The sequence below is a fragment of the Chryseobacterium sp. MA9 genome, assembly GCF_024399315.1.
Classification (GTDB): domain Bacteria; phylum Bacteroidota; class Bacteroidia; order Flavobacteriales; family Weeksellaceae; genus Chryseobacterium.
In genome coordinates this window covers 4,765,858-4,823,528 of the sequence record NZ_CP075170.1, presented here as the reverse complement: position 1 = coordinate 4,823,528, position 57,671 = coordinate 4,765,858, and the positions used below count along the sequence as shown (strand labels likewise).

Genomic DNA, 57,671 nt, shown 5'->3' with positions numbered 1-57,671 from the left:
CTTCTAAGTTCATAGAACAGATTATGGTTGTAGGTGATGGTGAAAAAATGCCATGTGCTTTGGTACAGCCTGATTTTGAATTTGCAAAAAGCTGGGCTATGAGAAACAACCTGAATATAGGTTCTACACCTGAAGAGATTGCAAAAAGTGCTGAGCTGAAGCAAAGAATTGAAAAGGAAATCGAAGGAATCAACGAACATCTTGGAAACTGGGAAAAAATTAAAAAGATTGAGCTTACTCCTGAAGTATGGAGTATTGAAAGCGGATTGCTTACTCCAACTTTAAAACTGAAAAGAAAAGCGATAAAAGAGAACTTTATAGCTCTGTATAATAAGATGTATGATCATAAGGATTAAATATAAATGAAATTATTTAAGTATACATTCATTTGCCAATCCACCTTTGTTGGATTGGCATTTTTTATGTTTTCATGTAAAAAACAGACTGAAAATCCAAAATCAATATCTGAGAAAAAAATAGAAATTTCACCACCTTTAGATTCTGTTTTAAAAGAAAAAGCATTGAATGATTATATTCAAACCGCTGATATTATAAAACCTAATGTAAAAAATGGAGTGCCTTTTAACACGCTTGATTATGATAAGATTATTGCTTATGATTTTGCAGGTGATGAAGAAACATACCCCAGCGCTGTTGATAAAAAAGGAAAATTTGTTCCTGTGATATTAAAACAGCAATTTCTAACTCAAAAGCAGGCGGATCAGATCTTATCTGCCTTAGCAAAAAATTCAAGTTATGGAGAAAGCTCTGCGGCATGCTTTCAACCTCATCTTGGACTGGTGTTTTTTAAAGGAATAAAAAAAATCAATCAGATCAGTATTTGTTTAAGCTGTAATGCTTCTATTACGGAGACAAGTATTCCTGCTAGAACACATAAAGTATTTAATAAGGGAACAGATAATGAGTATTCTTTTTCCGGTTTCACACCGTCAGGAAAGAAAGCGATCACCAATTTGTGTAAAGAAATTCACTTTTATTATGGTAACAAAAAAGGATAAAATATAAAAAAACCGGAAGTAGTTCTTCCGGTCTTTTATATTTTAATGGGTTCTGAATTAGAATTTAATTACAGATTTCATTCTTTCGTTTTCTTCCATTACCAATTCGTCATCAACAAGGATTTTCCCTGAATGCTCATCAATAATAATTTTCTTTCTCTGAGCAATTTCCATTTGCTTTTGAGGTGGGATTGTGAAGAAAGATCCTTTTGGTGCACCTCTTTCTAATCCTACTACTGCAAGACCATTGATAGAGTTTGTTCTGATTCTGTTGTAAGAAGCCAATAATCTCTCATCAATTTTACCTGCATATTCTTTAGATTGCTCTAAAAGATATTCTTCTTCTTTTTGAGTTTCAGAGATAAGACCGTCCAATTCTTCTTTCTTGAATTTCAAGTGGCTTTTTAAATCGTCGATCTTAGTATTCAGTTCACTTAAAGTTTCGTTTTTGTGAGCAATTTTAACTCCGAATTCTTTAATTCTTTTTTCTGCAAGCTGAATTTCCAGATCCTGGAATTCCATTTCCTTTCCTAATGCTTCAAACTCTTTATTGTTTCTTACATTATCCTGCTGAGATTTGTATTTCTCAATTAAAGTTTTAGCATGGTTAATAACTTCATACTTTGTTTTGATCTGATCTTCCTGATCTTTGATATCAGCATGAAATTTTTCAGCTCTTTTTTCAAGACCTTCGATCTCGATTTCAAGATCTTCAACTTCAATTGGCAATTCTCCTCTAGTATTTCGGATTTCATCCAATCTTGAATCAATGATCTGTAAATCGTATAAAGCTCTTAATTTTTCTTCAACTGAAATATCGTTGGTTTTTGCCATATTTAAATGAAATAATTTACTGGGTTTGTTTTTTCAATAGATTTTGAAATTGCAAATGTACTAAATTTTTGTGATAAAATTTCAAATAATTGTTGGGTAACAAATTGTTCTGATTCATAATGGCCTATATCGCAAATCAGCATTTTAGACTCTGCTAAAAAATAGTCGTGATATTTAAGATCTCCGGTAAGATAAGCATCACATTTCCTGGAAGCCGCAGATCTTATTCCACTCGCTCCGGAACCTCCAAGAACCCCTACTCTTTTGATTTTTTTATTGTTGAAAAAGGAATGTTTTATCACTTCAAGACCAAATTTTTCTTTTACAAATCTCAGGAAATCTTTTTCATCCATTTCTTCTTCCAGGTCACCATACATTCCCAGTCCGGCATGATGGTTTTTATTATCCAGACTGTATACTTGGTGAGCCACTTCTTCATAAGGATGTGCGTCTTTCATCGCTCCCACAATCTGACCTTGTTTAAAGCCTTCAAAAATCACAGAGATCATGTCTTCATCTGCATTTTCACGAATACCTTGCTGTCCTGAGAATGGATTTGAGCCCTCTACAGGTCTGAATGTTCCGTTACCATTGACCGTAAAACTGCATTCGTCATAGAAACCGATATTTCCTGCTCCTGCTGAAAACATAGCTTCTTTGACTTTTTCAGAATGCTCTTTCGGAACAAAAACCGTCAGCTGTTTTAAATTATTTTCTTTCGGCTGAAGAATTTTCATATTCTTTAATCCCAACTGACTGCAAATTCCATAATTAACTCCAAAGAAATCATTATCAAATGCTGTGTGAATGGCATAGATAGCCACTTTATTTTCAATAGCCTTTAAAACGGCTCTTTCTACATAGTTTTTTCCTGTTAAAGATTTGAGTCCGGAAAATATAATCGGATGGAAACATACAATAAGATTACAGTTTCTTTCAACAGCCTCATCTACAACATTTTCCAAAGCATCATGACAAACCAGAATCCCAGATACATCACGATCATAAACACCACACAACAGGCCTACATTATCAAAATCTTCTGCCTGTCTGATATTTATTTCCTCTTCAATCTTTGCAATTACAGTTTTTAGCTTCATTAATTTATATTTTACGGTTACAGCGAAGATATTAATTTTACTAAAAACCCAAAGAATATTTCTGCTTCAATAAAAAACCGGCTTTCATCGGCCGGTTTGAATTTGATATAAAAAAATAAATAGACTGTTAATCTTTGAAAAGCGATACTCTTGTAAAGGACTCCATTACCACACCACAGCTTATATCGGCTTCCATAAAAAGCTGGTAACCTCTTCCCGGATCAAGACTCGCAGGATCTGCAATGGTATAGAAATAGAATGTAAGAATGTTACCTGTTCCACTTGAACCGCTTGGTACCAACTGGATAGAGTTAATTTCAAAACCTGAGTCAGGATTTTTAAAAGTAGCCTTTACGGATCCTGAAGAATTGGACCCCGGAGTAATAGTAGCGATGGCTCTCCAGACATGGACCTGTCCGTTAATTTCATTTTCTCTCCATTTACCAGTAGCTGCAACATAAATATTGGATGTAACTCCCGGAAATGGTACTGTGGTTTCCGGCCAGCTTGTAGTAGGACTTGCTGCAAAAATCAGCGGTGTGGTATAAAGCACCTGTTGTCTTGGTCCATACCCGCTTCCTGCCGCACTTAAACTGAATGAGGGTTTTACATTTGCGTTTCCAGAATTTATTTTAACGACACCGTCGTTACCAGCCTGAGAAGATGTGGGAACAAAAAGCTGTCTCCAGAGGGTACCATCCCAATACTGGAAGTTATTCGTTGTCGTATTAAAAATAAGTGTTCCTGCAGTAAGGTTAGCATTCACAACCCCTGCAGGAGGTACTGTGGAAACGTCATTATCTGCCAGGTTTGTATCCCGGTCAGTATCTGTAAGGCGAGGAATGAGAATTCCTTTCTGGTTGGAGACTATATCCAATACTGAAGCACCATTTGGAGCCGTGGTATTAATCCCGACCTGAGCATGTACAAAACTGCTTATGAAAAACAGAATAAACAAGGTTAAAATTTTTCTCATGATATAAAGCTTTTGTTGGATAAAATTACAAACTTGAATCAATATTATGTTAAAAAATAAATTTTTATATGTCATATTTTATTCGTATTTTACTTATTATAATGTATTGAAAATCATCAAATTAAACCTAAATAATTCACTTTTTAATGATAGAAAATTCTTTAACATTTGCAAGATTCTTTTAACAATCATATCTTTACCCTATACTTTATAGAAATTACTAACTTCGCTGTGAAATAACCTATATAAATGGAAAGAGAACATAATCTAATTCCTGAAGACATTCTTTGGAAAAGATTCCTTTACCGGATCATTTATCGCTCCGATACCAGACTCGGAAAACTGTTCGATATCATATTACTATCTTTAATTCTTGCAAGTACTGCCATCATTATGATGGAAAGTGTACCTAAGCTTGATAAAAGGTTTCATTATACTTTCCTGATTCTGGAGTGGGTGATTTCTATTTTCTTCACTCTCGAGTATTCTATGCGTATTGCAGTGGTAAAGAATAAAAGAAGTTATATTTTCAGTTTTTTCGGGGTAATAGACTTTCTCGCTCTGGTTCCTTTTTTCCTCAGCTTTTTCTTTCCTATCACTAAGTATTTCCTGATTTTCAGAATGCTGAGAATGTTGAGGATTTTCAGGATTTTCAATTTACTGGATTTTATGAATGACGGCTACCTTATTGTAAGGGCTCTGAAAAACAGTTCGAGAAAAATTTACATTTTCCTTTTATTCCTGATTATATTCTCAGTTATTGTAGGATCACTGATGTTTATGGTGGAAGGTGGACGACAGGGATTTGAAACCATACCTCAATCTATCTATTGGGCAGTTGTTACGGTAACTACTGTAGGATATGGTGATGTATCCCCAATCACGCCTTTAGGAAAGTTTTTTGCAGTTGTTCTGATGCTGGCCGGTTACTCTATTATTGCAGTTCCTACCGGTATTGTAACAGCAGAAATGAGAAACAAGAGACAAAACCTGGAACTGATCTGTGAGCGCTGTGGTAACGAAGATATTGATGATGATGCAAGGTATTGCAAGAAGTGTGGCAAGAAATTAGCTTGATATTGAATATCAATATAATTTATTCACAAAATACCACAAAATCATGGAATCAAAAAAGAAAAACAAACCGAATAGTTTAGTGATCATTCTTTTTGCACTGGTGGTGCTGATGATCATCGTCTACTTTATATTAGTAATGTTCTTCCCTACTGTTTTTGACCTTATGAATAAGGGAGAGATACAGCCGGTACCTAATAAATAATGGATAATTCTTAATGATTTATATTACAAAATAGTCATATGACAAAATAAAAAAGATGAGTGAATTTTTTCGCTCATCTTTCTTTTAATCATTGATTTTCAAAGTTTGTGCAATAAAAAGAACGGATCATTAATGACCCGTCTCTTTCTTTTTATTTAAATGATAAATTATTTTTTAATGGCTTTGATAGTCTGCTTAGATCCGTCTTTCATTTCTAAAGTTACTAAGTAAACGCCCTGCATTAAATCTCTTAAATGTATCGTAGATTCAGGGTTTGCAATAGTTTTCACTAATCTTCCCGTAACATCCGTTACTGATACATTTTTCACATTTTTCACTTCAGAGATATTCAATACATCTGTAAATGGATTAGGATATACTCTGATACTGTTTTTTGTTGCAGCAACCTCAGATGTTGCCAGGTTCGCATTATTGATGCTTATATCATCTACATACAGATTAAACTGGTCCGCATCTGAATAGGCATTAAATCCAAAGAAATACACTCCGGTAGCAGGAACTGTAAACGTTATAGACTCTGTATGAGCCATTTCATCGTTGATTGAAGGATAATCTGCCACTGAATTAGTCATTGCAGATTCAACCGGTGAAGTTCCGTAAGCTACTTTAAGTTTTTCAGCATAGGTAGATGAGTTATTCCCATATTTATAGCTGATTGTGTATTGTACTCCTGCTGTCAGGTTCAATCCTTGAGTAAAGAACCATGCATTGGCTGAATTGGAAGAATTATAATGATATCTTAGTACATTGGTAGTAAATCCCTGGCTATCAGAAGGAGGATCTGCAGTTTCCCAGTTATTTCCGGATCCCATGTTGGTGTTCATCGTGCATCCAGGAAGATCCGGAGTAGTAACACTTTCAAAATCTACTAGATAAGGAAGGTTTGCACTTGAACACAGCGTAGTAAATGTAACGGGATCACTCCATGCGCTTTTGCTTGTTGCACTACATGCAGATCTCACCCATACATGATACGCAGTGGAAGGTGCTAAACTTGGAATGTTATAAGTAGTTGCTGTAACTCCTGTGAAATTTGGTGTGCTTGCCGCTGTAGGAGCTATATTGGTTGTGCTGTAATAAATATCATATCCGTTTGCAGGTACGGGAGTGGCAGCTGTCCAGGAAACCGTGGCTCCTCCGGCAGTTATATTTGAAATAGCCAGAGCAGTTGGCTCACTACAAGCAGGAGCAACATCTACATTAATATCATCTACATACAGCTGGTTCATGTTAGCATCAGAATATGCCTGGAACCCAATATAATATACCCCTGTTGTAGTTGGTGTAAAGTTCACAAAAGCACTTGTTGCTGTACTGGTAACTACATTCGGGTGATCTGCCAGTGTATTGGTCATTCCTGCACCTGTAGCTGAAGTTCCGTAGGCTACTTTTAATTTCTCAGCATATACAAATCCTTCTGCATTTGCATATTTATATTTAACTCTATAAGTAACTCCTGCTGTAAGGTTGATTCCATTAGTGAAAAACCAGGTATCAGCATTATTGGCATAGTCATAAGAATACTGAAGGACATTTCCTGTAAATCCTTGAGCGTCCAGATCACCAGTTTCCCACATATTTCCTGAACCATCATTCACTACTGAGGTGCAATTCGGAAGATCAGGTGGAGTTATACTTTCGAAATCCAGTGCGTATGGCACGCCAACAGAAACACAAGCTGTCATAAATGTTGCCATTTGAGACCATGCACTCTTGTCTGTAGTACTGCATGCAGAACGTACCCATACGTGATAAACAGTAGCCGGAGCAAGTGTAGACAAATTAGCTGTTACAGCATTACTAGTTCCGGAAACTACAGTAGCAGCCGTAGGATATGTACTGGATGTTGAGTAATAATATTCATAGCCGCTGCCCGGAGCAGAAGTTGGAGCTGTCCATGCAATCTGAGCTGTATTTGTAGTAACAGCTGAAACCGTTAAGCTGGTTGGGGCAAAACAGGTCGGAACCGCTCCTATCACAACTGTATAATCATGTGCTTCTCCATAGCCATCTGTATTACAAGGAATAGGATCACTGGAGAATCTATCTCCTACTCTCATTCTGTAAGTACCAGGAGTTACGGTAGAAGGAATTGTTATAAGCCCTGAAGTAATATTGTTAGCTCCTACAAGAGTACTGCTTGCTGAAGCTACAAGCTCGGGGGCTGCATCATCAAAAGTTCCGTCATTATTAAAATCTATCCAGATGCGCACATTCTGATCACTATAATCATGTTTAACGCTAAAATCATAGTTTAAACCTGCATTCAGATTGATCGTCATAGAAGTGTAATCTCCATAGGCATCGGTAGAACAACCTGTATTCGCATGATCAAATCCGGCACCCGGAATTGCAAAAGAATCTATCACATCTCCTCCACTACACCCACTAGCAAATGCTGGCGTACAGTAAGTCTGTGCGGAGGATAAAAAGCCAGTTATTAAAAAACCAACGAGTAAAAAATTTTTCATATAAATCAGTATTAGTTACTCAAATCTAGTGAAAATCAGCAATAAAAAAAATATTTTTTTCATCATATGACAACAAATACAACTTTTCTTTTAACATAAGGCAATTTCACTCAAAAAAAAGAGAGACCGCACAAATTGAACAGTCTCTCTTTTCTATTTTTTAAGAAATTATATTATCTCTTCATTGCTTTAACGGCTTGTTTAGATCCGTCTTTCATATTCAAAACAACTAAATATAATCCTTCTTTAAGATCTCTCAACTGAAGTTCAGAAGAAGGTTTTTCAATTGTTTTAACCAATCTTCCGGAAGAATCCAGAATAGAAACTGATTTTACCTTATCTGCTTTTGAAATATTCAGTACGTTTGTAAATGGATTCGGATATACATCTATACTTTCTGTATTTTGGAAAACCTCGGAAGTACCAAGACTGGTTACCTTTTCTATAGTAATAGTAAAAATACCTTCTACTGTATCAGTATAGTAATCCCGATCTCCAATATTTATATAATATACGGTTCCCGCAACAGTTGGCAAATCCATTATAACCGGGCTTGAGCCAGTAAAATCTACTCTTTTTACACACGTCAAGTTTCCACAACTTCCTTTATATGCACCAATACTAAAATTAAATCTGCTATTTAAAGGTCTTGAAACTGTAATCTTATGTAGGAAACCATCACCCACGAAAGTAAACCATGTTCCGTCATTCATCCCAGAATTGCAAGAGTTTATAAATCCGTTATTATTGGTAGTATGCTCAGCATCAACCTGTGTATAAGTATATGGGAAGTTTGAAACCGGCAAAGCACCAGTACAATCATCATTAACAGGAGGCAGCAATGTCCCCACACATATATTGAATTTAACGGTAATACCAACACCTGTACTGTATGCCCTTATATAATAGGTTTCACCTACAACCAGCCCCGAAACGTTATTAATGTAACTAGAACTATTAACGCTTCCACCACATTTTACACTTGTTAAACTACTACAACTACCTTTGAAAATCTCAAATCGTATATCCTGCTGTACACCACTCACTCCAACATCCAGAATGTTTTTAAAACTAATTCTGTGGCTGGTTCCTGTGGCAACAAACTTAAACCAAACGTCATTCTGTACCCCGATTCCAGCACACGAAGCTGCTGGTAACATCGTTGAAACTGTTGCTCCCAAAGTACTTCCTTCAAGTCCCCCGACACAGGTCAAATCCGGATTAACGACCAAAGAGACCGCATTTGCACATTCGTCATTTACTGGAATCGGTGTCAAATCTTTTGTAATACATAAATCAAAATTGAAACCCGAATAGGGTTTTCCTTCTACATCAAATAGTCTGAGATAATAAGTTTCTCCCACTGTAAGACCAGTAACAAGCCCAACTGCCCCTCCCATTCCTACACATACAGAATTACCACAACTGCCACCAAGCACATTAAAATTTAATCCTCCCAAAGAGTTTGGTTCTCCCACAGCAACTTTATTAATCAATTTAATGATATGCTTGGTATCAGTTGCTATAAATTTATACCACACATCATATCTGGAGAAAGAGTCACAAGATACAGCAGACTTCGTTGAAGATAAAGTTGTTCCGGAAGTAACATTGATACAATCCATTCCAGAATTCACAGGAACACTTATAGCATTGGTACAATTATCATTGGATGGCGGCGGTGGAACTGTTCCTACACATATATCAAATTTATGAGATGAATAGCCTGATCCACTAAACACTTTTATATAATAAGTTTCCCCGACAGTAAGATTATTAATTATAGAAAGAGGACAGGATGCACTAGTCACATAACCACATCCAGAACCAGAACATAATATACTTGTCAAATTACCACAATCACCTTTTAAAACCTGAAAATAAACATACCCACCTCCTAATGGTACAGAGGTTACATCCTTCAGATTAACTGTATGGGTAGAAGAAGTAGCTGTAAACTTATACCATACATCACCAGTACTCGTACCACATGATGATGCAGGAGATGATACAGTTGACATCACAGTAGTCCCAGAGGTAAAACTCACACAATTCACATCTGGATTTACAGTAAGATTTATAGCATTGATACACTCATCATTGAAGGGTATACCTGGCACTGTTGTAAATTTCTGATTAACACAACCGGAAGACTCTCCTGCCAATCCCACTGCTGTTATTTTAAGATAATAAACTGTACTTGCCAAAAGTGGAGATGACGGAGTAAAGTTTGTTGTCGTTACCGACTGCTGATTAACTATATCTGTTCCCCCCGGAGTAGTTCCAACTGAAACTTTGTAACTTGTAGCTCCCTGTACAGCAGCCCACGTAAAATTAGGCAGAACCGGTACAGACGAAGCATTGTTTGCAGGATAATTAATTATCGGACAATCCGGTAACGGATTGGGAACTAATCCCATAAGACTGACTACAGGCTTATAGGGTAAAAAATGACCAATTGGAGGATTTGCAGGGTCCGGATTAACGGTATTATTCTCAGTATAAAGAGCCTGCTCCATAGTATTATACACAAAAAACGGATTATTTGAATTAGAATTAAATCCATTTTCATCTACTGCAATAACTAAATTTCTTGCATTATCATATGGGAAAGGGGTAGCAAATGTAACCTCTACAACTCCGTTTACATTAGTAACCGCACCAGAATAAACTTGTGTCATTTCCCCAACGGGAATCCAGCCTGTCTGATAATTTAAAGAATTTTTTGTGGTGTGGCCTAAATAAACCACCCAGCTTGATAAATAAGCGGGATTTGCAGAAGGCGTTAAGTAAAATTTAAGTCCGGTAATATTACCTGCTGCGTCAGCATTGATTTCTTGTTTTGTATAAATCTGCTGAGAATAAGAGAAGGTAAAACCACTATTGACCGGAGCATTACCCATGTCTGTACTTCCTGCACCTAATTTGATCTGAGCATTCAGTACAATGCTTACCATCAGTAAGCATAAAAACAAGATTTTTTTCATGTATAAGTTTTTGGTTATTAGTACATCCACGAATTTACAATAATTTGAAATATCTTTTTTTAAGTTTTTAAAAAAGATATAATGATGGGTCCATAGATATCTACACCACAAATAAAAAAAACGACAGCCAAATAGCTGTCGTTTCATAGAATGATTAATAAAATCTTATCTTTTAATTGCTTTAACGGTTTGTTTAGATCCGTCTTTCATATTCAAAACAACTAGATACAATCCTTCTTTAAGATCTCTCAACTGAAGTTCAGAAGAAGGTTTCTCAATAGTCTTAATTAGTCTTCCTGAAACATCAACAATTGAAACAGACTGTACCTTGGATACATCAGAGATTGTTAACATATCAGTAAATGGATTAGGATATACAGTTAGCTTATGATCTTTTGCTGCAGTTTCAGAAGTTGCCAGATTAGGATTTTGCTTTACTTCAACATTATCTAAAAGAACATCATCATAGAAATACCCGTTACCGTTTACGTTTTTATCTACAGTAAATCTCACCTGAATAGTAGCTCCGATATAAGAAGCAGCTAAAGGAACAGCAACCGTTCTCCACTGATTTAAGTTGGTTGTATCAGTAAAGATAACTACCCAGCCATTTCCGTCATTCACTTCTACAGTAAGTTTATTATTATCGTAGGTAGATGGAGTAACTGTTGTGGTGGTTGACATTGAATGATTTTTAAACCAATCAAAAGAAACAAGTGGCGCAGTTAATCCTGTTAAATTTACAGAAGGAGTAACCAATTGTACGGTATTGGTACCTGCTCCTGAATATGGTGAACTTGCATCTACCCACGCATATGTACCTGCTGCTTTTCCGTTGTTAGCTGGACTTGCACCATAATCTGCAGCTCCTGAGAACTTCCAGAAAAGGTTAGCATCAGTACCCGTTGCTGTAGGGTTTACATTATTCCAACAGTTTGGTGCTGCTCCACCATCAAAGTTTTGAGCAAAAGGTGCCATAACTGCTCCACAAAGTGTATTAAAGCTAGTAACCGAAGTCCATATACTCTTATCAGAAGTACTACATACAGATCTTACCCATAAATAATACGTAGTAGAAGGAGATAATCCGGATAATGGAGCTGAGGTTGTAGTACTGCTTCCTAAAGCAGTAGTAGAGGCTGTAGGAGCTGTATTACTTGTAGAATAGTAATATTCATAGCCGCTTCCCGGTACCGTAGCAGGTGCAGTCCATGAAACATTTGCTCCATTGGTTGTAATAGCTGAAACAGTAATACCTGACGGCTCTGAACAAGTAGGAGTAACATCAATATAAATATCATCAACATAGATTTGATTCATATCAGCAAGAGAATATGCCTGGAATCCGATATAATAAACCCCTGTTGTACTTGGCGTAAAGTCTGTAAACGTATTTGTAACAGTTCCACCGATAATATTACCGTGATCAGCTATGGTATTTGTCATCGCTGCACTTGTAGCAGAAGATCCGTAAGCAACTTTTACTTTTTCAGGATATTGTGTTGCTCCGGTTGCATTTGCATATTTATATTTGATTCTATAGCTAACTCCGGCTGTAAGATTTAAACCTTGTGTAAAGAACCATGTATTGGCAGCATTACTGCTATTATATGAATAGTTAAGTACTTTTCCTGTAAAACCAGTTGGAGCAGTTGCCGTTTTCCATAAATTCCCCGAACCACTATTAATAACAGTTGTACAAATTGGTAAAGCAGGTGTCGTAACATTTTCAAAATCTAAAGTATACGGCAAGTTTGCTGAATTACATACTGTTTGGAATGATCTTACTGTACATGCCGTAGCCGGCCCTGCAATATTAGCTGTATATGCAGTAACAGAGTAATAGTAGGTAGTAGCAAAATTTAAAGGCGCAGCTAATGTATAAGAACTATTAGCACCACCAGCGATATCCATATCTAAGATGTCATTTCCTCCTGAAGTTGTTCCAACTTTTAGTTTGTAACCTGCAGCTCCATTTATGGCAGTCCATGTTATTGTAGGTGTCACACTTACTCCTGTAGCACTAGATGTCGGAGCAGTGACTGTCGGACAAAGACCTAAAGTTGTAAAGTTGGCAGAACTTGACCACACTCCTTTATCAGTTCCATTACAGTTTCCTCTCACCCAATAATAATATTGAGTTGAAGGATTTAAGCCTGATAAATTTGCAGTAATTACCCCAGCACCAACAGAGCCTGAAGGAGTAACGGTTGAGATTGGTGTAGTTGAAGATGTAGAATAATAATATTCATATCCATTACCTGGAGGTGTTGTGGAAGCTGTCCAGCTTATTGCAGCAGATTCAGGGGTTATAGCAGAAGAAGAAAGACCGGTAACGGTACTTGCACAGTTAGCTGCAGTTGTAAAAGATCCTGTAGATGCATAGCCGTTCCCTGTTCCGGCAGCATTTGGAATATGCGAGTATACAGATTGTACGGCACCATTTAAAGCCTGTACCTGCACCTGATAGGTTGTATTCTGGGTAAGACCCGTAATTGTAGCAGTAGCAGCAGAAACCGGATTACCAACGAAATCAGTCCAATCACAGCTTCCAACTGCTCTATACTGCACATTGTAAGCTGTAGCACCCGTTGGGGCAGTCCAATTTACAGTTGCAGCATTATTGGTAATTGCAGTTGCAGCAGCAAAAGTTCTTACCGGCGCCTGCGTACCAGGCACCCATTTATATTGCAGGCCAGCTGGGATTTTAACACTTGCGTTTGTTGTGCTGGAGAAAAGCATAGTACTGTTATTAGCACTGCCCGTAACAGCTTTAGACCAATCACAAGTTGTCCCAGACGGCACATTTCCAATCATCAGAGAATTTACATTGGAAGTATAAGTGGTACTGTTTCCTCTTATTCCTACATGAGGAGTACTATTGGAGGTACTGATTCCAGGATCCGTACAGTTTCCATATATAATTTTGATTTCGCCAGTAGCATACACCAGACGAATCTGAAAATTTAATCTTTCAGAAGATCTATTGCTGTAATTAGCATGATCCTGCCATTGTACAACAAATTCAGTTCCGAGATCCTCATATCGAACTTCATGATTTCCCGGCGGCTGTGTTGCATCTGATGATGAAAAACCTCCATCCTGCCCAAAAGCAGAAATTGCCCCTGTCGTTGATCCAAGACTCGACATTGGTGTATAGTTTGTCCCTGAAGGCGCAGCTCCAAAGGTTATAAAACCATTTGCACTCACATAACAGGTTGTCATTGCAACACCACCGAAAGTAAAAGGAGAAGATAGAGGAATTGCTGCAGACACCTCATTATCATAAGTTGTATTAGTCCCGGTAGGAAATAATTTTGTCCCCCCAGTAATTGAGGTGTACGCCACCCCGCTACTTTTTGAAAAAGTATAGTTGGCGACATTAGTTTGTGCATAGACTCCCATACTCAGGAAGGCTAAACACGAAAGTAGTAATTTCTTCATAAATAGTAATAATAAAAATTAGGACGGTAAATGTATAAATATTAATTCATATTTTAACCAAAACATCAGAAAATATCATAAAACATTAAATAAAAACAAATAAAAACATCATTAAAACACGATATAATCAAACGTTTATTTAATTTTAACAAATATTTCGCAATATGTTGAAAAATATTAAAACACTAACAATCAATATTTTAATTTACTATATAATTAAAATAGACTTCAGAATATTTTTCTATTCAATACAAAAAACTATTTAAAAATTTTCATCAATTCTCTCAATATGTAAACAAAAAAAAGAGTGACCTAAGCCACTCTCTTTAAATAGTATATTTTACTTTAATTCAAATAGAATTCATATTTATTCAATAATTGAATTTCTTTAATCAAGTCTCCATTCAAGTCTACCGAATGTTTCATAGACTGCACTTCGATATGGGAGTCATCCTCAAGATTTTTAATAAAGAATTTCAGCTTTTGATTTCCTTTATTTCTGTCAAGCACCGTTCTGAAAAAGTCCAGATCTTCAGCTCTCACATCCATAACGTCCATAACCAAAGATATACTCTTCGCAAACCTTTCAAATGCTTCCTGCAGTTCTATTACATCATTTACATTAACAAAGACTCTTCCATCCTTCACCTGAGCAAATTTTATTTTGAAAATAACAAATCTCTGAACCTCCAGCTTTTCCTTCAGCCTCATATAATCCCTGTCTCCCAATCTGAATGAATATGATCCCGAATAATCTTCCAGGGTAACAAAAGCTACTTTTTCGCCGCTTCTGAAACCATCTTTTACCACATACTCCGTAATCAGACCAGCAACGGTATATTCTTTTCCGCCGCCACCGTTTTCTCTTTCTTTCTGTAAAGTCTTCCAGTCTTTTTTCTTTTCTTCAAAAAGCTCCTCCTGTTTATTTGCGAAAGCCTGCTCTTTATAGGCATCCACTTCATCAAGATTCAAAAAATGAAAAACTCCTTTTGGTTCAGCTTTTTTTGTTACTTCTTCTATAACCTCTTCCTCTTCACCGGCAACGATGTCATCAGAAACAATTTCTACAAGATCTGCAACCTCATCAATGGAATCTTTTTCCAAAATAGGAACCTCATCTATAGCTACTTTTTCCTCATCCTTTTCCAACACTGCCTTTTTAGAAAGCTGACCCTGCATAAACTGGTATTGGTATTTAAATTCATCCAAAGGATGTGCAGAAAGATAAAATCCGATCGTTTCTTTTTCTTTGTTAAGTTTATGCATATTTGGCCATTCAGGGCAAGGTGCTAATTTCGGCTGCTCAATCTGTACTTCTTCTGCAAAATCCGCAAAAAGAGAATGTTCCATTTCATTTTTACTCTCCTGGAAGCTTTGTCCATATCTGATCAATCTTTCAAGATTCGTTCTTCCGGCCATATCAATATCAAAATACTGACCTCTATGGAAAGAATCCAATTCATCAAAAGCTCCTGCAAGCACCAAACTTTCTGCTACTCTTTTATTCATTTGCGAAGGCAAAATTCTTTCAAAAAAATCATAAATATTTTTGAATCTTCCGTTCGCTCTTTCTCGTGTAATTCCCTCACTCGGACCTTCTCCAATTCCTTTGATTGCTCCCAATCCGAAACGGATCTGTCCTTTTTCGTTTACAGAAAATTTATATTGAGATTCATTCACATCCGGTCCCAATACATCTACTCCCATACTTTTACAATCCTCCATAAACATGGTAATTGAATCCGTATTGTTAATGTTATTACTCATCACACTCGCCATATATTCTGCAGGATAATTGGCTTTCAGATAGGCTGTCTGGTAAGCAATAAATGCGTAGCAAGTGGAGTGAGATTTATTAAAGGCATATTCCGCAAAGGCTTTCCAGTCATTCCAGATTTTCTCCAGCCTTTCTTCATTCAGATTGTTTTTTCTGCCTCCTTCAATGAATTTAGGGTACATTTTATTAAGGACATCGATCTGCTTTTTACCCATCGCTTTTCTCAAAGTATCGGCTTCACCTTTTGTAAAGTTGGCCAGCTTCTGGGACAAAAGCATTACCTGCTCCTGATAAACGGTAATCCCGTATGTTTCTTTTAAATATTCTTCTGTTTCAGGTAAATCATAAACGATCTCTTCAATTCCGTGCTTTCTGTTGATAAAGTTTGGAATGTATTTGATCGGACCCGGACGATACAAAGCGTTCATTGCAATAAGATCAGCAAAAACCGTTGGCTTAAGCTCTCTCATATATTTTTGCATCCCTGGACTTTCATATTGAAAAATCCCTACCGTCCGTCCTTCTTTAAATAATTGATAAGTCTTTGTATCATCAAGCGGAATAAGATCCGGATCAATGTCTAAGCCATGTCTTGCTTTTACCAGTTTCAACGCATCTTTAATGATCGTCAAAGTTCTCAACCCCAGGAAGTCCATCTTCAGAAGACCAGCACTTTCCGCCACAGAGTTATCAAACTGTGAAACCAGAATATCTGCATCTTTTGCGGCGATAGTTACCGGAACCAGGTTACTTACATCTTCCGGGGTAATAATCACCCCGCAGGCATGAATACCGGTATTTCTGATACAGCCTTCCATTTTTTTGGCACTCGCAAGTACGTCATGACGGGCATCATCCGGACTGTTCAGAACATATCTCATTTCATCAACAAGCATCTGTTCTTCCGGTTTTAGTTTATCATATTTAGATAAAGCTTTTGCAATGTTCATCCCCGGACTTGGCGGAATTAATTTTGCAATATTATTTGTATCAGGAATCGGAACATCCAACACTCTTCCCGCATCTTTAATCGCAGATTTCCCTCCTAAAACCGAGTACGTAATAATCTGTGCTACCTGATTTTTACCGTATTTTTCAACTACCCATTTAATGATTTTATCACGTCCCTCATCATCAAAGTCAATATCAATATCCGGCATGGAAACCCTTTCCGGATTCAGAAATCTCTCAAAAAGCAAATCATACTTAATAGGATCCACATTGGTAATTCCCGTACAATATGCTACGGCAGAACCTGCAGCAGAACCACGGCCTGGACCAACCCAAACGCCCATTTTTCTTGCTTCATTACAAAAATCCTGTACAATCAGGAAATAACCGGGATACCCCGTATTGGCAACTACTTCCAGTTCAAAATCTAAACGTTCTTTAATTTCGTCTGTGATTCCGGTTTCTGCATATCTTTTTTTCGCTCCTTCATATGTTAAATGCGTCAAATACGCCATTTCACCACGCTTCCCTCCATCAATCTCATCTTCAGCATGAATAAATTCTTCCGGAATATCAAATTTTGGAAGTAATACATCTCTTTTTAATGTATAGGGCTTGAATTTTGAAGTAAATTCTTCATAAGCATCAAAAGCATCAGGATAAGCTAAAAACGCTTCTTTTATTTCGTCAGAATTTTTGATATAATATTCTCCTGTAGCCAACCCTCTTCTCTTTCCAAAGCCTTTTCCGACAGGAGTTGTCAATTTTTCGCCGTCTTTAATACAGCTTACAATGTCCTGAATATTAGAATCATCTTTATTGGTATAAAAAGTTTCGTTCTGCGCTAAAATCTTAACATTATATTTATCTGCAAAATGCAGTAAAACATCATTTAAGTGTTCTTCTTCAGGCAGTTTATGATTTTGAATCTGTACATAAAAGTCATCTTCAAAAGTATCTTTCCACCATTTGAAAAGCTCCTCTCCTTTCTGTTCACCGGTATTTAAAATAGCATCCGGAATATCTCCCAGAATTCCGGAAGTCAGAGCAATTAAACCTTGTTTATATTCAGCAATCAATTCACGGCTGATTCTGGGAACTCCAAAATAAAATCCTTTTAAGAAACCAATACTTGAAAGTTTTGCCAAGTTTTTATATCCTTCAAAATCTTTCGCTAACAAAACCACCTGGGTTCTTCTGTCAGGATCATCTTTTGTAAACTGCTTCTGTTCGTAACGGTCTGAAATATAAAATTCACAACCCACTACAGGAATTAAAGGTTCGGAAACAGGTTCAGCCTCATTAAATTCTTCTCCGTTTTCTTCAGCTTCCTGTTTTTTCGCCAGATATTCTTTATGTTTTTTTGCACGGTCAGCATTTGCCCCTTCAATTGCTGAAACAAATTTAAAGGCCCCCATCATATTTCCCAAATCCACCATCCCAACGGCAGGAAAATTGTCATCTGTAGCTTTTTTAATTAAATCATTAATGCTTGAAGTGGCCATTAGTGTTGAGAAAACACTGTGATTGTCAAAATTGAAATATTTACCCAGATCAATTTCATCAACACTTCCGAAATCCTGCTGCTTTTTCTTATTATGAAAATCTGCAACCTGCCTTCTGATAACAATATTAAAAGGTTTTATCGGATCGGGATAAAGGCTCTTGAAATATGCAAGCTGATCCTCAGAAATCTTTAATGTTTCTGCGGGAACCACCCCAATTCTTATCATTTCAAAGAAAGCTCTTGCCGTAGCATTTACGTCGGCAGCAGCATTATGGGCTTCATCAAACTTACTTCCATAAAGCTTTTCGTAAAGTTCTTCAAGTTTTGGAGATTTGTATCTTCCTCCCCTTCCTCCACCTAACTGGCAGAAGTCGGTTCCCAAAATCATGGTATCCGCTCTGGGTTTTTCCTGTAGATTGTCTTTAAGGTTTTTTCTGTAAAACTCTGCTCCTACGATATTGTAATCGAATTCCACATTGTGTCCGGAAACGACTCTTACCCTATCTAAAACTTCAGCAAATTCTTTTAAAACCTCTTCAAGGTCACGGCCTTCTTCATTGGCAATTTTCGTTGTAATACCGTGAATACGGGCTGCGTTGAAGGGAATATCATACCCTTCAGGTTTTATTATATAATCCTGATTTTCAATCAAGTTCCCATCATCATCATGCACCTGCCATGCGATCTGAACCATTCTTGGCCAGTTATCCGAATCTGAAAGCGGAGCGTTGAAATTTTTTGGTAAACCTGTTGTTTCTGTGTCAAAAATTAAATACATATAATGTTCTAACTTTTTTATAAAAGAGAATGTAAAGTTACTCCATTTTTTCCAATAATTGTTTTATGACCACAATACAAAGAATCAATAATATTCAAAATAAAATAAATATAACATTCTTACATAATAACTCTAATTTTTTAAGTTAAATTAAAATTATATTAAAAAATTAGAGTTATCTATTAAAACACAACTGGTTATTAAATTTTTAATATAATTTTGATCAACTATACTTTTTAACAATTTACCACCTAAAATGAAGAAACAACTACTTTTAATTAGTTCTTTGTTTGTTTCACTGATAAGTGCACAAAACAACGAAGAATTAAACAGACAATTTGAACGGCAGAGAATAGAGAACAATGACAAGTTTGACAACTATGTATCTAAACGATTTGGCTCTAACAGAAGTCCTGAAGTTTTAAAGCAGATTGAACAGCAGAGAGCTAATCTGGCAGGTTTTTTACCCGATAACAGACCTTATTTCCTGCAGGCACATGATGGTGACCAAATCAAAAACTCTAATTCTGATTTTTTACAGGGAGGAACTGTTACGGGATTAACGGGTTCTTTTAATGGGGAAGGTATTAAGTTTACCATCTTTGATGGCAGTACCGCTTCTAGTGTAGCAAGAGTATTTGCTGGTCACGTTTTTTTTAACAATCTACCCAATAGAATAACAAATAAAGAAAGCAGCACCGTCAACTACGGTGATCATGCAACAGCTGTTTCCAGCTTTATAGGTGCAAAAGATTATCCATACACCGTGACTTTTAATGATGGTACAACAAGACAGGTTAATTTCAAAGGGATCGCACCCAACTCTACAATAGATGCTTATGCTTTCGGGACTTCTATATTGGATGGAGAAACAGTACAAAGTACAGTATTTCAAAAAATTATTAAAGCCCAGCCTAATGTTTCTAATCATTCCTATGGAAGCAATCAGGGATGGGCAGACCCTCAACTGATTAACAATGAACCTTCATGGGTATGGAATGGAGCCTTTACTAGTCCAAACACATCTTTTGATGCTCAGGGAACTTATCATACCAATGACCGTGATTATGATCAGATTGTATACAACAACCCTTCATATATCATTGTAAAATCTGCCGGAAACTCATTTGGTGGTGGACCTAGTGCTGCTACAAGTACTTATAAAAAGTATTACAAAGACAATTCGGGAAATTTAGTAGAGTTTACAGCTACTGATACACTACCTCAAAACAATTGTGCACAGGGATATGACTGTATAGGAATTGGTTCTTTAGGTAAAAATATTATTGTTGTAGCTGCTGCTGATAGAATTACAACTAATAACGGAAGATATACCGCTTCTTCAGATGTTATCCATTCCGTTTACAGCAGTGCGGGACCAAGAGATGATGGTGGTATCAAACCGGACATTACCGCGGTAGGAACAAGTGTCGCCAGTGCATGGACTGATAATAATGCCACAGGAAGCAGCAAAATTGACATAGGAGACGGTACTTCTTATTCTGCTCCTGTAGTTACGGGTATAGTTGGACTTTGGACTCAGATTAACAAACAACTGTTTTCCGGAAACTTATTAAATGCTGCATCAGCAAAAACCTTAATGGTACACTCAGCAAAAGAAGCAGGCAACATAGGTCCTGATCCACAATTCGGATGGGGTTTTATTGATGCTAAAAAAGGAGCTGAACTTCTTGTAGGAAAATCCAACAACAGTATTATTTTTAATGATGAAACCTTAAACAGCGGAGTTGCCAATGTAAAAACAGTAAAGGCATCAGGCTCAGAACCATTAAAGGTAACTATATCATGGATAGATCCTGAGTTCACAAACTTTACCAATCAATGGGGAAATATCTACAATAACAGAAGCTCTAAGCTGATTAACGATTTGGATCTGAAAATTACAGATACCACTACAAATACAGTGTATTACCCTTGGAAACTTGATGCTAACAATCCAATGACTCCAGCTACCAAAGGAGACAATACTGTAGATAATGTGGAACAGGTTGTGATTGACGCTCCGGTTGCAGGAAGAACTTATAAAATAGAAATTACGAACAAAGGCATACTGAAAAACAATTCAGGAGGAAATGCTCCTCAAAACTATTCTGTCATTGTAACAGGATTTACTGAACTATTAGGAACTAAAGAAACCACAAATCCTCTTAATAATCTGGCCATTTCCCCTACGATTACGAAGGACTTTACAAACATCCTGAAAGCACCTAAAAAATCCACTTTCAATGTATATGATCTTACAGGTAAAAAATTACAAAACGGAATCATTAACAATGACAAAGAACAAATAGATTTATCCGCATACACAAAAGGAATTTACATCATTGAAATAAAAACAGACAAAGATGTTATTTCTAAAAAAGTGATCAAGGAATAACCTATATAGACAAAGATTTTTTACAAAATACTAACAGTTGTTAGTATTTTGTTTTTTTGTGTATATTTGCTTCCTATGGAAAATGCACTTCACGAAAAAGTTTCTCAGGATATATTGCTCAAAGCGTATAATCACATGATGCTGGCCAAAGCAATGGCTGATATTTACGAAGAAAACAGAAATGTCTGTAAATACGTTCATAGTACTTCAAGAGGTCACGAAGCTATACAGCTTGCAACAGCCTATCAGTTAAAGAAAGAAGACTGGGTTTCTCCTTATTACAGAGACGAAAGTATTCTTTTAGGAATCGGTTTTGAACCCTATCAGTTAATGCTTCAATTACTGGCTAAAGCTGATGATCCTTTTTCAGGAGGAAGATCTTATTATTCCCATCCTTCCAGCAGGGATGAAAACAAACCCAAAATTGTTCACCAGAGTTCCGCAACCGGAATGCAAACTATCCCTACTACAGGAGTAGCTCAGGGAATCAAATACATACAGGACTTCAATCTTCAGGAGTTCGAAAATAACCCTGTTGTAGTATGCAGCCTTGGAGACAATTCTGTTACAGAAGGTGAAGTGAGTGAGGCTTTACAGTTTGCAGCTTTACATCAGCTTCCTATTATATTCCTGGTTCAGGATAACGAATGGGGAATTTCCGTAACGAAGGATGAGGCAAGAACCTGTGATGCCTATGATTTTGTAGCAGGATTCACGGGATTAAGCAGAATGAGAGTAGACGGAACTGATTTCGTGGAAAGTTTCGAAGCCATGAAAAAAGCAGTAGATTTTGTAAGAACAGAAAGAAAGCCTTTGGTTGTCTGTGCAAAAACTGTGTTGATAGGACATCATACTTCTGGAGTAAGAAGAGAATTTTACAGAGACGAAGAAGATTTAACAAAACATAGAGCTAAAGATCCAGGAGAAATCCTTAGAAAACATTTACTGGAAACAGGCACTGATGAAGATCTTTTAAAGCAAATCACTAAAAAAGCCCGTCTTGAAGCAGAAGAAGCTTTTGAAAAAGCTAAGAATGCAGAAGATCCGAAGCCTGAAACCGTAATGCAGCACGTTTTTGCTCCTACTCCAATTACAGAGGAAACAGGAACACGTGAACCTGCCAACGGAGAAAAAATTGTAATGGTAGATGCTGCCATTCACGCCATACAGGAATTGATGTGGAAACACCCTGAAGCCCTTCTTTACGGACAGGACGTAGGAGAAAGAATCGGTGGGGTTTTCCGTGAAACGGTGACTTTAGGGAAAAAATTCGGAAACAAAAGAGTATTCAACACAGCAATTCAGGAGGCTTACATCATTGGATCTACTGCCGGAATGAGCGCTGTTGGGCTGAAACCAATTGTTGAGGTTCAGTTTGCAGATTATATTTATCCGGGAATCAATCAGTTAATTACAGAGATTTCAAAATCTAACTATTTAAGTGGTGGAAAATTCCCTGTAAGCAACATTATCCGTGTTCCAATCGGAGCATATGGCGGAGGCGGTCCTTATCACAGCGGAAGTGTTGAAAGTATCTTAGCCAACATCAAAGGAATCAAAATAGCATATCCAAGTAATGCCGCCGATTTCAAAGGATTATTAAAATCAGCTTATTATGATCCGAATCCGGTAGTAATGCTGGAGCACAAGGGATTATACTGGAGCAAAGTTCCGGGAACCGAAGATGCTAAAACAATAGAACCTGCTGAAGACTATGTTCTTCCATTTGGAAAAGGAAAAGTAATCATTGAAGCTGATAAGAATGAAACTGAAAAAGGCAGAACCTTATTAGTAGTTACTTACGGAATGGGCGTTTACTGGGCCAAAGAAGCCGCTAAGAATTTCAACGGAAGAGTTGAGGTGATCGACTTAAGAACATTAATTCCTCTTGACGAAGAGCTCGTTTTTGAAAGAGTAAAAGCTCACGGAAAATGTATTGTTCTCACTGAAGAACAGCTTAACAACTCTTTTGCAGAAGCATTTGCACACCGTATTTCTAAAAACTGCTTCAAATATCTTGACGCACCTGTAGAAACAATGGGATCGCTGGATGTACCTGCTGTTCCTATCAATCTGGTACTGGAAAAAGAAATGCTTCCAAATGCTGAAAAGCTCAGCAGTAAGATTGAAGAAATGCTTAAATATTAAGTTTATATAAAATTAAAACCTCTAAAAATTTTTAGAGGTTTTTTTATGCAATTTTTTCACTACTTTTATTTAAGATTATCAATCTCAATTCTAGACAATTATAACCAATAAAACTTAACTATCTATTATCTGACAGGCATTACAAAACAAATCAGTCACAGTTTGGTATTTATTTTGTCTCTACACGCAAAACACATCCATCTTTATGATCACAACCAAATACGTCAATTATAAACAGGTTCTCAATCTTGCCGGTGTACATCTTATCCTAATCTCTATCTGGTGTACATTGATTGCTGTTTTCTTTTATTTCTTCAACTGGCACTGGATGACGATTCCATGGGTTCCTGTTGCACTGATTGGTACAGCAGAAGCGTTCCTTGTGGGTTTTAAAAATAACCAGGCCTATGACAGACTTTGGGAAGCCAGAAAAATCTGGGGCGGAATTGTGAACTCCAGCCGTTCGTTTGCATCTATGGTGTATGCCTTTGATACCAAAAATGAAGGAATTGGTGTTTTTGATCTTGAAGACCGTAAAAAAAGAATCGTTTATCGTCATATTGCATGGTTATACACTTTCCGTGAACAGCTTCTGATTCCTACAGAATGGGAGCATATCAGTACAGAAAATAATAAATTCGGGAATATCAACCTGAGAAGAAACAGATTGATCAAAGCTGGGTTTCCGGATTACGGAAGAGCTCCTATTTTCCTGCACAAATATCTTTCGGAGGAAGAGTATGAACTTAAAAATGATTATAAAAACTTTGCCACTTACCTGGTATCTCAACAGGCAAAAGACATCAATGAGCTTAAAAACATGGGAGCTATTACAGAATTCAACCAGACTCAGCTGCAGAATGCTTTGAATGAATTCTATAATTTTCAGGGACAGGCAGAAAGAATCAAAAAATTCCCTTCCCCAAGACAGTTTGCCAGCACAGCCTTTGTTTTCAATATTCTTTTTATCATGCTTCTTCCGTTAGGATTAGTCAATGAGTTTGCGAAACTTGGAGATTGGGGAATCTGGACTTCTATTCCGTTCTGTATCATCATCGGATGGATCTACATCATTATGGAACTGGTAGGAGATTATTCAGAAAACCCTTTTGCAGGATTGATGTTTGATGTTCCTATGCTTTCTATCTGCAGAACGATTGAAATCGATCTTCTTCAGATGAGTGGAGAAACAGACCTTCCGGATCCTATTTCTTCTAAAAACGGTGTATTGGTTTAATTTTTCAGTTATCTTTTTTAATAAAACCTGAATTTTAGAATCGCTGTAAAAAATATTCGGTAAAATATATTTTAAAAGTTCATTGTTTTTCATAATTTAGAGGCATTGAAAGCATCAGTTATGTTCATCCAGCGGGATCAATTTAGCTTATACTTTTTTACTAGCTAATAATTTATCCCTTCTTTTTAAACAATGAGATCCAAGCAAGTACTGCAGGTTTTGACAATATTATGTCTTACTCTATTCTGCCCTAAAGTGAAGTCACAGGCAGCCTTTAACAAAGAATTACGGAAAGAATTTACAGACCAATTCACTAAAGAAATTAACGACAGTATTCCTTCTCTGGGATCTTTCATTGTTTCCCAAAATGATAAGGTAATTTATGAACAGTATTTCCATGGAGCGAAAAAAGAAACCATCTTCAGTATAAAGTCGGTTACCAAAAGTATTGTCTCTGTTCTGGCAGGTATTGCAAAAGATAAAAACATACTTCCCAACCTCAACACTCCGGTTTTAAAAATTCTTCCCGAATATAATATCTCAAGGAGCAGTTTCAAAAACATTTCCAATATTGAAGGAAAGGTACTTCATGATTCAATCAGAAATACATTAACGTTAAAAAATCTGCTGACCATGCAGGGTGGTTTCGACTGGATTGAAAATTCAAAAATATCAACTGCTATGTCCTTTTCCGGGGATCCCGTAAAGTTTGTGCTGGATCTGCCTTTCGAAGAATATCCAGGAACTGTATTCAACTATAACAGTGGCGAAACCCATCTTTTCGGAGCAGCATTGGCAAAAATTGTAAAGACCAATCTGAAACAATTCGCGACAGAGAATCTTTTTAAACCATTAAAGATAAATATTCCCCGATGGGACACAGACTCAATGAATAGAAATATTGCCGGTTCAGAAATGTTTATGAAGCCTGAAGATATGATGAAATTTGGTTTGATGATTCTGAATAACGGAAAACTTGGCGGCAGACAGATCGTCTCTCAGAAATGGATTCAGGAATCTACAGCTGAACATGCAAAACTTGATTCCTGGGATGTAATGCCGGAAGCCAACGGATACGGCTATTACTGGTGGCGAAGAAAAACCAACGGACATCAGGCTTTCGTAGCAACCGGCTATGGCGGACAGCTTATATGTGTCATTCCTGATTTAAAAATGGTCATCGTAACCACCTGCTTTTTGAACGATAAAAACAAAGGCAGAACCGAGATTAAAAAACTTCATTATTTCATTGATAAAATGACGAAAGAAGACCTATAAAAATGATATAAAACTAATAACAATTGAAGAATATGAAATCCTATTTAGCCTTTACTTTAATCTTTATTACAAGCCTGTCTTTCGCGCAGTCTACCGAAAACATCAAAAATCTAAGAGAAAAACAGTTGAAAGTACAAAATCAAAAGGAAGACTTAGATTTTAAAAGAATGGAAGAAGAACTCAAAGTAGAGGGTAAAGATTCAGGGCCTTTTACGTATGGTGTATTTCCTTACCCTATCTATGACAGTATTCAGAAAGGCGGCTTTAAAGGAGTGGGAACGCTGGGAAATTTTTTCGGATTAAAACTTCAGGGCAAAAGAATTGTCTATACAAGTTTTCTGGAAAACAACTGGGGAACTCTAAATTCACATAAGGTCAAAAGTAAAGACAGAGTATTCTTTACGATTCTTGTTCTTACAGATTTTATTGATGACAAAGAATATACATCCAGTAAAATGAATATTGTTTCAAGAAATTTCCCAGACGTGATCGGACAGGGATTTGTAAAAACCTCCAATAACAGGATCGACTTCTCTGCTTTCACCACTCTTGAAAAGGAAGATTTTGCCATTGTAAACATGAAGCTTTATCATCTGAAATATGGCAATATTATTTTGATCGCCCCCCAGAAAGACGGAAGTCTTCGAAGCATGCAGATCAATAATACAACTGATCTGACCTCTGAAACCTTGAAATCATATCTGGAACAGCTGATACAAAAGCCGGAAACAACGGCCTTTTTTATTAATGAAAAAACGATCTGAGCCGATCGTTTTTTTATCATAAGGTATTTCAATAATCTATAATACGATCGCCGTTGTATTTTTCACTTCGGAAATCATAAATGAGCTGTGCGTGCTTGCGATGTGCTGAAGTGTCGTAAGCTTTGTCAGCATAAAACTGCGATAGTCTTCAATATCTTTTACACCTATTTTAAGGATATAATCGTAATCTCCGCTTACATGGAAGCACTCTGTTACTTCCTGCAGATCCATTACCTCTTTTTCAAACTGAAGTACAAATTCTTTTTTATGCTGGCTTAATTTCACATGACACAGAACGATAAAATTTTTCTTAACTTTACTCTTGTCCAGCAAGGCTACATATTTTGAAATAACACCTGCATTTTCAAGCTTTTTTACACGCTCGTAAATCGCTGTAACAGACAATCCAAGCTTGCCGGACAGTTCTTTGGTGGTTTGTTTACAGTCTTCCTGTAGAAAAAACAGGAGTTTCTTATCGGTTTCGTCAAGTTCCATAGATATTTTTTTGGTAAAAGTTTAATAATTTCGAAGATACTAAATATTTTTTCTAAATAAACAATATTTTACAGTTTTATATTCTATAAATTCAAATTTATGTTGTAATAATTAGCAAATTAATGCAATTTGGAACAATAAAATAAAAACAATATTTATGGAAAACTTTAACGCAGCCAACGAGATCCAGGATCTTCAGTATTTTGGTGAATTCGGAGGAGTGAATCCTTCTATCTCAGACAGCTCTACCTATACGTTCCTTTCTGCAAAGACCATGTTTGATACTTTTGAAGGAAATGCGGAAGGATGCTATCTGTACTCCAGACATTCATCCCCAATGAACCTTTATCTGGCACAAGCTCTTGCCAAGATGGAAAACACGGAATCTGCCAACGTTACCGCATCCGGAATGGGAGCTATTACTTCTGTTTTGATGCAGCTGTGCAAAAGTGGAGACCATATTATTTCAAGCAGAACCATCTACGGAGGAACTTATGCTTTTCTTAAAAACTTCATGCCTCAGTTTAATGTAGCAACCAGCTTTGTTGACATCAACAATTTTGAGGCAGTAGAAAATGCAATTACTCCCAATACTAAAGTAATCTACTGTGAAAGCGTGAGCAATCCGCTTCTTGAAGTAGCAGACCTTAGAAAACTTTCTGAAATCTGTAAAAAACACAACCTGAAACTGATTGTAGACAATACCTTCTCCCCTCTTTCTATCTCTCCTACAGTATTCGGGGCAGATGTTGTGATCCACAGTTTAACGAAATTCATCAATGGAAGCAGTGATACTGTAGGAGGTGTATATTGTGCAACACAGGCATTTATTGATGATACCAAAAATGTAAATTCCGGGGCGTGTATGCTTCTTGGACCAACGATGGACAGTTTAAGATCTTCAAGTATTTTAAAAAACCTGAGAACATTACATATCAGAATAAAACAGCACAGCCACAATGCGATGTATCTTGCTGAAAGATTCGAGGAAGATGGTTTAAAGGTATCTTATCCGGGATTACCATCGCACAAAAACCATGAATTAATGAAAAGCATGATTCATGAAGAATACGGATACGGAGGATTACTTACTCTGGATGCAGGCACAACAGAAAAGGCAAATGAACTGATGGAAATGATGCAGGCAGAAAACCTTGGCTACCTTGCTGTAAGCTTAGGATTCTATAAAACCTTATTCTCATGCTCAGGAAAATCTACTTCATCTGAAATTCCAGAGGAAGAACGTGCTTCCATAGGGATTTCCGACGGATTGATCAGATTCTCCATCGGCCTGGATCACGACATCAAAAGAACTTACCATAAAATGAAGGAGTGTATGCTGAAAGTAGGTGTTCTTAACCACCATGAAAACATTTCTATATCCTAAATTTATTATTGTAAAAAGGCTGCTTCATTTGGAACAGCCTTTTTTCTTATTCAAATCACAGCATCAGATCTAGATTTCTGCTGAATGGCAACGGGAGTGCGAAAAGCGCTACTCTGATTATACGCAAAAAGCTTCTCAATGATTGAGAAAACTGTTCCCTTACAATTTCTGAAAAAAAGAAATATTTTTTCGCGTAATATTTTGCATATTTGTAAAAAATACGGGTCATGCAAAAAGAAAAACTACGCAGCGTAAGATCTAGTGACGAGTTTTTCATCAGCCTTTACCAGCTCATTCGAGCATTATAAAAAGTTGTTTGATTACAAACAGACTTAAAACACCCCTCCCGACATCGCAGAAGGTTTCCCACAACTTGCAAGAGACTACCCGACATCTCTGGAAGTCATAAACATACTTGTTTTTAACAATCCGAGGACTTGGAAGGTTGGTTTCACTATTGTTTTAGACCTCCGGAGGTGTCGAGAGGTTACAAACGGAATTGTTAGGGAAATTGTAATGGCTTTTAGTCTCTGTTGAGATTCCTGCGGAATGACAAACGTTGTGTATCATCGTCTAATAGGTTTTGGCTAAAACCGTTGGAAGATTTTATTTATTTGATAAATGGTTAAAGCCCATTCCTATTGAATTATCTTTTGCGGACATTACCCCTGTCACCTTACTTCTTATAATAATGATGTGGAAAGGCTTCCTCAGGTTTCATTTTTAAAACATTCAGCAGAATCCAGGATTTTAAGAACCCATATCCGTAAGAAAACATTTGAATATAAGTGGAAATAACCGCCATACCGGCAATGCTGATATTTTTAGTAAGTAATAAAGCATGAAACAATACCAAGAAGGTGTACAATCCGTAGAAAGAAAGGATTACTCCTCTTCCCAACATAAAATACTCCAGAAAGCCCATCACATACCCTAACATAAATAAGGTAGGAAATGCGAAAGAAATCTTCACATAGTTGGGGTGTCTCTGATTCAGAATTGGTCTTGCACATCCAAACTGATAGACCTGCTTGGAGAATTTTCCAAAATCAACTCTACGTTTATGATATACAGCAATATCATCAAAAAAAGCAGTAGTAAAACCATTTTCCCAAAGGGTCATAGACAGATCCGGATCCTCACCTATTCTCATTTCTGAAAATCCGCCTACTTTTTCAAAAACAGCCTTTTTCACGCCCATGTTGAAGCTTCTGGGCTGAAACTTGGAAACTGCTTTTTTATTTCCTCTTATCCCTCCGGTTGTAAAAACAGAAGTCATGGAATAGGAAATGGCTTTCTGCATCAGGTTAAACCCTTTATGCGCCTTATCTGCTCCCCCAAACGCATCACAGGGAATTGTAATGATATCGTTTTTAATATGTTCAATATAATCCTTTTCCACGATGACATCACTGTCTACAAATACCAGCCATTCATTCGCTGCTCTTGCCGCCCCGTAGTTTCTTGTCAATCCGGGCCCTGAGTTATCCTTTCTGAAATATTTAATATCTAAACCCTGTTCAAAGTTTTTGATGGTAGGTTTCAGATCAATCAAAGAACCATCATCTACGATAATGATCTCGAACTCCCTATCTGTCTGCTGGGTAAGGGAGGTCAGCAGCTCAAAAAGTTCATCTTTTCGGTTGTAAATGGCAACGACAATGGAAATAGTAGGCTTCAAATTGAAAATTTTTCAAAATTACTTATTCACAGAACAACCTACAAACAGTTTAACAGCTTATTCAGAGAAATTAACGATATGTAATCTTATTTGCTTTAATATATGGAGCTTACAAATGAAATTCTGAGCCAAGTTATTTGACATTTTAAACAAAATAACCATGAGAAATCCCTCCTAATTTTGCTATAGAAATTTAAAACAACAAAAAAATGGAACCAACTATCAGCTCATTGCAGCAACCTATTCAATCTGGCTTTAATGCGTTTTCAACAGCTCAGGAAGTTATTCAGGGAATTGATCTTACCGGAAAAAACGTTATCATTACCGGTGGTTATGCAGGCATTGGTCTTGAAACCACAAAAGCCCTTACTTCAGCCGGAGCGCATGTTATTATTCCCGCCAGAGATATTGAAAAAGCAGGAAAAAACCTTACAGGAATTCAAAATTTTGATCTTGAAAAAATGGATCTGATGGATCCGGCATCCATTGATGCTTTTGCAGAAAGATTTTTATCATCGGGCAGAAGTCTCGATATCCTTATTAATAATGCAGGAATCATGTGGGTTCCTCTCCGCAGAGACAGTAGAGGTTTTGAATCTCAGCTGGCAACTAACTACCTTGGACAGTTCCACCTTACTGCAAAACTATGGCCGGCTCTAAAAAAAGCAAACGGAGCAAGAGTTATCAGTGTTTCTTCTTATGGACACCAGATGTCTCCTTTTAATTTTGAAGACCCCAATTTTGAGAAAAGAGATTATGACACCCTTTCCGGATACGGGCAATCCAAAACAGCCTGTAATTTATTTGCTGTAGAACTTGATGAGAGGGGGAAAAAATTCAATATCAGAGCTTATTCTCTTCACCCGGGTTCTGTATACGGAACTGATCTGGGCAGAGAAGAACCTACTGAACTTTTTAAACAGCTTGGAACTCATGATGAAAACGGAAATATCAAACCGGAAGTGGAAGCACGGTTGAAAACCTTACCACAAGGAGCTGCAACAACAGTCTGGTGCGCTGTAAGCCCTCAACTCAACGAAATAGGCGGAGTTTATTGTGAAAACTGTGATATTGCGGAGATCGACAGAGGGCAGATTGAGCACAGGTTTGATGAACCGGCTACCATCCGAGGAGTACAGCCCTATTCTATTGATAAAAAGAATGCAGAAGAGTTATGGAAACTGAGTGAAGAGATGTTGGGATTCCGCTTTGATGCCAAATAACTGTTTTTTTAAATACATTTGTAATGAAAAACTTTTGACAATGGATTTCCAGATACAATACCTCACACCGGATATCAAGCTTTCCAGTTATGATGATAAGCTGTTCAAAACGGAAACGGTTTTTGAATATCATATGCTGGTCTGGTTTATATCAGGAGAAACGAAAATTATTCAGTCTGACAAAACTTATTTGTTCAACGCCGGAGATATTTTTCTGATCCCGAGGAACCATCTTGCCACGATTATCAACTATCCAAAAGACGGGCTTCCTCATAAAGCGGTGGTTATGCATCTTACAACAGAACGTCTGAAAGCGTTTTACAGCTCTGTTAATGACCAAAAGAAAACAGGATATCGGGAATCCAGTATTTATAGCTTTAGCAGTCATCCGCTTCTGAACAGCTGCCTGGCCTCTCTCATTCCTTATTTTGAAATGGAAGGATCTCTTCCCGAGAATATTGCTCATTTAAAGATCACTGAAGCAATCAGTATTTTAAGGGAAATTGATCAGAATATAGATTCTGTACTTGCTGATTTTGACGAGCCGGGAAAAGTGGATATGATTAGTTTTATGGAAAAAAATTATATGTTCAATATGCCTTTGGAACGGTTCGGATATCTGACGGGAAGAAGTTTATCAACGTTTAACCGTGATTTCAGAAAGATTTTTCAAACCACTCCACAGCGATGGCTTACTCAAAAGCGTCTTGAACTGGCTTATTATCATTTATCTGAAAAAAATAAAAAACCTTCCGATGTTTTCCTGGAAGTAGGTTTTGAAGATCTGTCACATTTTTCGCATGCTTTTAAAAAGCAGTATGGTTTTGCACCTTCTCTCGCAAGATAAAACAAAATAGGTTGTACATATTCGTACAACCTATTTTTATGATTTAACTGAATACAATTTTCTAGATAAACAATCCTGATTTAAAGTAGAGATAAAATACTACCGAAATAAAAAAAGCAATTACTGAACAGCTGAAAAGAAGTAGTTTGAGCAGCGTTTTAAAATAATAAAGCTCCAGTACATGCAGAACAAAAAAAACTAAAAACGAAATGCTGACTCCTATTAAAGAAGCTACCACTAATGTCTGTGTATAATTTTGTACAGGTAAAGGATCTTTAAAAACAATAAAAAAAGAAAATGCTGCCAATATCAGAGCTCCTGCACTTACTTTCTCTGTGAAGTATTCTGATATCTTAGATTCTTTCTTTTGAGGTTTCTCATCATAATTCAGACTCTTTCTGTCAGAAGTTGAACGTGATGATCCAAAACCAGAACCAAACAGGTCTAACACATCAAAAATCACATCAAAAACATCAAGAAAATTCCAGGACATCTCTAATCGTTATTTATCTTCCAGTTTATGTACTTTCTTCGTTCCTTCATACATTTCGTACTGTAAAAATCTCGCTTCCAGCTTTCCGTTGAAAAGTTTGATTTTTCTTGAAGGACGCAGACCAATTTTCTTCACTGCTTCCAGGTCTGAAGAGATCAGCCATGCTAATGTATTCGGATAATGGGTTTTAAAAGTATCTCCGATTTTTTTGTAGAAATCATCATCATTAATGGAAATTCTCTCATCATATGGTGGATTGAATACCATTAATAATGGGAACAATTCTTTCTTGGAATCAAAGAAGTTTTGTTTTTTAATTTCGATAACATCTTCCATTTCTGCTGCTTCTACGTTCATTCTTGCAGCATTCAGCATTCTTGCATCAATGTCATACCCAACAATTTTTCCATCAAACTGTCTGACTCTGTTAATTCTGAATTCTTTAATTTTTGCAAACAATTCTGCATCATAGTTATTCCAGTTCTGGAACCCGAATCTCTTTCTGAAAATCTGAGCCGGAAGATCCATGGCAATCATTGCCGCTTCAATCAACAAAGTTCCGGAGCCACACATAGGATCAAGGAAATTACCTTTTCCATCCCAGCCAGCCAGCTGAAGCATTCCGCTGGCAAGAACCTCATTGATAGGAGCTTCTCCCTGTTCTCTTCTGTATCCTCTTTTAAACAAAGGATCTCCTGAAGAATCCATTGAAATCATCACCAATTCTCTGTCAATATGAAGATGGAATTTGATATCCGGATTTCTCGTTTCTACATTCGGACGTCTTTTGAATTTTTCCTGGAAATAATCCACGATGGCATCCTTCATTTTTAAAGTTACAAACTGAGAATGTTTGAACGTTTCGGAGTTTACCGTTGCATCAATAGAGAAAGACTGGTCAACATCCATGAAGTTTTCCCATTCAAATTTGAATAGCCTGTCATAAAACTGATGCTGATTAAAAGCTTTAAACTCATGAATCGGCACTAAGATTTTCAATGCTGTTCTCGCAGAGTAATTGATCTTGTAAAGAAAACCAAGATCTCCTTCACAATTTACCGCTCTGTTTTTAATTTCAACATTTCTTCCGCCCAGTTTTTTGATTTCTTCTGCCAGAATCTGCTCCAATCCGAAGAATGTCTTTATCTGTATTTTAATATTTTCTGTATCCATAAGTATGAATTAAAAGATTTAAAGTTTTAAAAATTAAAAGATTAGCTATCCAACTTCTTGTCCAATTGAATTTTTCAATCTCTTAATGTTGTAAAATACTTTGCTTTTAACCGCACAAATTTAGTTATTTTTGCATTATGGAATGGTTTGAATCTTGGTTTGATACCCCTTATTATCATTTGCTTTATAGCAACAGAGACTATACTGAAGCTGAAAACTTCATTACAAAGCTCACTGCGGACCTTCAGTTGCCGCCTCAGTCGAAAATCATAGATCTTGCCTGTGGAAAGGGAAGACACTCTGTTTTTCTTAATAAATTAGGGTATGATGTTTTGGGGCTTGACCTTTCAAGACAAAGCATTGAGTCTGACAAACAGTATGAAAATCAAACCTTGATTTTTGAAGTTCATGATATGAGAAATCCAATTGATGCAGACCCAATGGATGCTGTATTCAATTTATTTACAAGTTTTGGGTATTTTGATAATGAAAATGATGATAAAAAGGTATTCCAGTCTGTTTACAATGCTTTGAAGCCCGGAGGATATTTTGTACTGGATTATCTGAATGAAGAATATGTAAGAAATACTTTAGTCCCGGAAACAGCAATCACCCGCGGTGATATAGACTTTAAAATCCTGAAAAAGATAGAAGGCAGACATATCATCAAAGATATCCGTTTTGAAGCAGACGGTAAACCTTTTCATTTCTTTGAAAAAGTAAAGCTTCATACACTGGAAGCTATCCATGCTTATGCTTCGGAGTGTGGTTTTGAAAGAATAAAAATCTGGGGAGATTATCAGCTGAATGAATTTAATAAAGAAAATTCCCCACGTTGCATCAATTTATTTAAGAGAAAATAATGACAACAGTACTTTTACTGATTTTAAGTGTCGTAACAGGAGTATTTCTGGGAAAACACTTTGGTAAAAAAGAAAAACTGGCCAAAAATCTACTGATATTAAGTGCCGGCTTTTTGATTACGATCTGTCTTAATGAAGTATTTCCGCAGGTTTATACCTCTGCCGGAAGTAACAGTCTTGGGATATTCGTGATTGGAGGAGTTCTTCTCCAGATGATTCTGGAAGCGCTTACCAAAGGTTTTGAACACGGACACTTCCATCATCATAGCGAACATAATATTCTTCCCGTTGCTTTAATGGTAGGATTATTCATCCATGCTTTTATTGAAGGGATTCCTCTTGCCAATGAAGAGCATGAGATGTCTCCCTATCTTTGGGGAATTGTATTTCACAATCTCCCTATTTCATTTATTCTGGGAGCATTTTTATTTAACAGAAAAGGAGAATCCAAAAGTTCTTCATCCTATCCGTCTATTCTCATTGTAGCTTTATTCGCACTGGCTTCTCCGATGGGAATGTTGCTAGGAAATTATTTCAATCCTGATCTTCAGCCTTATTTTCTGGCTATTGTAGGGGGAATTTTCCTTCACATTTCATCAGTGATCATTTTTGAAAGCAATAAAAATCACAATATTGACTGGGTAAAGATCGGACTGGTTGTTTTAGGAGTTTCACTTGCATTGATGATGCATGTTTTCCATCAACATCCTGTTGGTCATTCTCATTAAAAAATAAAAAAAGCTCCGAAATCCGGAGCTTTTTATTATATATAGCTTATGTAAAGCTTAGAACTTCCATCCTACTGTAAGGAAGAAATTGTTTCTGTTATTTTTAACCTCACTTGCCGCATACGAATCACTTTCGAAGATATTATTAGCAGAATAATAAGATGAATCTGAATTACCATCCATATATCCTCTCATAAAAGGGTTTGTATACTTAGATGAAATATTCTGATAAGATGCATCTACATAAAATGATTTGAAATCATACCCGATACCGAAAGAAAGTGTGTTTCTGTCACTTAGCATCATGTTGCTGTACGATTGATCCCCTACGCTGCCCGCATCATTAAATCTACTGATTGTAAGTGCATCAAAAGGACTAGATTGATAAGAGTAACCTCCTCTCAGTCTGAACTGCTGTACTCTGTACTCAGCTCCAACTCTTACTTCTGAAAGGTTTTTATAATTCTCTTTAAAGAAGTCATTCAACACACTCTCTGCACTGCCATATACCTTATAATCAGGTTTTGTAAGTCCAAGGGTATAGTCTACGTTCAACGAGAAGTTTTTACTTGCTACAAATGCAGCACTCACCGTTGCTTTAAGCGGTGAAGTAAACTTTCTGTTTTCAGCACCCATATCGTCCCCGTAAGTAGGGTCATTATAGAAATAGTAATTCCTGTCAATCGTCCAGAATGTAGGAGTTTCAAGGGATGCTCCCACTCTGAAATTAGGACTTAACTTTCCGATCACCCCTAATGAAGCTGAAAACCCTGAAGATCTCTCTGAGTAAGGAGTATCCTGCTTACTGAATCCTTCTGTAGAATTATTGGTAAGATTTCTGTAAAATAAAGTATCATATTGATCAACTGAAGCGTTGAAAAAATTGAAACCTGCACCTAAATATAAATTATGATTATAATTCGCTCCTACCCCAAAGCTCATCTTTGACAAATTACCATATCTTTCATATATATGTCCCGCCAATGCAGCATCCTTGGTTATATCATCTTTATCAAAAGCGTAAACAATATTATTATTACCCGGTGACTGGATTACATTATCAAGAGTCTGGTTGGAGAAATTAATACCAATATTAATAAACTTCCAAGCCGTTTCTGTCATCAGTGGAAAAGCAATGATCCCGCCTGCATTTCCAAGATCTCCCTTAGTTTTGCTATAGTCTATGGTAGATCCAGCTAAAGAGCTGCTGTTTTTATTGCCTAAAATAGATAAAGTTCCTGAAACCTCTCCTGAAATAGCTACCCCTAAACCTGCCGGGTTGGTAAGCAAAGAGTTGGCATCACCTCCCAGCGCACCATTAGATCCAGCCATTGCATTGAACTTAGCCGATCCCACCATAGGAGTACTTGAGTAAATTTCCACAGTATTTCTTATCACAGAAACATCCTGAGCCTGCGCATAAAATGCAGCAGAAATACTCATTAATACTAAAGATTTTTTTAACATTATTTTTTAATAGTTTATTCGTTTGAAAATTATCTGAATCCACCTCTGCCTCCGCCGCCGGATCTCATTCCGCCACCGCCGCCAGAAGAACCGCCTCTGAAGCCGCCACCGCCGGAATTGAAGCCACCGCTAGATCTGAAACCTCCTGAATCATTGGATCTGAAACCTCCATTATTGTTGTTTCTAGGCTGTGGTTGCTGATAATTATAATTAGGTCTTGTTTGTGGTGTAGTATTACGGAATCCTCCATTTGGCTGTGTATTTCTGAAACCTCCAGAATTGCCGTTTCTGAAGCCTCCGGAATTACCGTCTCTGAAACCGCCATTACTATTTCTGAATCCACCGTTTGAATTAGAATCTCTGAAACCACCATTGTTTGTGTTTCTGAAACCGCCATTGCTATTTCTGAAGCCTGAATTGGCTGTATTGGTTCTGTATACTGCGCTTGCTACACCTGTATTCTGGAATCCTCCTCCACTGGCGCCGCTTCTTCTATAAACAGGTCTATTGTAGTAGCCGCCACCCCAGTAACCGCCTCCGTATCCCCAATAAGGGTTTCCGTAACCGCCCCAGAATGGATCATAATATCCACCATAACCGTATCCCCAATATGGACTTCCCCATCCGTAAGAGCCTCCCCAGCCCCATCCGAATGATCCGCCCCAACCCCAGGACATACTTGCACCCCAGCCCCAGCCGCGGTTCATACCCCAACCCCAATATGGGCTATAACCACCATACCATCCCCAAGGAGATCCCCATCCCCATGAGTTGTCATAGTAGTTCGTCTGAGAGCCTGCATAAAGCCCCCAATCGGAATCTGTAGCGTTGGAGTTCCAATTCGTATTGGTACTACTCCAGTCATTATATCTGTTTTGCTGTTCTCTGGAATTCGTCTGTGCATTTTGAATGACATTGGAATCCTGATAATAGTCATAATATTCTCCTACTCTGTTGCCGCTATCATTAATGATAACTCCTTCAGGTAGCGTATCCTTATTGGGGTCGTAATACACCCCATCTGTCTCGCTATACCCTCCCATCTGAGCACCACAAGACACAAGTAATAATCCGCCTGATATTGCCAACACCCCTTTGGATCTTAGCAGACCAAGCAAATTTTTATGTATATTTCTTTTCATGATAACGTAAAAATTTTTAATTTAAATTATATTTGCAATCTGTACCAAAAATGTACCAAAATACTGGTAAAAAAATCTATCAAAAATAGATCTTTATTTTTAGATAACAATAATGTACAAAAGTTAAAAAAATTTAAAAAAATAATGGCAAAATTAACCTCAAGAAGCGAAGATTACAGCAAATGGTATAATGAGCTGGTTGTAAAAGCTGATTTAGCTGAAAACTCAGGCGTGCGTGGATGTATGGTGATCAAACCGTATGGCTATGCAATCTGGGAAAAAATGCGTGATGAAATGGATAGAAAGTTCAAAGAAACAGGTCACGTTAACGCATATTTTCCGCTTTTTGTGCCCAAGAGCTTGTTTGAGGCTGAGGAAAAGAATGCAGAAGGTTTTGCAAAAGAATGTGCTGTTGTTACTCATTACAGATTAAAAACAGATCCAGACAATCCATCCAAACTGATTGTGGATCCTGATGCGAAACTGGAAGAAGAACTTATCGTTCGTCCTACTTCAGAAGCTATTATCTGGAATACCTACAAAAACTGGATTCAGTCTTATAGAGACCTACCGATATTGATCAACCAATGGGCGAATGTTGTTCGTTGGGAAATGAGAACACGTCTTTTCTTAAGAACGGCAGAATTCTTATGGCAGGAAGGCCACACCGCTCACGCTACAAAGGACGAAGCTGTTGAAGAAGCAGAAAAGATGAATAAAGTATATGCAGATTTTGCAGAAAACTTTATGGCGATGCCGGTAATTCAGGGATTAAAAACTCCATCTGAAAGATTTGCAGGAGCTGATGAAACATACTGTATTGAAGCATTGATGCAGGATGGAAAAGCTTTACAGGCAGGAACATCTCACTTCTTAGGTCAGAATTTCGCAAAAGCATTTGACGTAAAATTCACCAATAAAGAAGGAAAAATAGAACATGCATGGGCTACATCATGGGGAACATCAACCCGTTTGATGGGAGCTTTGATTATGACACATTCTGATGATTTCGGATTGGTATTGCCTCCTACTCTGGCACCAATTCAGGTTGTGATTGTTCCGATCTTCAAAGGAGAAGAGCAGTTAGAGCAAATCAGTGAAGTAGCTTTGGATATTCAGGCTAAACTGAGAGCAAAAGGAATTTCTGTGAAATTTGATAATGATACTCAGAACAAACCTGGCTGGAAGTTTGCAGAATACGAATTGAAAGGAGTTCCTGTAAGAATTGCAATGGGACCAAGAGATCTGGAAAATAAATCAGTGGAAATTGCAAGAAGAGATAATCTGACGAAGGAAGTTCGTTCTATCGAAGGTTTAGATTCTTATATCGAAGATCTATTGAAAACAATTCAGAAGGATCTTTACAACAAAGCTTTCGAATTCAGAAAAGATAATTTTACGAAAGTAGATACTTACGAAGAATTCAAAAAAGTTCTGGAAGAGAAAGGTGGTTTCATCTATGCTCACTGGGATGGTACAGCTGAAGAAGAAGAACAGATCAAGGATGAAACGAAGGCTACTATCAGATGTATTCCTTTAGATGATGATGTAGAAGAAGGAATTTCATTGGTTTCTGGGAAACCATCTAAGAGACGTGTATTATTCGCAAAAGCTTATTAATAATTTTAATGATTAAAAAATAAATCGTCAACTTTTAAAGAAATATTCAAAAAAAAGTGACATTTGGACGGATTTTTGTTTAAATTTATCTCAACATTAATCAAAAAAATTTATTATTATGTCTTTAAATGTCATTGATTTAATTAAAGGACAATTAGGTCCCGCTTTAGTTTCACAGGCTGCATCGCAGTTTGGAGAAAGTGAATCCGGTATTTCTAAAGCAATTGGCGGATTATTACCTGCTGTAGTAGGCGGATTAGCCAATAATGCAGATAAGCCTGGCGTTGTGGATGCTATTACACAAGCCTCTTCAAGTGGAATTTTAGGAAATTTATTAGGCGGATCGTCTAGCAATCCTATTATTTCTAACTTGTTGTCTTCAATTTTTGGAGATAAAGTAAGTGGATTAGTCAATTCCATTGCTAGTTTTTCAGGAGTAAGCAATACCTCTGCAGGTTCTTTGTTAAACCTGGTGACTGGAGCTACGGTAGGCACCGTTGGAAAATATGCAGCAGACAATAATTTGGGTGCTTCAGGTATTTCCAGCTTACTGAACGATCAGAAAGGCATTATTTCTTCCTTATTGCCGGCAGGTCTTTCTTTGGCTTCCTTTGGATTAGGAGCTGAAAATTGGTTTGGCCAGGCGAAGGAAACAGTTTCTTCAGTAACTTCTACTGCTAAAGATAACATCGCAGAAGGTGTTGCTACTGCAAGAGAAAATGTTTCGGAAGGAGCAAGAGAAATAAGAGAACAATTTAACGATAATAATAACAATAATCAAGGCGGAGGCTCAATCTGGAAATGGTTGCTTCCGCTTTTACTGTTATTGGCAGCCGGATATTTCTTATGGAAACAGTGTGAGAAAAAACAGACGACTACCACAACTACCAGTACGTCTGACTCTGCTACAACCAGTTCTACTGCAGATACAGCTACAACAGGAACTGCAACACCTGTTCCGGCTACTGCTAAAACCGATGAAAACATTGATCTTAATGGTGTGATGTTAAAAGGTTATAAAGGTGGTATGGAGGATCAGATGATTACTTTCCTAAAATCCGGAGCTTACAAAAATGCAACTGATGATTCAGCATTGAAAGATAAGTGGTACGATTTCGACCATGTTAATTTCAAAATGGGAAGCTCTACAGAGCTGGAAGCAGGTTCACAAGGACAATTGGATAACCTTGTAGCTATCCTTAAGGCTTTCCCTGATGCAAAAATCAAAGTTGGAGGTTACACTGATAAAACAGGAAATGAAGCTTCTAATGTGAAATTATCAAAAGCCAGAGCTGAATTTATCAAAGCAGCTCTAGCAAAAGCTGGAGTTGGAGCTCAGGTTCTGGAAGCTGATGGTTATGGAAGTAAATTTGCTACAGTAGACGCAAAAGCTTCTGATGCAGAAAGAGCTGCTGACAGAAAAATGTCTGTAAGATTTGCAAAATAATCTTTAGATTCAATAAAAATTAGATCCCGGGAAGTAATTTCCGGGATTTTTTTGTGCCATGATTTTTCTGTTTACATTTATTTAATTAAATTTGTTAGTCATTTCTAACATTTATGAATTTCAATATAAAAAGCGCCTGGCGAAAAGATAAAACAAACCATTCCTTATCAGAGGTTTATTCATCGATCAAAGTACCAAAAAATGCAACGTTTTGGAGAAAATATCTTGCATTTGCCGGACCGGGCCTGATGATTGCTGTAGGATATATGGATCCAGGAAACTGGGCCACGGATATCGCAGGAGGTGCTCAGTTTGGATATACCTTGCTATCCGTAATTCTTATTTCCAATATTTTCGCAATGGTTCTGCAGCATTTATCCGTGAAACTCGGGGTTGTTGCAGAAAGAGATCTTGCACAAGCATGTAGAGATCATTTCAGCCCTACTACCAATTTTATTCTCTGGGTATTTTGTGAAATAGCCATTGCCGCCTGTGATCTCGCCGAGGTCATTGGTTCTGCCATTGCATTAAATCTTTTATTTCACATCCCACTAACCTGGGGAATTGTTATCACAACAGTGGATGTTTTAATTATCCTTTTACTTCAGTCCAAAGGTTTCCGATGGATTGAAAGTATTGTTGGAGGACTTATATTCATTATTTTGGCGTGTTTCGTATATGAAATTATCATTTCGCAGCCTGCTTTTAATGAGATTCTGGGAGGTTTGGTTCCACAAAAGGAAATCATTCAGAATCCTGCTATGCTTTATATTGCCATTGGGATCTTAGGAGCTACAGTGATGCCCCACAACTTGTATCTGCACAGCAGTATTGTACAGACCAGAGATTATACCCGCGATACTGAAGGAAAAAAAGAAGCTATAAAGTTTGCTACCCTGGACAGCACAGTTTCATTGATGTTGGCATTTTTCATCAATGCGGCAATCCTTATTCTGGCAGCTGCTACATTCCACACTACAGGAAATGAACATGTTGCTGACATTCATGATGCTTATAAAATGCTGACCCCTATTCTAGGAGCTTCTATGGCAAGTATTGCATTTGCTATTGCTTTATTGGCATCCGGGCAAAATTCTACATTGACAGGAACTCTTGCCGGACAGATCGTAATGGAAGGCTTTTTGAATATCAGATTAAAACCCTGGCTGCGAAGACTCATTACAAGACTTATTGCTGTAATTCCTGCACTTATTGTCGCTATTCTTTATGGCGAACAGGGAACGACTGAATTACTGGTTTTAAGCCAGGTAATTCTATCCATGCAGCTGAGTTTTGCTGTTGTCCCATTGGTCATGTTCACCAATGATAAAGCCAAGATGGGAGAATTTGTCAATAAACCGGTTCTTAAAATCTGTGTATGGGCAATTTCCATTATTATTATTGTTTTAAACCTGTACCTGTTGTATCAAACGTTTACAGGAGAATAAAAAATACAACCATAGTTTTTAAATTGACTATTGAACATTGCTAAGTGAGTGGTCAATAGTCAATTTTTAAACTTGCGCTTCTTGAAATTCACAAGCAGAATGAATTGATTTATTCACTATTCATCGTTGCTTATTTTTCTGCCTTAATGTCCTGATTTCAGATTTGGCAGGCTCTTTGTCAAACAATCAGTAAATAAATATTGAATTATGGAAAACCAGGATATTAACGAAGAAAGCATCAATAATCAGGAAGAAAACAATGTTCAGAATGACGTAGCATCTCAGGACAATGTGACAGCTACTCCTTCACCAGAAGAACTTTTGGCAGAAGAAAAAGACCGTTACATCAGGTTGTATGCTGAATTCGAAAACTATAAAAAAAGAACGAGCAAAGAGAAGATGGAATTCTTCCAGTATGCCAACCAGGAAATGATGGTTTCAATGTTAGGAGTTTTAGATGATTTTGAAAGAGCATTAAAGGAAATCGCTAAAAACGGAAATCCGGCTGACCTTCAAGGGGTGGAACTTATCTATCAGAAATTCAAAAATAAACTTACTGAAAAAGGCTTACAAACAATGGAAGTAAGAGCTGGTGACAGCTTTAATGTTGATTTCCATGAAGCGATTACTCAGATCCCTGCTCCATCAGAAGATTTGAAAGGAAAAATCGTAGACGTTATTGAAACTGGATATACTTTAGGTGATAAAGTAATCCGTTTTGCAAAAGTAGTAACAGGAAATTAAAATTCATAAATGATAAATGATGAGTGATAATTGATGAATGTTTCACTTATTAGCTTTAGAATATCTTTTATCATTTATCAACAATCAATTATAAAATTGTCATGTCAAAAAGAGATTATTACGAGGTTCTTGAGATCAGCAAATCTGCATCGGCCGACGAAATAAAAAAAGCATACCGTAAAATGGCCATCAAATTTCACCCGGATAAAAATCCTGGTGATAAGGAGGCTGAAGAAAAGTTTAAAGAAGCTGCTGAAGCTTACGAAGTTCTAAGCGACGATCAGAAACGTGCCCGATATGACCAGTTTGGTCATGCCGGAGTAGGTGGAAACGGCGGTTTTGGAGGCGGAGGCTTCGGAGGCGGAATGAACATGGAAGATATTTTCAGCCAGTTTGGAGATATTTTCGGTGGTGGTTTCGGAGGATTCGGTGGTGGCGGTGGCGGCCGTCAGCAGGTGAAAGGTTCTAATTTAAGAATCAGAATCAAGCTGAACCTTGAGGAAATGGTAAACGGAACTCAGAAAACCATTAAAGTTAAAAAAATGAAGATGGCAGAAGGTGCCACTTCAAAAATATGTCCTATCTGTAACGGTTCCGGTGTTCAGCTTAAAGTAATGAATACCATGTTTGGTCAAATGCAGACTCAGACAACTTGTAGTACTTGTCAGGGAATTGGAAAAGTTGCTGACAAGATTCCTGCAGGGGCCAACGCGCAAGGTCTTATCAAAGATGAAGAGGAAATCACCATCAACATTCCTGCAGGGGCAAGAGACGGTATCCAGCTTAATGTAAGAGGAAAAGGAAATGATGCTCCATTTGGTGGAATTCCGGGAGACTTATTGGTAATTATTGAAGAGGAAGTAGATCAGGTGATCAAGAGAGAAGGTGATAATCTTCATCAGGAGCTGTATGTTTCATTTGCTGAAGCTGCTTTAGGAACTAAAAAAGAAATTCCTACCGTAGGCGGAAAAGTAAAAATTACCGTTGATCCGGGAACTCAATCCGGAAAAATCCTAAGATTAGCTGGAAAAGGACTTCCAAGTATCGACAGCTATGGAAAAGGGGACATGTTCATCCACATCAATGTATGGACGCCACAGAAGCTTACCAAAGAGCAGAAAGATTTCTTTGAAAAGCAGATGTCCAGCGGAGAAATGGTTGCAGAACCATCCGGAAAGGAAAAAACTTTTTTTGATAAAGTAAAAGATTTATTCAATTAATACATAAAAGAGACTTGTTTAAGTCTCTTTTTTTTGCTCTTTTATTTTTTATTTTTGCTCCTCAATTGGATTTATTCAAAATACTATCAGAAACAAATGGATACAAGAACAATATTTTTAAATGCCTGCAATGAAATTGCCACTCAACTCAATGGTTTCAAAACATTTGAAAAAGGACAAAGGCTTAAAAAAGTTTCCCTTGATAAAGACATCTATTTTGAGATTTATTTTCAGTCCAGTTTTAGGAATGATTCTTCATCCGTTCAGTTCCTTCCTCATATTGCTATCTATTCTAAAATTTTAAAGAAATGGCAGACAGAGCAAACTAAAAATGAATATTCTCAGGGATTAATTTTTGGAAATCAGATAGGTTATTTAACTCCGTATAATAATTGGAAACAATGGAATTTAGCAGGGTTATCTTATGAAAAATCAATTATTGAAATCACAGAAAATATAGAAAAATACATCCTCCCAATTTTCAAAATTTTTAATTCTAAGGAAATTGCTGTTGAATTTCTAAAAAACAATGGAACAAAGTTTAATCAATGGTCAGAGAATTCTATTTCTCCTTTAGACTTTCTTTTATGTTTTTCTGAAAAAGATACTGCTGAAGTTTTTCTAAATAATTTTGTGAATAATTGCCCTTATAAAGGGAATATTCTTAAACTTTACGAGAGACTAAAAACAAAAAATGAAATCGATCTCAATTCTTCTGAATTTCACGGAGCTAATACAATTAAATTAGCCTATGTAAATGGGTTGAAAATAAAATAAGCTTACAATAAATTAGCCCAAGTCAATAAAAATATTCTTATCAACCATTTTTTCAATCATCTGTATGATAAAAAATAATATTCTGAAAATGATAAGAAAAACAGCAACTCCTATTCTGAAAAGTATGTTCACCAATACATAACTTAATAAAGAATAAGAATCTCCTGGCAGTGCACATTACAAAAAATCCTGCACTCTTTCGGGCACAGGATTTTTTTGGTTATTTAATTCTAATTCTGTTTTATTTTTTTGTCGCTAAAGAATAGATTCCTTTTCCTAAAGTAAATACGGCAACCGCTGCCAATCCGCCAACAACACCAAGCGTAAGCTCTTTCAAAACATCTGGCCAAGTTGGAAGTATGCCATGGAAAAATTCAATCCTATGTAGAAAAATTCCACCAGCAACCATTATTAAAGCAATTGTTCCTACGACTCCTAATATTTTAATAACAATAGGTAAAGCCTTCACTAATATATGCCCAAGCCTCCCGAAAAAACCTTTATCGTTACTTTTCTTTATTAATTTAAACCCTGCATCATCCATTCTTACAATTAAAGCTACAATTCCATAAACTCCAACAGTAGCGATAAATGCAACCAAGCTCGTTACTAAAATCTGCGTAATGAAAGGATGGCTTTCTTCCAGTACTGTTCCTAAAGCAATAATAACGATCTCGATTGATAAAATAAAATCCGTTGTAATTGCCGATTTTACTTTCTCTTTTTCTATTTCTTCAGAACTTTTTTCGTCTTCTACAATTTCCTCTATAACTTCATGCCCCTTTTTGTCACGGTGAAAAAGAAATTCTATTACTTTTTCAACGCCTTCAAAAGCCAGATAGATTCCTCCAAGGATCAATACATAATTAATAGCCGGAGCATACAACCAATTGAGTAAAAAAACAATAGGCAGAATGATCAGTTTGTTGATAAAAGAACCTTTTGTAATTGCCCATAAAACCGGAAGTTCTCTGGAAGAGAGAAAGCCAGTGGCTTTTTCTGCATTTACAGCAAGGTCATCTCCTAAAATCCCCGCTGTTTTTTGGGTAGCAATCTTACTGGTAACTGCTACATCGTCCATCAATGCTGCAATATCATCTAAAATTGCAAAAAAGCCTGATGCCATATTTTAATAATTTTTTAATCTTTGTTAAGTTCAGCAAAAATAAATATTTAATTCCGTTTTTGGATTCATAATATGACAATAATTTTGAAAATTATGAGAATGATTAGATAATGCTCCACTTTCAATATTTTATATCTTTGTTTAAAATCTAATCAATGGATGAAAACTGGGAAAGCCAATTGCAAAGTATATGGCTGAAACTTGGAACAATAAGCAATGAAAATTTTATTCAGCAAATTAAAAATCATGTAGAATTACTTACGCTTACAGATTCCCAGGCTATTGCTGATTTTGAAAGAGCCTGCGCTTTTGACTCTACCGGACATGAAAAGGAAGCGGAACCCTTGTACAGATCGGCATTAAATAAAGGATTAACCGGTTTACGAAGAAGAAGAGCAAGAATCCAGCTGGCAAGCACTTTAAGAAATAATGGGAAAATAGAAGAAAGTATTCATATTTTAAGGGAAGAAAAAGCTAATTATTCCGATGAACTGAACGATGCAGTAGATTCTTTTTTAGCGCTGTCACTTTCTTCAGCCGGAGAGCACAAAGAAGCGTTATCTATAGCATTAAAAGCAATATCAAAACATCTGCCCAGATACAATAATTCTTTGAGCCGCTATGCTGAAAACCTGTAATTCTAAACAATAGCCGAGATCAATTCTAATGTTTTTGCAAATGTAACATGATATTCAGGTACTTACAGACACAGAATTGTAAACTATCAATATTAAGCTTAATTTTAACCGTTTTTTAAATCTGATACCTATGCAACGTCAATTTCATATTTTAGCTTTAGGATGTTTGTTTTGTCTGTTAAGTACATTCTGCTCAACTCTAAAAGCTCAGACAGAAACTCATCTCAGCGGCTTTAATCAGGAAAAGAAAAAAGAAGAAATAGACGGCATTATAAGGGCATTCGCGGGTATTAATAAATTTAATGGAACAGCCTTAATTCATTATCAGAATAAAAACATTTTTGAAAGATCATACGGTTGGCAAGATGCAGAAAAAAAGATACTCAATCAGGACCAAAGTGTTTATCAGATTGCTTCTTTAACCAAATCCTTCACCGCTTTAATCATTGTAAAGCTAAGCGAAGAGGGAAAACTTTCTGTTAAAGATCCTATTTCAAAGTTTATTCCCGATTATCCAAGAGGAAATGAAATCACTATTGAGCATCTCCTTACCCACACTTCGGGAATTTATGAAGTATTACGAAATAAAGAATATTTCAGTCTGCTTCACACCGGAAAAACCATTGCTAAAAATAAAGAACTCTCTTTTTTCAGGAATGAACCTCTGGATTTTGAGCCCGGCACTCAATTTTCGTATACCAATTCGGGATATATTTTACTGGGAATGATCATTGAAAAAGTAACTGAACTTTCTTATGAAGATGCTGTAAGAAAAACCATCTTAAATCCTTTAAAGATGACTCATACAGGCTTTAACTATTTAGCTTTGAAAAGTCCATACAAAACGGTTCCATATTCGTATATTTCAAAGACAAAACAGGAAAAAACTGAAGTATGGAATTCTACCTTAACCGGTCCTGCAGGACAAATCTACAGTACAGTTGAAGACCTGTACAAATACTATATCGGATTGAGAGATTATAAAATTGTTTCCAAAGAAGCGTTTAAAAAAGCTACCACACCTTTTTTGAGCGGGTACGGATATGGTTGGTTTATTGATGATCTTTATGGGAAAAAACTTATTAACCATGGCGGAAATATAGAAGGTTCTACAAGTTATTTTGCCATGCTCCCTGAGGATGATCTATGCATTATTCTTCTGAACAATATTACGAGTAAAAAACTGGAGAAAGCAGGTAATACTATTTTAGCAGCTCTTTTAGAACAGCCTTATACGCTTCCACAACCTAAGAAAGAAGCAGTGTTAAGTGCTGATATACTTAAAAAATACGTGGGTGATTATCAGCTTTCCGATGACAGTGTAATTCATATTTTGTACGAAAACGGCCAGCTTTTTATACAAAATAATAAAGATCCTAAAGTAAGAATGCTGGCTGAAAAAGAGGATGTATTTTTCCTGCAGGATGATGACACCGAGATTTCTTTCATTTTCAAAAAAGGAGAAAAAGACGTTATTACAATCAAAAAAGGGCTTTCGTCAAAAACAGCAGAAAAGTTATAATCAAGCATTGATTGTGTCATAATCAATAGAATTTTTTGTAAATTTAAGTAATGAAAAAGCTCATTCTCCGGTATCATTTTTTTGTGATGGGATGCTTCGGTTTTCTGTTGCAGTCCTGCAATACGAAGTTCAGAGTCTGGGTAGGTCCGGGAGGCCAGCAAAAGATTTACAATTTAAAATATGGTGAGCACAAAAGGCAGAAAATGGATGTCTTTCTTCCCAAAGATTATGCTGAAAATTCTCCGGTAGTTCTTATTGTTCATGGTGGAGCCTGGACTTTAGGCAAAAAAGAGCATATGATACAGGTTCAAAAAATGCTTTTTGAAAACAGGATTCCGAGTATTAATATGAATTACAGATTGGTTTCTGCAAAGAAAGAAATCACTTACAAAGAACAGCTTGAGGATATTGGACTGGCAATTGAAAAATTCAACTCTTTAACGGAAAAGGCAGAACTTCAGCCTAACAATTATATTCTTCTGGGAGAAAGTGCCGGCGGACATTTGGCATTGCTTTACGGATATCAGCATTCTGATCAGATCAAAAAGATTATCTCTCTCAGTGGGCCTACAGATTTTTACAGTTCCGAGTATCTTAAATCTTTTTATTCCAAATATACTTCTCCAACTTTTCAAAAGGTGGTAGGCCGTAAATTTGACCGAAAAAACGTGTCTGAAGCCTTTAAGGAAGCCAGCCCTATTGCTAATATTACCAATGTTCCTACCCTCCTATTTCAGGGGAATAATGATGTTCTGGTTAATCAGCATCAGGGAATTGCCATGGACTCAGCGCTTACCAAGATGAATGTTCCACACAAATTCATTTTCATGAAAGGAGCGGGCCATACTCCAAGGTTCTTCAGTAAAAGAAAAAGAGACAGTATTATTTATCCGAATATTCTGGAATGGATAAAAAAATAGAGGCTTATATCAGACTTTATTTTATTCAATGCAAAGGATTTATTATTCAACTGTTTTATCTTAAGAGAACAAGGAGAAGTGACTCCGTCACTGATGAAGTTTAGAAATATATGTATGCTTAGAGAAAGAATCAGTGAAATTGATTCCCTTCTTTGCCTTCTTAAAATGGTTTATTATAAAAAATAATCTTTGCGTTAAAAAATAACCTTATAATTTTTATAGGAAAAAATGTCATTCATAAACAATAAAAAAGCCGGCTCATATTTGAGACGGCTCTATATTTTTGATTGAGTTTCTTATTCAAAATCCTGATCTTCGTATTTTTTAGAAAGATCTTCTTTTTTTCCAAAAACAAACTTGAAGATTACCGGAAGTGTTGTTACCAATACAATAACGATGATAATATATTCCAGCTTTTCTTTTAAGTTGATTCCAAACTGCTCCATAAACAGTTTATCCAGATAATGTCCGGCAAAGATCAAAATAAATGACCATAGTACAGCACCAATAACATTATCTCTTAAAAACTCCTTTTTATCCATCTTCACAATTCCTGCTACAATTGGGGTAAAGGTTCTAACAACCGGTAAGAATCTAGCCATAATAACAGCCAGAGCTCCATGTTTTTCAAAGAAATCATGCGCCTGGTAAAGGTATTTTTTCTTGAAAAGCATTGAATCCGGTCTTTTATATAAAGCAGGTCCAGCCTTTCTTCCAAAATAATATCCTACTTCATTTCCAATAATAGCGGCAAGAGCTACTCCCGAAGCTAATAATGTAGTATCTAAGAAATCACTCCCTGTAGAGCCAAAAGTCTCTTTGATGATTTCAACGGCATAAATTCCTGAAACGAATAAAAGTGAATCTCCTGGCAGGAAAAACCCTACAAAAAGACCTGTTTCAGCAAATACAATAAATAAAATAAGCCAAAACCCTCCCATTTTAATATAAAATTCCGGGTTTAATAAATCCTTCCAGCTATTGAAATCTTCCATAAATATCGATGAACAACAAAAGTAGGTCTAAAATGTCTGAAACAAAAATTAATTATAAGATTTTAACTAAAATTCAAACATGATTTTTATAAGTCGAGGTCATCATCAGAAACTGCGGTTCCATCGGCCATTAGAAATGCTTTTAAGAATGGAGTAAGATTTCCATTCATTACTGCATCTACATCTGAAGTTTCATGACCTGAGCGTACATCTTTTACGAGTTTGTAAGGATGCATTACGTAATTTCGGATCTGGCTTCCCCACTCGATCTTCATTTTGTTGGCTTCTATCTCATTTCTTGCCTTCATACGCTCTTCCAATTCCATTTCGTATAATCTTGAACGAAGGAGCTGCATGGCTTTTTCTTTATTCTGAAGCTGGGAACGGGATTCTGAGTTTTCAATAATAATTCCTGTTGGTGCGTGACGAAGACGTACAGCGGTTTCTACCTTGTTTACATTCTGTCCTCCTGCTCCGGAAGACCTCATCGTTTCAAAAGATATATCAGCAGGGTTAATATTAATTTCGATAGTATCATCTACTAAAGGATAAACATATACGGAAACGAAACTGGTATGACGTTTCGCATTACTGTCAAAAGGCGAAATTCTTACTAAACGGTGCACTCCATTTTCACCTCTTAAATATCCAAAAGCAAATTCTCCTTCAATTTCCAGAGTAACCGTTTTCACACCTGCTACATCACCCTCCTGAAAGTTTAGCTCACGGATTTTATACCCTTGCTTTTCTGCCCACATTGTATACATTCTCATCAGCATAGCTGCCCAGTCACAGCTTTCTGTACCTCCAGCCCCAGCCGTGATCTGAAGTACCGCAGAAAGCTCATCACCTTCGTTAGAAAGCATGTTTTTGAATTCAAGGTCCTCAATTTTTTCAACCAATTGCGGAAATGTTTCATCCAGTTCCTTTTCAGAATCCGGATCTTCTTTAGCAAAATCCACTAAAACCTGCATATCTTCAAACTGCGTCTGAATTTCATCATAGCCTTCTACCCATTTTTTCTTGGAACGAAGCTGTTTTAAGAATGCTTCAGCAGTTTTCGGGTTATCCCAAAATTCAGGAGCTGCTGTTTTTTCATCATCATTAGCAATTTCTATTTTCTTTTTTTCAATCTGAAGGTATCTGTGTAAGTCTTCAATTCTGGATTGAACTTCTTTTATCTGGTCGTTGTTAATCACGATTTTTTCTTTTTGCAAAAATAAGGAATTCTTTTAGAGTGGAGCGTTTTGAGTTCCGAGTTTTCGGAATTCGGGTTCCGGGGTTTAAGGTTCGGGATTCTGACTTTTAGAGTTAATAAAGATTTCAGAAATTGACTTAAAAGTCACGATTCCTTTATTATTTCAGCTTCAAAGCTTTTTCTGAGGTATTCTTTCGATTTTTTACTTTCCATCTTGAAACCCACCATTGTTAAAGCATACACAAATAATAACATCAATAAAGGCATGAAAAACTCTACTGATATTTCTTTATTTCCTATATCTCTCACAGTAATACCTATAAAGAAAAATAAGGCAAATGAACACCATACAATTAAAAAAAGCAATACAAATGCATGTAATTTCATGGCTACGTCTATTTGTGTTCCATTATTATTTTTTTGAACAGCACCATTTATCTGAGGAAGAAAGGAATTCCTGTTCCTAATCACTCTGCTGATTTCAAAACTATTTTCATTTACAGATCCTTCATAATCCTTTATGGGATTTCTTCCTAAGCCATATTTTTTTGGTTCTACAAAGCCGGAAAGTCTCGTCAAAACTTCCTGTTCTGATAAATTTGTTCTATAAGTAATACGTTCAAAAGGTAAATATTTCATTGTATTTATATCATTTCTGCAATCATTTCACCAATCTTTGGAGCTAAGGCAACTCCCATTCCTGAAAGTCTTACAGCACAAAACTGTCTTTCCGAAAGCTGTTTTACAATAGGTGTTTTTTCTGAGCCCATGGCCATAATTCCTGACCAGCGAAGTGCAATTTTAAAGTCTTTCTGAGGAAGTATGACTTCTTTTAAAAAGTTTTCCAAATGGTTTTGCAGAAATTCTGTCGTTTCAAAAGCAGTTGTTTCTTCTGTTTCAAAATCCTGGTTTCTTCCACCACCCAACAGAACTTGGTTTCCTACATTCCTGAAATAATAATACCCTTCATCATAGTGAAAAGTTCCTTTCAGCTTCAATCCTTCTATCGGTTCTGTCAGAAGAATTTGTCCACGGGCAGGAATGATATTTTCATTTTCCAGGAACCTGGAAGTGAATGCATTGGTGCAATAGATGATTTTATCTGCTTTTACAGAAATATTATCGGAAAGACGAATCTCAACCTCATGGGCCGTTTCTTCAATATTTTCAACCTCTGTTCCGAACAAGAATTCTACCTTCAGTTCATGACATTTTTCCAAAAGTTTCTGCAACAGCTTTCCTGAATGCAGACTTCCTTCACAAGGATTTTCAATCAGAAATGCAGATTTTCCCAACCCGAATTCCTGTATTTTATCCTGTTTCAGAGTATATGTCTGATCCAGACCGGTTATTGTTTTCAGCTTTTCATTAACGGTATCAATCTGGAATAAAGGTTCTTCATTATTTAAAATCTCATAACCTCCATTCAATTCAAAATCGATTTCATTATTTTTAAAATACTGTCTGATTTTCTTAAGCCCGTCAAATCTCATTTTAACGAGCTTCAGCGTTTTTTCCCAACCCATTTTCTGTGAATCGGCAATAACTTCGGTAAAGCTTCCGAAACAGGCAAACCCGGCATTCCTCGTTGAAGCTCCCAGAGGAATAGCATTTCGCTCAATGATTAAAACAGATTTTTCAGGATATTTCTCTTTCATAGATAAACCAGTCCAGAGCCCGGAAAACCCTGCACCAATGATGATGATATCTCTTTTCCTGTAGAAAGTGTCCAGTTCCCAGATGCTGTTCATGAGTGACTTTTTATAAATGTAGAATGCAGAAAGTAAAATGTATTAATGAAGAATGTGGATCAGGTAAAAGATAAATTATGTAGCTGCAAACCTCAAATTTTAAACTTTAAATTTTGAACCTTAAACGTTGAACATTTTACCCTTTATCTTTCTCCTCGTTATTATGCTGAAATCCGATGGTTCTTTGTGGTTCCTCAACAACTCTGTAGGTTTCCAGTTCGCTTTTCAGTGCCTGAATCCTAAACTTAAAATCATCAAAATTATTAATAATGGCATCGGCTAAGAACCGGGCAACCTGATCAAGATATTCTTCAGTAAGCTTGGAACCGGCATCCCTTAAAGCTCCTCTCAAAAGATTCTGATCAATTTTCAGCTTCTCGTTTCTGCTTCTTTGATAAAGATTTTTAATTCTTTTCTTTAAGCTTTGGGTAAAATCTATCAGCATTGTGTTACTGAATGCTTTCATCTTTGAAGATATTTCATGCCAGAAAGGGATTTTATCTGCCTTGTTATTTTTCAGTATTTTGTAAAGTAAAGAATCTTCTTCCAATCCTCTGGTCATAGCATATAAAATGATTTCTGACCGCTCTGAAGCATTGGGAGGAAAGATCGGGATCATGACATCAAATCTTCCCGGAGCAAGAATTTCTTCGTCAATTTCTGAAACTGAATTGGCAGAACCAACCATTAAAACTCCCTCTTTTTCAAATTTCCCGATATAATGAAGGATAAGTTCCTGAGCTTCAAGATTACAGGAAGCAACATCTATTTCAGCTCTTCTCTGCATCATAATTTCATCAAAATCCTCCATAAAGAGCAGCATTTTATTTTCCTTCATCATGTTCAACAGGAAATCACTGAAATTGGTTTCATTTCCGTCAATCAGCGAAGCGCTCAAATAATGTTTTTTTACTTCTTTAAACTGATATCCAATGATTTCAGCAATCTTATTCGCCCAAAATATTTTACCGCTTCCCGGAGGGCCATAGAGAATAATTCCTGCAGGCTTGTTGATCCCCCAATCTTTGATCTGTTGTGGATTCAGGAAGGGTTCCAAAACAGTGGATGTATAAAAAAACAGATCTCTGTATCCTATGAAATCTCTTTGCTGAAGGCTGGTTTTACTCCCGAAATAATTATAAACAAACTTATAGTTTCCGCCTAATTTGTTATCAATTCCGTAACTTGATATAGAAGATTTGAAAAAACCGTTATCAAAAATATTGAGGTTATTATCTTTAATTACCTTTTCTACCTTGTCTTTAGGCTGATTGATGACTTTGGCAATCTGCTCCAAAGTTTTATTTTTGTCCAGATCTTTTTCATATAATCTTAAAAAGTCTACATTTTCGCGGGCAAATTTTTCAAAATCTTCCTTTACTTCAAAATTTGTACTGATACAGTCTACCAATTCAAGATCAAAATCCTGTATAAACTGTTTTATGGCTTCTGCAGAAACATTCAGTTCTTCTGCCAGTTCAATTAGCTTCATAAGTATTGATTAATTCTATCAAATTTAATGTATTTACAAATAAATTGACATTGATTTATGATAATTCTGTAACATTATCTAATTTATATAGACTACTACTATGTAAAACAAATTACATGGAAAAGATTTTATCAGTAAAAAATTTGACGAAGAAATTCAAAAGAGTTGTGGTCAACAATATTTCTTTTGATGTCGAAAAAGGAAATGTTTATGGGCTTTTGGGTCCCAATGGAAGTGGAAAATCTACGACTTTCGGGATGCTGCTTTCAACAATCAACCCTACCAGCGGAGACTGGTTCTGGTTTGGTAAGAAAGGAACTGATCCGGAAACTTTAAAAAAGATTGGAGCGATTATCGAGCAGCCCAACTTTTATCCTTATTTAAGTGCGGAAACCAACCTTAAGATTGTAGCAGAAATTAAAAAAGCCCCTTATTCCAGGATTGATGAAGTTCTGAAGACCGTTAATCTGTTTGAAAGGAGAAAAGATACTTTCAAAACTTTTTCTTTGGGAATGAAACAGCGTCTGGCCATCGCTTCGGCTATGCTGAACAATCCTGAAGTAATGATATTAGATGAACCAACCAACGGACTGGACCCTGAAGGAATCATCCAGATCAGAGAAATCATCAGCAATATTGCCAAGCAGGGAATCACGATCATTATTGCCAGCCACCTTCTGGATGAAATTGAAAAAATCTGCAGCCATGTCATTGTACTGAAAGAAGGAAATTCCATTTACTGCGGACGAGTAGACGAAATGACTTCCAACAACGGATACTTTGAACTGAAAGCTGACAATAATACATTACTTTTAAATGCGCTGAACGAGCTTCAATGGTTCTCCTCCATCAATCAGGAAGGCGATCTTATCAAGGCTCAGATCCGTGATGATGCTTCTATTTCGGCTTCGGTAATGAATCAGAAACTGGCAGAGAGGGGAATTTACCTTTCCCATTTGACCAAGAAAAAACTGTCTCTTGAATCTCAATTCCTTGAACTTGTAAAAAACACCAATTAGTCATGATAAAATTATTAAAACTGGAATACTACAAAAACCTGAACTACAAACCGTTTAAGGTCTTTACGATACTTTATTTCGCCATTCTTATCGCTTTGCTTTTCATCGGATTGGTTGACTTTGATGTTTTTGGAGGAACGATTAATTTAAAGGAACAGGGAATTTATAATTTCCCGGAAATCTGGAACTTCACCACCTGGATTGTTGCTTTATTGAAAATTTTCCTGGGACTGATCATTGTTTTCTCCATTTCACAGGAATTCAGCAACCGAATGTTCAAGCAGAATACTATTGATGGATTGAGCAGAAAGGAATTCATTACTTCAAAACTATTGACGATAAGTATTTTCACTATTGTTTCAACCGCAATTGTATTTGGTCTTACTATATTCTTAGGATATCAGTATTCGAATACAACAGAATCTACAAAGGTTTTTGCAGAAATTTTCTTCATTGGAAATTATCTGGTAAAATTATTTACTTTCTTCTGTTTCTTAATGTTCCTTTCCATTTTACTGAGAAAATCGGTATTTGTATTTCTTGCGCTTTTTGTTTTCTGGATTGGCGAGGGAATCTTAACGGCTGTTGAAGTTTTCTACAAAGTAAAAGGGATGCAGGGTCCGCAAAGAAATGAAGTTCTTCAGAATGACTTCTTCATCACACATCTTTTACCGCTGGAAAGCATGTCCAGCCTTATTCCTAATCCGATGATGAGATTGAATATGGCTAAAATGCTGGGTGCGAAATATGAATTACATTACCCTACAGAAAGTCTTATTGCCTGTCTGGTATGGTCTGCTATTTTTATATTCGGATCATACTGGATTTTGAGAAAAAGGGATTGGTAGATGGAAATATTTAGGATTTAAAGATTGAATAATTAAAATATTTAAAGATTATTTTTAAAGTGGTTCGTTTTCGGATCACTTTTTTTGGCTTAAAATTTTCATTCAGTACTGTCAAAAACTAGCCATGAAAAAAATATACTACTTTCCGGGATTGATCAGCGCCGTACTGATTCCTGTTTTATTCTGGTATTACGGAAACCAAAAGTTTGAAGACATTAACGTTTCTGTTATTGACATTGGACTTCCTGCCAAAGAAAGAGAAGGGAGTAAAAATACATTTGAAAGTTTTGAAACTTATAGACACTGGAATTACCAAAAAATAAAAATAGCCCACGGTACAGCCAAAGAAAATTCAAAATTATATGTTTCTGAACTGAAAAATCTTCAGAAAAGAAATGAGAAAGAGTCTGGTATTGAATTTATTTTAGGTCAAAATAA

45 protein-coding genes (2 of these 45 only partly in view) are annotated in these 57,671 nt (G+C 36.6%); 26 read left to right on the top strand and 19 right to left on the bottom strand.

Features of this window, described 5'->3' with window-relative positions; genetic code table 11:
- Nucleotides 1–356, top strand: partial view of a long-chain fatty acid--CoA ligase gene (locus KIK00_RS22070; protein ID WP_255814400.1) — the final stretch only. Its footprint begins 1,423 nt before the window's first position; the window shows 356 of its 1,779 coding nt (coding positions 1,424–1,779); its start codon lies off the left edge, out of view; its stop codon occupies nucleotides 354–356.
- A gap of 6 nt (nucleotides 357–362) precedes the next feature.
- Nucleotides 363–1,019 carry a hypothetical protein gene (locus KIK00_RS22065; protein ID WP_255814399.1) on the top strand — a complete coding sequence of 219 codons (657 nt, stop codon included), beginning with the start codon at nucleotides 363–365 and terminating at the stop codon, nucleotides 1,017–1,019.
- 57 nt (nucleotides 1,020–1,076) lie between these two features.
- On the opposite strand, the gene KIK00_RS22060 is transcribed toward KIK00_RS22065, so the two are convergent.
- The 3 genes from KIK00_RS22060 to KIK00_RS22050 all read right to left on the bottom strand — a co-directional run bounded on the left by KIK00_RS22060 (nucleotide 1,077) and on the right by KIK00_RS22050 (nucleotide 3,929).
- Nucleotides 1,077–1,853, bottom strand: a complete 777-nt coding sequence (locus KIK00_RS22060) for a zinc ribbon domain-containing protein (RefSeq protein ID WP_255814398.1) — start codon at nucleotides 1,851–1,853, stop codon at nucleotides 1,077–1,079.
- Between the two features lie 2 nt (nucleotides 1,854–1,855).
- On the bottom strand, nucleotides 1,856–2,953 hold the full coding sequence (locus KIK00_RS22055; RefSeq protein ID WP_255814397.1) for a Nif3-like dinuclear metal center hexameric protein: 1,098 nt from the start codon (nucleotides 2,951–2,953) through the stop codon (nucleotides 1,856–1,858).
- A 127-nt stretch (nucleotides 2,954–3,080) separates the two neighbouring features.
- A complete protein-coding gene (locus KIK00_RS22050) occupies nucleotides 3,081–3,929 on the bottom strand; it encodes a hypothetical protein (protein WP_255814396.1) in 849 nt (282 codons plus the stop codon).
- A gap of 249 nt (nucleotides 3,930–4,178) precedes the next feature.
- On the opposite strand from KIK00_RS22050, the gene KIK00_RS22045 reads away from it, so the two are divergent.
- Both KIK00_RS22045 and KIK00_RS22040 read left to right on the top strand, forming a co-directional pair.
- A complete protein-coding gene (locus tag KIK00_RS22045) occupies nucleotides 4,179–5,006 on the top strand; it encodes an ion transporter (protein WP_255814395.1) in 828 nt (275 codons plus the stop codon).
- 43 nt (nucleotides 5,007–5,049) lie between these two features.
- Nucleotides 5,050–5,208 (top strand): hypothetical protein, encoded by a 159-nt coding sequence (locus KIK00_RS22040; protein WP_255814394.1) that lies wholly within the window; start codon nucleotides 5,050–5,052, stop codon nucleotides 5,206–5,208.
- A 167-nt stretch (nucleotides 5,209–5,375) separates the two neighbouring features.
- Here the strand turns inward: KIK00_RS22040 and KIK00_RS22035 are convergent, their stop codons facing one another.
- The 4 genes from KIK00_RS22035 to dnaE form a co-directional block, all read right to left on the bottom strand.
- The gene (locus KIK00_RS22035; protein WP_255814393.1) at nucleotides 5,376–7,700 is read right to left on the bottom strand and encodes a GEVED domain-containing protein; all 2,325 of its coding nucleotides are present in this window, start codon (nucleotides 7,698–7,700) and stop codon (nucleotides 5,376–5,378) included.
- A 173-nt stretch (nucleotides 7,701–7,873) separates the two neighbouring features.
- The gene (locus KIK00_RS22030) at nucleotides 7,874–10,687 is read right to left on the bottom strand and encodes a T9SS type A sorting domain-containing protein (protein WP_255814392.1); all 2,814 of its coding nucleotides are present in this window, start codon (nucleotides 10,685–10,687) and stop codon (nucleotides 7,874–7,876) included.
- Nucleotides 10,688–10,852: 165 nt separating this feature from the next.
- A complete protein-coding gene (locus KIK00_RS22025) occupies nucleotides 10,853–14,131 on the bottom strand; it encodes a fibronectin type III domain-containing protein (RefSeq protein WP_255814391.1) in 3,279 nt (1,092 codons plus the stop codon).
- 345 nt (nucleotides 14,132–14,476) lie between these two features.
- Nucleotides 14,477–19,144, bottom strand: coding sequence for a DNA polymerase III subunit alpha (gene dnaE / locus KIK00_RS22020; protein WP_255814390.1), 4,668 nt, complete (start codon nucleotides 19,142–19,144; stop codon nucleotides 14,477–14,479).
- 256 nt (nucleotides 19,145–19,400) lie between these two features.
- Here dnaE and KIK00_RS22015 point away from each other — a divergent pair, with 256 nt between their 5' ends.
- The 5 genes from KIK00_RS22015 (at nucleotide 19,401) to KIK00_RS21995 (ending at nucleotide 26,969) form a co-directional block, all read left to right on the top strand.
- Entirely contained in the window at nucleotides 19,401–21,542 is a 2,142-nt protein-coding gene (locus KIK00_RS22015) for a S8 family peptidase (RefSeq protein WP_255814389.1), read from the top strand.
- 75 nt (nucleotides 21,543–21,617) lie between these two features.
- Nucleotides 21,618–23,690 (top strand): thiamine pyrophosphate-dependent enzyme, encoded by a 2,073-nt coding sequence (locus KIK00_RS22010; RefSeq protein WP_255814388.1) that lies wholly within the window; start codon nucleotides 21,618–21,620, stop codon nucleotides 23,688–23,690.
- Nucleotides 23,691–23,895: 205 nt separating this feature from the next.
- A complete protein-coding gene (locus KIK00_RS22005) occupies nucleotides 23,896–24,927 on the top strand; it encodes a bestrophin family protein (protein WP_255814387.1) in 1,032 nt (343 codons plus the stop codon).
- A gap of 192 nt (nucleotides 24,928–25,119) precedes the next feature.
- Nucleotides 25,120–26,205 carry a serine hydrolase gene (locus KIK00_RS22000; protein WP_255814386.1) on the top strand — a complete coding sequence of 362 codons (1,086 nt, stop codon included), beginning with the start codon at nucleotides 25,120–25,122 and terminating at the stop codon, nucleotides 26,203–26,205.
- A gap of 32 nt (nucleotides 26,206–26,237) precedes the next feature.
- Entirely contained in the window at nucleotides 26,238–26,969 is a 732-nt protein-coding gene (locus KIK00_RS21995; protein ID WP_255814385.1) for a hypothetical protein, read from the top strand.
- 36 nt (nucleotides 26,970–27,005) lie between these two features.
- Here the strand turns inward: KIK00_RS21995 and KIK00_RS21990 are convergent, their stop codons facing one another.
- Nucleotides 27,006–27,464 carry an Lrp/AsnC family transcriptional regulator gene (locus KIK00_RS21990; RefSeq protein ID WP_047432467.1) on the bottom strand — a complete coding sequence of 153 codons (459 nt, stop codon included), beginning with the start codon at nucleotides 27,462–27,464 and terminating at the stop codon, nucleotides 27,006–27,008.
- A 157-nt stretch (nucleotides 27,465–27,621) separates the two neighbouring features.
- On the opposite strand from KIK00_RS21990, the gene KIK00_RS21985 reads away from it, so the two are divergent.
- Nucleotides 27,622–28,851 (top strand): aminotransferase class I/II-fold pyridoxal phosphate-dependent enzyme, encoded by a 1,230-nt coding sequence (locus KIK00_RS21985; protein WP_255814384.1) that lies wholly within the window; start codon nucleotides 27,622–27,624, stop codon nucleotides 28,849–28,851.
- Nucleotides 28,852–29,527: 676 nt separating this feature from the next.
- Here KIK00_RS21985 and KIK00_RS21980 read toward each other — a convergent pair.
- Entirely contained in the window at nucleotides 29,528–30,532 is a 1,005-nt protein-coding gene (locus KIK00_RS21980; RefSeq protein ID WP_255814383.1) for a glycosyltransferase family 2 protein, read from the bottom strand.
- A gap of 209 nt (nucleotides 30,533–30,741) precedes the next feature.
- Here KIK00_RS21980 and KIK00_RS21975 point away from each other — a divergent pair, with 209 nt between their 5' ends.
- On the top strand, nucleotides 30,742–31,755 hold the full coding sequence (locus tag KIK00_RS21975; RefSeq protein WP_255814382.1) for an SDR family NAD(P)-dependent oxidoreductase: 1,014 nt from the start codon (nucleotides 30,742–30,744) through the stop codon (nucleotides 31,753–31,755).
- Between the two features lie 40 nt (nucleotides 31,756–31,795).
- Nucleotides 31,796–32,602 (top strand): AraC family transcriptional regulator, encoded by an 807-nt coding sequence (locus KIK00_RS21970; RefSeq protein ID WP_255814381.1) that lies wholly within the window; start codon nucleotides 31,796–31,798, stop codon nucleotides 32,600–32,602.
- Nucleotides 32,603–32,663: 61 nt separating this feature from the next.
- Here KIK00_RS21970 and KIK00_RS21965 read toward each other — a convergent pair whose 3' ends face one another.
- Both KIK00_RS21965 and KIK00_RS21960 read right to left on the bottom strand, forming a co-directional pair.
- Nucleotides 32,664–33,095, bottom strand: coding sequence for a branched-chain amino acid ABC transporter substrate-binding protein (locus KIK00_RS21965; RefSeq protein ID WP_255814380.1), 432 nt, complete (start codon nucleotides 33,093–33,095; stop codon nucleotides 32,664–32,666).
- A gap of 9 nt (nucleotides 33,096–33,104) precedes the next feature.
- The gene (locus tag KIK00_RS21960) at nucleotides 33,105–34,268 is read right to left on the bottom strand and encodes a class I SAM-dependent RNA methyltransferase (RefSeq protein WP_255814379.1); all 1,164 of its coding nucleotides are present in this window, start codon (nucleotides 34,266–34,268) and stop codon (nucleotides 33,105–33,107) included.
- Between the two features lie 137 nt (nucleotides 34,269–34,405).
- On the opposite strand from KIK00_RS21960, the gene KIK00_RS21955 reads away from it, so the two are divergent.
- Complete coding sequence (locus KIK00_RS21955; RefSeq protein WP_255814378.1) at nucleotides 34,406–35,131, top strand: class I SAM-dependent methyltransferase; 726 nt, start codon at nucleotides 34,406–34,408, stop codon at nucleotides 35,129–35,131.
- On the top strand, nucleotides 35,131–35,859 hold the full coding sequence (locus KIK00_RS21950) for a ZIP family metal transporter (RefSeq protein WP_255814377.1): 729 nt from the start codon (nucleotides 35,131–35,133) through the stop codon (nucleotides 35,857–35,859). The genes KIK00_RS21955 and KIK00_RS21950 overlap by 1 nt, the downstream gene beginning before the upstream one ends.
- Nucleotides 35,860–35,916: 57 nt before the next feature.
- On the opposite strand, the gene KIK00_RS21945 is transcribed toward KIK00_RS21950, so the two are convergent.
- Both KIK00_RS21945 and KIK00_RS21940 read right to left on the bottom strand, forming a co-directional pair.
- Complete coding sequence (locus KIK00_RS21945; protein ID WP_255814376.1) at nucleotides 35,917–37,302, bottom strand: OmpP1/FadL family transporter; 1,386 nt, start codon at nucleotides 37,300–37,302, stop codon at nucleotides 35,917–35,919.
- Nucleotides 37,303–37,355: 53 nt separating this feature from the next.
- Nucleotides 37,356–38,468 carry a prolyl-tRNA synthetase gene (locus KIK00_RS21940; RefSeq protein ID WP_255816708.1) on the bottom strand — a complete coding sequence of 371 codons (1,113 nt, stop codon included), beginning with the start codon at nucleotides 38,466–38,468 and terminating at the stop codon, nucleotides 37,356–37,358.
- A gap of 144 nt (nucleotides 38,469–38,612) precedes the next feature.
- Here KIK00_RS21940 and proS point away from each other — a divergent pair, with 144 nt between their 5' ends.
- The 6 genes from proS to KIK00_RS21910 all read left to right on the top strand — a co-directional run bounded on the left by proS (nucleotide 38,613) and on the right by KIK00_RS21910 (nucleotide 45,724).
- Entirely contained in the window at nucleotides 38,613–40,088 is a 1,476-nt protein-coding gene (gene proS / locus KIK00_RS21935; RefSeq protein WP_255814375.1) for a proline--tRNA ligase, read from the top strand.
- Between the two features lie 118 nt (nucleotides 40,089–40,206).
- A complete protein-coding gene (locus KIK00_RS21930) occupies nucleotides 40,207–41,535 on the top strand; it encodes an OmpA family protein (RefSeq protein WP_255814374.1) in 1,329 nt (442 codons plus the stop codon).
- 113 nt (nucleotides 41,536–41,648) lie between these two features.
- The gene (locus KIK00_RS21925) at nucleotides 41,649–42,983 is read left to right on the top strand and encodes an Nramp family divalent metal transporter (RefSeq protein ID WP_255814373.1); all 1,335 of its coding nucleotides are present in this window, start codon (nucleotides 41,649–41,651) and stop codon (nucleotides 42,981–42,983) included.
- A 207-nt stretch (nucleotides 42,984–43,190) separates the two neighbouring features.
- Complete coding sequence (locus tag KIK00_RS21920) at nucleotides 43,191–43,727, top strand: nucleotide exchange factor GrpE (protein ID WP_370647722.1); 537 nt, start codon at nucleotides 43,191–43,193, stop codon at nucleotides 43,725–43,727.
- Between the two features lie 101 nt (nucleotides 43,728–43,828).
- The gene (gene dnaJ / locus KIK00_RS21915; RefSeq protein ID WP_255814372.1) at nucleotides 43,829–44,947 is read left to right on the top strand and encodes a molecular chaperone DnaJ; all 1,119 of its coding nucleotides are present in this window, start codon (nucleotides 43,829–43,831) and stop codon (nucleotides 44,945–44,947) included.
- A gap of 96 nt (nucleotides 44,948–45,043) precedes the next feature.
- The gene (locus tag KIK00_RS21910) at nucleotides 45,044–45,724 is read left to right on the top strand and encodes a DUF4304 domain-containing protein (RefSeq protein WP_255814371.1); all 681 of its coding nucleotides are present in this window, start codon (nucleotides 45,044–45,046) and stop codon (nucleotides 45,722–45,724) included.
- Nucleotides 45,725–45,965: 241 nt separating this feature from the next.
- On the opposite strand, the gene KIK00_RS21905 is transcribed toward KIK00_RS21910, so the two are convergent.
- Nucleotides 45,966–46,850 (bottom strand): DUF808 family protein, encoded by an 885-nt coding sequence (locus KIK00_RS21905; RefSeq protein WP_255814370.1) that lies wholly within the window; start codon nucleotides 46,848–46,850, stop codon nucleotides 45,966–45,968.
- Between the two features lie 155 nt (nucleotides 46,851–47,005).
- Here KIK00_RS21905 and KIK00_RS21900 point away from each other — a divergent pair, with 155 nt between their 5' ends.
- The 3 genes from KIK00_RS21900 (at nucleotide 47,006) to KIK00_RS21890 (ending at nucleotide 49,930) form a co-directional block, all read left to right on the top strand.
- Nucleotides 47,006–47,488, top strand: a complete 483-nt coding sequence (locus KIK00_RS21900) for a tetratricopeptide repeat protein (protein WP_255814369.1) — start codon at nucleotides 47,006–47,008, stop codon at nucleotides 47,486–47,488.
- A 130-nt stretch (nucleotides 47,489–47,618) separates the two neighbouring features.
- Complete coding sequence (locus KIK00_RS21895) at nucleotides 47,619–49,010, top strand: beta-lactamase family protein (RefSeq protein WP_255814368.1); 1,392 nt, start codon at nucleotides 47,619–47,621, stop codon at nucleotides 49,008–49,010.
- A 50-nt stretch (nucleotides 49,011–49,060) separates the two neighbouring features.
- Nucleotides 49,061–49,930 carry an alpha/beta hydrolase gene (locus tag KIK00_RS21890; protein WP_255814367.1) on the top strand — a complete coding sequence of 290 codons (870 nt, stop codon included), beginning with the start codon at nucleotides 49,061–49,063 and terminating at the stop codon, nucleotides 49,928–49,930.
- Between the two features lie 296 nt (nucleotides 49,931–50,226).
- On the opposite strand, the gene KIK00_RS21885 is transcribed toward KIK00_RS21890, so the two are convergent.
- The 5 genes from KIK00_RS21885 to KIK00_RS21865 form a co-directional block, all read right to left on the bottom strand.
- A complete protein-coding gene (locus KIK00_RS21885) occupies nucleotides 50,227–50,925 on the bottom strand; it encodes a DedA family protein (protein ID WP_255814366.1) in 699 nt (232 codons plus the stop codon).
- Nucleotides 50,926–51,011: 86 nt separating this feature from the next.
- Nucleotides 51,012–52,124, bottom strand: coding sequence for a peptide chain release factor 2 (gene prfB, locus KIK00_RS21880; protein ID WP_255814365.1), 1,113 nt, complete (start codon nucleotides 52,122–52,124; stop codon nucleotides 51,012–51,014).
- Between the two features lie 143 nt (nucleotides 52,125–52,267).
- Nucleotides 52,268–52,762 (bottom strand): hypothetical protein, encoded by a 495-nt coding sequence (locus KIK00_RS21875; RefSeq protein WP_255814364.1) that lies wholly within the window; start codon nucleotides 52,760–52,762, stop codon nucleotides 52,268–52,270.
- A gap of 5 nt (nucleotides 52,763–52,767) precedes the next feature.
- Nucleotides 52,768–53,874, bottom strand: a complete 1,107-nt coding sequence (locus KIK00_RS21870; protein ID WP_255814363.1) for an FAD-binding oxidoreductase — start codon at nucleotides 53,872–53,874, stop codon at nucleotides 52,768–52,770.
- Between the two features lie 136 nt (nucleotides 53,875–54,010).
- Nucleotides 54,011–55,366 (bottom strand): ATP-binding protein, encoded by a 1,356-nt coding sequence (locus tag KIK00_RS21865; RefSeq protein ID WP_255814362.1) that lies wholly within the window; start codon nucleotides 55,364–55,366, stop codon nucleotides 54,011–54,013.
- A gap of 116 nt (nucleotides 55,367–55,482) precedes the next feature.
- Here KIK00_RS21865 and KIK00_RS21860 point away from each other — a divergent pair, with 116 nt between their 5' ends.
- From KIK00_RS21860 to KIK00_RS21850, 3 genes are all read left to right on the top strand, one after another.
- Nucleotides 55,483–56,385 carry an ABC transporter ATP-binding protein gene (locus tag KIK00_RS21860; protein WP_255814361.1) on the top strand — a complete coding sequence of 301 codons (903 nt, stop codon included), beginning with the start codon at nucleotides 55,483–55,485 and terminating at the stop codon, nucleotides 56,383–56,385.
- A gap of 2 nt (nucleotides 56,386–56,387) precedes the next feature.
- A complete protein-coding gene (locus tag KIK00_RS21855; RefSeq protein ID WP_255814360.1) occupies nucleotides 56,388–57,233 on the top strand; it encodes an ABC transporter permease in 846 nt (281 codons plus the stop codon).
- Between the two features lie 124 nt (nucleotides 57,234–57,357).
- A protein-coding gene (locus tag KIK00_RS21850; RefSeq protein ID WP_255814359.1) for a hypothetical protein crosses the window boundary here: on the top strand, nucleotides 57,358–57,671 show its beginning. It continues 337 nt past the right edge of the window; 314 of the gene's 651 nt are visible here — the first part of the coding sequence; it begins with the start codon at nucleotides 57,358–57,360; the stop codon falls past the right edge of the window.

Coding starts and splice junctions, on each gene's coding strand:
- KIK00_RS21910 (WP_255814371.1), top strand. CDS start 45,044: ATGGATACAAGAACAATATTTTTAAATGCCTGCAATGAAATTGCCACT.
- KIK00_RS21960 (WP_255814379.1), bottom strand. CDS start 34,268: ATGGATACAGAAAATATTAAAATACAGATAAAGACATTCTTCGGATTG.
- dnaJ (WP_255814372.1), top strand. CDS start 43,829: ATGTCAAAAAGAGATTATTACGAGGTTCTTGAGATCAGCAAATCTGCA.
- KIK00_RS21965 (WP_255814380.1), bottom strand. CDS start 33,095: ATGTCCTGGAATTTTCTTGATGTTTTTGATGTGATTTTTGATGTGTTA.
- KIK00_RS21955 (WP_255814378.1), top strand. CDS start 34,406: ATGGAATGGTTTGAATCTTGGTTTGATACCCCTTATTATCATTTGCTT.
- KIK00_RS21865 (WP_255814362.1), bottom strand. CDS start 55,366: ATGAAGCTAATTGAACTGGCAGAAGAACTGAATGTTTCTGCAGAAGCC.
- KIK00_RS21920 (WP_370647722.1), top strand. CDS start 43,191: ATGGAAAACCAGGATATTAACGAAGAAAGCATCAATAATCAGGAAGAA.
- KIK00_RS21925 (WP_255814373.1), top strand. CDS start 41,649: ATGAATTTCAATATAAAAAGCGCCTGGCGAAAAGATAAAACAAACCAT.
- KIK00_RS21900 (WP_255814369.1), top strand. CDS start 47,006: ATGGATGAAAACTGGGAAAGCCAATTGCAAAGTATATGGCTGAAACTT.
- KIK00_RS21860 (WP_255814361.1), top strand. CDS start 55,483: ATGGAAAAGATTTTATCAGTAAAAAATTTGACGAAGAAATTCAAAAGA.
- proS (WP_255814375.1), top strand. CDS start 38,613: ATGGCAAAATTAACCTCAAGAAGCGAAGATTACAGCAAATGGTATAAT.
- KIK00_RS21940 (WP_255816708.1), bottom strand. CDS start 38,468: ATGAAAAGAAATATACATAAAAATTTGCTTGGTCTGCTAAGATCCAAA.
- KIK00_RS21895 (WP_255814368.1), top strand. CDS start 47,619: ATGCAACGTCAATTTCATATTTTAGCTTTAGGATGTTTGTTTTGTCTG.
- KIK00_RS21870 (WP_255814363.1), bottom strand. CDS start 53,874: ATGAACAGCATCTGGGAACTGGACACTTTCTACAGGAAAAGAGATATC.
- KIK00_RS21875 (WP_255814364.1), bottom strand. CDS start 52,762: ATGAAATATTTACCTTTTGAACGTATTACTTATAGAACAAATTTATCA.
- KIK00_RS21985 (WP_255814384.1), top strand. CDS start 27,622: ATGGAAAACTTTAACGCAGCCAACGAGATCCAGGATCTTCAGTATTTT.
- KIK00_RS22010 (WP_255814388.1), top strand. CDS start 21,618: ATGGAAAATGCACTTCACGAAAAAGTTTCTCAGGATATATTGCTCAAA.
- KIK00_RS22030 (WP_255814392.1), bottom strand. CDS start 10,687: ATGAAAAAAATCTTGTTTTTATGCTTACTGATGGTAAGCATTGTACTG.
- KIK00_RS21885 (WP_255814366.1), bottom strand. CDS start 50,925: ATGGAAGATTTCAATAGCTGGAAGGATTTATTAAACCCGGAATTTTAT.
- dnaE (WP_255814390.1), bottom strand. CDS start 19,144: ATGTATTTAATTTTTGACACAGAAACAACAGGTTTACCAAAAAATTTC.
- KIK00_RS22065 (WP_255814399.1), top strand. CDS start 363: ATGAAATTATTTAAGTATACATTCATTTGCCAATCCACCTTTGTTGGA.
- KIK00_RS21930 (WP_255814374.1), top strand. CDS start 40,207: ATGTCTTTAAATGTCATTGATTTAATTAAAGGACAATTAGGTCCCGCT.
- KIK00_RS21855 (WP_255814360.1), top strand. CDS start 56,388: ATGATAAAATTATTAAAACTGGAATACTACAAAAACCTGAACTACAAA.
- KIK00_RS21990 (WP_047432467.1), bottom strand. CDS start 27,464: ATGGAACTTGACGAAACCGATAAGAAACTCCTGTTTTTTCTACAGGAA.
- KIK00_RS21945 (WP_255814376.1), bottom strand. CDS start 37,302: ATGAGTATTTCTGCTGCATTTTATGCGCAGGCTCAGGATGTTTCTGTG.
- KIK00_RS21975 (WP_255814382.1), top strand. CDS start 30,742: ATGGAACCAACTATCAGCTCATTGCAGCAACCTATTCAATCTGGCTTT.
- KIK00_RS22000 (WP_255814386.1), top strand. CDS start 25,120: ATGAGATCCAAGCAAGTACTGCAGGTTTTGACAATATTATGTCTTACT.
- KIK00_RS22045 (WP_255814395.1), top strand. CDS start 4,179: ATGGAAAGAGAACATAATCTAATTCCTGAAGACATTCTTTGGAAAAGA.
- KIK00_RS22055 (WP_255814397.1), bottom strand. CDS start 2,953: ATGAAGCTAAAAACTGTAATTGCAAAGATTGAAGAGGAAATAAATATC.
- KIK00_RS21905 (WP_255814370.1), bottom strand. CDS start 46,850: ATGGCATCAGGCTTTTTTGCAATTTTAGATGATATTGCAGCATTGATG.
- KIK00_RS21890 (WP_255814367.1), top strand. CDS start 49,061: ATGAAAAAGCTCATTCTCCGGTATCATTTTTTTGTGATGGGATGCTTC.
- KIK00_RS22025 (WP_255814391.1), bottom strand. CDS start 14,131: ATGAAGAAATTACTACTTTCGTGTTTAGCCTTCCTGAGTATGGGAGTC.
- KIK00_RS22060 (WP_255814398.1), bottom strand. CDS start 1,853: ATGGCAAAAACCAACGATATTTCAGTTGAAGAAAAATTAAGAGCTTTA.
- KIK00_RS21950 (WP_255814377.1), top strand. CDS start 35,131: ATGACAACAGTACTTTTACTGATTTTAAGTGTCGTAACAGGAGTATTT.
- KIK00_RS22005 (WP_255814387.1), top strand. CDS start 23,896: ATGATCACAACCAAATACGTCAATTATAAACAGGTTCTCAATCTTGCC.
- KIK00_RS22015 (WP_255814389.1), top strand. CDS start 19,401: ATGAAGAAACAACTACTTTTAATTAGTTCTTTGTTTGTTTCACTGATA.
- KIK00_RS21970 (WP_255814381.1), top strand. CDS start 31,796: ATGGATTTCCAGATACAATACCTCACACCGGATATCAAGCTTTCCAGT.
- KIK00_RS21995 (WP_255814385.1), top strand. CDS start 26,238: ATGAAATCCTATTTAGCCTTTACTTTAATCTTTATTACAAGCCTGTCT.
- KIK00_RS22035 (WP_255814393.1), bottom strand. CDS start 7,700: ATGAAAAATTTTTTACTCGTTGGTTTTTTAATAACTGGCTTTTTATCC.
- KIK00_RS22050 (WP_255814396.1), bottom strand. CDS start 3,929: ATGAGAAAAATTTTAACCTTGTTTATTCTGTTTTTCATAAGCAGTTTT.
- KIK00_RS22040 (WP_255814394.1), top strand. CDS start 5,050: ATGGAATCAAAAAAGAAAAACAAACCGAATAGTTTAGTGATCATTCTT.